Source organism: Pedobacter nyackensis, assembly GCF_900176505.1.
In the GTDB taxonomy this organism is placed as follows: Bacteria; Bacteroidota; Bacteroidia; order Sphingobacteriales; family Sphingobacteriaceae; genus Pedobacter; species Pedobacter nyackensis.
In genome coordinates this window covers 1-57,671 of the sequence record NZ_FWYB01000009.1, presented here as the reverse complement: position 1 = coordinate 57,671, position 57,671 = coordinate 1, and the positions used below count along the sequence as shown (strand labels likewise).

Genomic DNA, 57,671 nt, shown 5'->3' with positions numbered 1-57,671 from the left:
GCAAAAAGATCCGGGGAAACCAATTAAAAAAGGGCTTTGGTTGGTTCATTCTGCTCATGGGAATCTTCATTATTTTAAAGGAAGTCATAATATAACGCAACTCGGTGATTTTAGTCACCGTTTAGCCCTAAAACACTAAAGAAATTTGCAAATAAACATAGAAAAAGAATAACATGATCATTGAACAGATTTATACCGGATGTTTGGCACAGGGTGCTTATTATATCCAATCAGGTAATGAGGCTGCCATTATCGATCCGCTACGCGAAACAAAACCATACATTGAAAAAGCAGCTGCAAGTGATGCAACTATTAAATATATATTTGAGACACATTTCCATGCAGACTTTGTTTCCGGGCATATAGATCTTGCTAAACAAACCGGTGCGCCAATTATTTACGGTCCAGATGCAAATCCAACATTTAAAGCTCAGATTGCAAAGGATGGAGATACATATAAAATTGGAGATTTGACCATCAAAGTATTACATACACCTGGACATACTATGGAATCTACTTCATATCTTTTGATAGATAAGCACGGTAATGAGACCGCATTATTCTCAGGCGACACCTTGTTTATTGGCGATGTGGGACGTCCCGACCTGGCTCAGAAAGCTGTTCATATGACACAGGAAGAGTTAGCTGCCATGCTTTTTGATTCTCTTCGTCAAAAAATAATGCCTTTAAATGATGATATTATCGTTTATCCTGCGCATGGTGCCGGATCCGCATGCGGTAAAAACATGAGTAAGGAAACTACAGATACCCTTGGGCATCAGAAAAAAACAAATTACGCGCTAAGGGCTGATATGACCAAATCAGAATTCATTAAGGAGGTAACTAATGGATTAACACCACCACCAGCTTATTTCCCTTTAAATGTTAAGATGAACAGAGAAGGATATGATGCTTTTGAGCATGTGCTCAAAAAAGGGACACAAGCCCTGGATCCGAAAGCTTTTGAAATCCTTGCAAATGAGACCAATGCCATTTTACTGGACACCAGAGAAGCCCAAGTCTTTGGACAGGCTTTCATTCCCAATTCGATCAATATTGGAATCGACGGGAATTTCGCACCCTGGGTGGGCGCCCTGATCCCTGACATAAAGCAAGAAATCTTAATAATTGCTGAGAAAGGAAGAGAAGAAGAAATTGTAACCAGATTGGCACGAGTAGGTTATGATAACGCTATTGGCTATCTGAGTGGTGGAATCGAAGCCTGGATGTCAGATGGAAAAGAAATTGATAAAGTTGAAGTTATAACTTCGGCTGAACTTGCCTTAAAAATTGAAGTCGAAAATGGTATAAATATTCTCGATGTGCGCAAAAAATCGGAATATTACGCAGAGCATTTATTAGACGCTGAAAATATCCCACTTGATTACCTCAATGAGGGAATGAATAAACTAGATAAAAATAAAACCTATTACGTGCATTGCGCAGGAGGTTACCGCTCGATGATATTCAATTCTATTCTGAGAGCTCGTGGCTTCAATCAACTCGTTGATATTAAAGGTGGATATAATGCCATAAAAGAATCTGGAAAATTGGAAGTATCGCCGTACGTTTGCCCAAGTACAATGAAAACAGAAAAACTTTAAATAATTAAAACAATAAATTAAAAGATAATGCTTGAACTACTTAAACAGCCCTGGGCCTGGTATACCTCAGGAATAGCCATTGCCGCTATTATGGTTTTGTTACTTTTTTTCGGGAAATCATTTGGTTTTTCAGCTAACCTGAGAACCATGTGTACCATTGCCGGAGCCGGCAAAAAAGTTAAATTCTTCGATTTTGACTGGAGAAAAGAAAAATGGAATCTCTTGTTTCTTTTCGGATCAATATTAGGCGGTGTAGTCGCTGCTACTTTATTGAAGAGCGACCAACCCTTAAATCTGTCAGTCGCTACCATTAATGACCTCAAAGAAATAAATATCATATTTGATGGTCAACTGAATCCGCTACAAATATTCGGTCCGGAATTCATGAGTTCTCCAAAAGGAATACTTGTTCTGCTTCTGGGGGGCGTATTGGTTGGCTTTGGATCCCGTTATGCAGGGGGATGTACCTCAGGGCACGCCATCAGTGGCTTATCAAACTTGCAAGTTCCATCTCTTATTGCGGTAGTTGGCTTTTTTGCAGGCGGCCTGGTTATGACTCATTTTTTATTACCACTAATTTTTTAACAAATGAAAGGATTAAGATTTATACTTACTGGCTTAGTATTTGGCATAATAATGGCCAAATCAGAAGCTATATCATGGTACCGAATTCAGGAAATGTTTCGCTTTCAGTCATTCCATATGTATGGAATTATTGGAACTGCAGTTATACTGGGTGCAATTTCAGTTTACCTCATTAAAAGATATAAACTAAAGGATACCCAGGGAAACCCTATAACTTTTCAGGATAAAGATAAAAGCTGGTCAAAGTACCTGATTGGCGGATCTATTTTTGGATTAGGCTGGGCACTAACAGGTGCATGTCCGGGACCCATGTTTGTAAATATTGGTTACGGCTACTGGCCTATGATTATTGTTGTAATTGGCGCACTTGCAGGAACCTATTTATACGGAGTTTTAAAAGATAAACTTCCTCATTAATCGATTTGAAAAGATACGTTAAAATGTACTCATTTTTATAAAAGTAAGTAACCTTTCCAGGTTTTAATTGTTACTCATTTGATGGGGGAAATTGGAACCAAATATTGCAGAAGACAAGAGCTTATCCATGGACTGATTCATGGTGTGGGGGTTGTATTCGGTGTTAGCGGTCTCCCAGTACTCATAGGAATCGCTACTGCTCACAACAATATTCCGGCAATTGTGGGTGCCGGAATATATGGCTTTTGTTTCTTGCTGCTGTTCACCTGTTCAATGGTATACCACCTTACATGCGAGCCAGCGGTAAAAAGACTGTTCGAAATCTTTGATCACATCAGTATTTATTTCATGATAGCAGGAACCTATACTCCTTTCTTACTGATCTACATGAACAATGATTTTGGCGTCACACTCCTGACTATACTATGGGGACTAACGCTTCTGGGCTTAATTTTCAAAATATGGTTCACCGGAAAGTTCAATACCATATCCACAATCATCTATCTGATAATGGGTTGGATGATGATCATTGGTGGAAATAAGTTCTTTATCGTGCTCCCCGATTCAGTAATCCTTATGCTCTTTATCGGCGCAGGCCTGTATTCAATAGGAACAGCTGTTTATACATTTGGTAAACGATATTATTCACATGCACTATGGCATGCATTAGTATTGGTAGCAGCCATCTTTCACTATGTAGCTGTATTACTTTCCATGTAGTGTACAATTATCCTTCCTTAGGTAAAAACCGACAGATAATTTATATCTTGGCACCACACAAGAAACCTTCATAACCTTTAAGAACCAATTCTAAATCAATGAAAATATTTTGGAGTTCCAAACCTCAAAACACAGCTTTGCTTGCCTTAGCTTTTCCATTACTGATTTCCAGTTTAACAGCCGAAGCAGTACCAAAAATAAGTATCTTTCAACAGGTAGTACAACAAAATCAGAAAGTCATTAGTGCCAGAAAAATCAGCCCGACTGTAATTGAGGTATTGCTTTCTAACAATCAAAAGTTAACATTAGACTTCTACAGTGACCAGATATTCCGACTTTTCCAGGATAACTCTGGTGGAATCATCAGAGATCCAAAAGCCACACCAGAAGCTAAAATTTTAGTAGAAAATCCAAGAAAAACCGTTGCTAAATTAAATCTGACCGAGGAAAACAATCAAGTTTCCATATCCACAGCTAAGATTAAGGTTCAAATAGACAAGAATACCAGCCTATTAAAAATTATTAATCTGACCACTAATGCTATCATTCTGGAGGAAGCAGCCCCAATCCGCTTTGAAAAAGAAGAAGTGACACTAACCCTAAAAGAAAACCTTCAGGAATATTTCTATGGCGGTGGGGTGCAAAATGGCCGTTTCTCCCACAAGGGAAAAGCAATTTCTATAGAGAATCAAAATAGCTGGACAGACGGTGGAGTAGCATCCCCTACACCCTACTATTGGTCTTCTAACGGTTATGGTATCCTATGGCATACCTTCAAAAAAGGTAAATATGATTTCGGCGCGAAAGAAAAAGGATTAGTAAAATTAGCTCATGAAACAGATTACCTGGATGTTTTTTTTATGGCAGGCGACGGAGCTGTAGCACTATTAAATGATTTCTATCAACTGACAGGAAACCCTGTACTGTTACCCAAGTTTGGTTTTTATCAAGGGCATTTAAATGCTTATAACCGTGATTTCTGGAAGGAAGATGAAAAAGGAATTTTGTTTGAAGATGGCAAACGCTACAAAGAAAGTCAAAAAGATAATGGCGGAACAAAAGAATCCCTGAACGGCGAAAAAAACAATTATCAGTTTTCAGCCCGCGCAGTTATCGATCGATATAAAAAGAACGATATGCCATTTGGATGGCTGCTTCCTAATGATGGCTATGGCGCCGGATATGGACAAACCGAGACATTAGATGGAAATATTCAAAATCTAAAAAGCCTGGGAGATTATGCCCATAAAAATGGGGTCGAAATTGGATTGTGGACCCAGTCCGACCTTCATCCTAAACCCGAAGTTAGTGCTTTGCTACAACGAGATATCATAAAAGAAGTGAAAGACGCCGGTGTTCGTGTATTGAAAACCGATGTGGCATGGGTAGGTGCCGGATACTCATTCGGACTTAACGGGGTTACTGATGTGGCTCAAATTCTGTCTAAATACGGCAATAACAGCAGGCCTTTCATCATATCATTAGATGGTTGGGCTGGTACGCAACGGTATGCGGGTATCTGGTCTGGTGACCAGACTGGAGGAGTTTGGGAATATATCCGTTTTCATATCCCTACATACTTAGGTTCCGGCTTATCAGGACAACCTAACATTACTTCCGATGTGGATGGCATTTTTGGAGGTAAAAATACAATAGTCAATACCAGAGACTTTCAATGGAAAACCTTTACCCCCATGCAATTGAATATGGATGGCTGGGGCTCAAATGAAAAGTATCCTCAGGCTTTAGGTGAACCAATTACCTCAATCAACCGCAACTATTTAAAGTTCAAATCAGAACTTACTCCTTATACCTACAGTATTGCGAGAGAAGCTGTGACAGGTTTACCAATGATTAGAGCTATGTTCCTGGAATACCCGAACACGTATACCCAGGGAACATCAACGCAATATCAGTTCTTATTTGGACCTAATTTCTTAATAGCACCAATCTATCAGGCAACCAAATCGGATGATAAAGGCAACGATATACGCAACGGAATCTACCTGCCTGAAGGGATTTGGATTGATTATTTCTCAGGAGAAAAATATGCAGGAAATTGTATCCTCAACAGTTTTGATTCGCCAATCTGGAAATTACCGGTATTTGTTAAACATGGAGCGATTATTCCGCTAACTAACCCGAACAACAATGTAACCGAGATCAATAAAGGAGTTCGTATCTACGAAATCTATCCCTCAGGAAAAAGCTCATTTACTGAATATGATGACGATGGAACTACAGAACAATACAAATCAGGTAAAGGTGCTTCCAGCTTAGTTGAGTCGGACGTAGACAAAAAGAACCGTGTCACAGTTATCATCCACCCTACACAAGGTGATTTCAATGGTTTTGTAAAAGAAAAAGCTACTGAGCTTAGAATAAACGTAACAGAAAAACCAAAAAAAGTAACTGTAAAAATCGGGAGCAATAAAGTCAAATTGGCTGAGGCAAATTCGATGAATGACTTTTTAAGTAAAGAAAATGTGTATTTCTACGATGCTACCCCTAACTTCAATAAGTTTGCTACTAAAGGTAGCGAGTTTGAAAAAGTTGTGATAACTAGAAATCCTCAGCTCCTGATAAAAATAGCCACTACAGACATTACCGTAAACCCGGTAACAGCTATGATTGAAGGATTCAAGTATGCCCCGGTAGACAAACAACGCACCTCCTCCGGAAAACTAACAGCCCCCGCTCGTGCAGGTGTTTCTGAAAAAAATAGCGAAGCGTATACACTGAAACCAACATGGGAAAGAGTTAATTATGCAGATTTCTATGAAATAGATTTCAATGGCATGCACTATACGACCATCAAAGACACCACATTGTTATTTGACGGCTTGACGGCAGAAACTCTTTATTCATTTAAACTTCGTGCGGTAAATAAGGACGGATATTCTGACTGGACAACGTTTAGTGCAACTACGAAGTCTAATCCATTGGAGTTTGCCATTCCCGGAATCGTTGCCGAAACAACAGCCGAAAATCAGGGTGGATCAGGAATCAATAAATTATTTGATTATGAGGAAGGCAACATGTGGCATACGAAATGGGGCACAAAAGCGGTTCCTTTCGATATCGTTATGGACCTAAAATCAATCAATCAGCTGGATAAATTCCATTACTTACCACGTATAGGAAAAGGAAATGGAATATTACTGAAAGGTAAAGTGTTCTATAGCAACAACAAAGAAACCTGGACTGAAGCAGCCAATTTTGAATGGGCAAACAATGATGAAGTGAAAGTATTTAATTTCAGTAACCATCCATCAGCCCGATATATTAAAATCGCTGTTGCCGATGGTATAGGTGGCTTTGGATCAGGTAGAGAGTTGTACGTATTCAAAGTGCCGGGCACTGAAAGCTATTTCCCGGGAGATATTAACAATGACCGTCTGATTGACAAAAACGACTTGACTTCTTATACGAATTATACAGGATTAAGAAAAGGAGACGCCGATTTCGAAGGTTACATCAGCAATGGAGACATCAACAAAAACAACCTGATTGATGCCTACGATATCTCAGTTGTAGCCACACAACTTGAAGGTGGGATAAATAACAGTAAACTTGATAAAGTTGCAGGGAAGCTTGAAATCAGTACAACGAAACAGAACTATAATAAAGATGAAATCATAGAGATTAAAGTAAAAGGAACAAACCTTAAGTCTGTAAACGCCTTAAGTTTTGCATTACCTTATCATCCTCAGGATTACGAGTTTGTAGGTGTACAGGCTCTGAACATGAAGCAAATGGAGAACCTGACTTATGACAGGTTGCACACGAATGGTAGTAAAGCGCTGTATGCAACTTTTGTAAACTTAGGTAATAAAGAAGCTTTAACCGGCAATTTGGATCTGTTTATATTGAAACTGAAAGCAAAGCGTAAAGTGAAAATCAATGTAAAGGTAATTGATGGACTTTTAGTTGATAAGAATTTAAATACGGTTAAATTTTAATAAGGGTTATTGATACTCCTTAGGATTTTCCGATCCCCCCCTGCAATTGAAAAAATGCAGGGGGTTCTTTTTATCCTTTTGGAAGCATTTCCAATAAATAAGGCAATGCAGGATTGGTGCTATCAGTTTTCCAGACAGCATATAAAGCCGTTTGCTGAGGTATACCTTTCAGCTCTATAAATTTAATATTTGGGTTATCCGTTGAAGCCAATGAGGTTGGTATAATGCTGAGTCCCATTCCATTTTCTACAAGCCGGAAAATTGTGGGCGCGTGGATAGAGCGATGTGCTACTTTTGGAACAAAACCCTGATCAGCACAAAGGTTAATAATCTGTTGATAATACAATTGGCTTTGCTCATTTGGAAACAGAATAAAAGATTCGTCTTTAAATTGCCCCATATGTTTAAATTTTGCAGCAACCATGGGATGTTTCGCAGGAAGTACAACGGAAAAAGTTTCTGTAAAAACCTTTTTATTTGCAAAGCCCTCCGGTACATTGTTGCTCCGCATAAATCCAAGATCTAAAGATTCATTTTGTAGGGCCACAAGCTGCTCACTGTTACTCAATTCATCCAGTTGAAATTTGATGTTCGGACAATCGTGATTAAACCTTTTTAGCAAGTCCGGCAATACGGATTCCATTGCTGAAGCAACGAAGCCAATACCTATTTGCCCTGTATTCCCTTCCTTATATAGCTTTAAATGGACAACTGCACTTTCTACTTTATTGAGCACCTGTTGTACATCCCGATAAAATATAATTCCGGCATCCGTTAAGGTCACCTTTTTATTACTTCTATCGAACAAAGATACTTTAAGAATCTGCTCCAATTGCTTAATTTGTTGACTTAAGGCCGACTGCGAAATAAACAATAACTCGGAAGCTTTCCGATAGTGAAGTTCAGTAGCCAGCACCTTAAAATAATGGAGATGGCGCAACTCTATTTGATTAGCAATACTTATCATTAGTTAATTAATATATATCGTTCACTAATGATAAATATAGAGATATTTGAATAAATACAACAAACCAAATATAAACATGATTAAAAAAGTATTAACACTCGGACTAGGTAAGGTTGGCACCCTTGTTGGAGTACTGCTCAGCAAACAGTTCGAAGTTACGGGGATGGATAAAACGAAACCGCATTATCCATATACGCTTCCTTTTAAAGTTATTACCGGTGATGTGGCCGATGTTGAATTGATGACTAAACTGATTTCCGAGCACGACGCGGTAGTATCGGCCCTACCCTATTTTTTAAATAAAACCATCGCCCTTATCGCACAACAGCAAGGATGTCATTATTTCGACTTAACAGAGGATGTAGATACAACAACCTACATCAGGGGCTTGAGTGAAACTGCTACATCCGTAATGGCGCCACAATGCGGACTCGCACCCGGAATTATTGGGATAATTGGGGCACACCTAAGTAAAGAGTTCGAAAAGATCCGATCTATAGAAATGAGAGTAGGTGCACTACCAAAATACCCTAATGGTGAAATGGGTTATTCCTTTACCTGGTCGGCCACAGGAGTAGTGAACGAATACATCAACGACGCTGAAGCTATACACGATGGCAAGCGTAAACAAGTTATCTCTTTACAAGGCAAGGAAACCATCAATATAGAAGGTGCTGCATATGAAGCTTTTTATACATCCGGCGGACTGGGCACTATGTGTGAAACCTATGATGGTAAAGTTGATAAACTGGATTATAAAACGATCCGTTATCCGGGACATTGCTACCTGATGAATTTCCTGATTCATGAGCTGCATATGAAAAATGATAAAACACAACTCGAAAACATACTTAAGAATGCTAAACCCGTGGTAGAAGAGGATGTGGTGTTAATCTATGCGGTTTCAGAAGGCTGGAAAGACGGAGAATTAAAACGCAACGAGTTTTACAAATCGTGTAAACCAATTGATATTGATGGCCAGAGCTGGAGGGCAATCTCATGGACTACAGCAGCAAGTCTGGTAGCGGTAATTGAAATGGTTGCTAACGGATCACTTCCTTCAAAAGGCTTTATTAAGCAGGAAGAAATTTCGCTTGAGGCCCTGCTAAATACAAAGACAGGCAGTCTGTTTAAATAATAAAAATATGAACTTCGATAAAGAAAAGCCCCTCGACATCTTTCTCAACATGCTCTTTGAGCGATATGCGCAACAGGTTCCTGCCGTAAGAATGATCACCTCGGCACTAATTTCATCCGGCGTAATTGACGGACAGCAGGATATTGTGAACGACCATATAGCCTTCAGGACATTAGGCGTTCCGCATTTGGGAATTGCCTCTTTCGAAAAGATCTTTCTGCACCAGGGTTACAAAAAGATGGATTACTACCATTTTGAGGCAAAAAAACTAAATGCTTACTGGTATGCACCTCCATCGCCCGAGTATCCCAGGATATTTATGAGTGAGCTGATTGTAGATGACCTGTCGGAAAAAGCTCAGGAAATAATTCACAGATATACTAACAATATTAATCAGGATCCTGTAGATGCACTGGACCTTGATAATGGCCTTCAGATAGGTGAGTTTTTTCATCAGCCCTTATGGCCATTACCGGCTATAGAAGATTACCGAAATTTATTGGAAGAAAGTGAATATGCGGCCTGGGTGATTTACAACCGCTATTACCTGAATCATTATACCATAAGCGTGCATGATCTGAAAACGGGCTATAATACGCTTGAAGATTTTAACTGCTTTGTGGAATCACTTGAATTGAAACTGAACAGTTCGGGCGGAATAATTAAAGTTAGTCCGGATGGTTTACTACGCCAAAGCAGTACGGTTGCAGAAATGAAAGAAGCTATCTTTATAGAAGCTGAAACCATGCCTATTGCAGGTAGTTATGTGGAGTTTTCTGAACGTCTGGTTCTTCCTGAGTTTAAGCATTTGCCCCCTGCAGAGATTAAAAAGGAACACAGGCGCGAAGGCTTTGAAACCAACAATGCAGATAAAATATTTGAAAGCACATACATCAAACAAACAAAAGACTAACAAATTTAGAGCTATATGAATCTTAAAGATATATTAACCAGGCTTGGCATTGAATCAACCAATTCAGGCACCTCAACGGGTACAAAATGGCTACCTGCAAAAGGCGCGACCATTACCTCCTATTCTCCTGTAAACGGTGAGGTGATAGGAACAGTCCAAACTACAGATGAAAATGCGTATGAAGCGGTAATGCAACAAGCACAACAGGCTTATTTACAGTGGAGGACTGTGCCTGCACCAAAACGTGGCGACATGGTACGTCAGTTCGGAGATGCGTTACGCCAGCATAAGGCCGACCTGGGCGCTTTAGTATCCTATGAAATGGGCAAAAGTCTGCAGGAAGGATTAGGCGAGGTACAGGAGATGATAGACATTTGCGATTTCGCTGTAGGTTTGTCCCGTCAGCTATATGGCCTAACCATGCATTCTGAAAGACCAAGCCACCGCATGTATGAGCAATGGCACCCAATAGGTATCGTAAGTATCATTTCAGCCTTTAATTTCCCGGTAGCAGTTTGGGCATGGAATACGGCTTTAGCCTGGGTATGCGGTAATGTATGTGTATGGAAGCCTTCTTCAAAAACACCTTTATGTGCGGTTGCCTGTCAGCATATCATTTCAAAAGTTTTGAAGGCAAATGATCTGCCTGAGGGAATCAGCAGCCTTATAACCGGAAATCCTTGTGGTAACCTGATGAATCAGGACAAGCGTATTCCACTTATCTCTTTCACCGGTTCAACAAGGGTGGGCAGGTTGGTTTCTGCAGCTGTGGCCGGTAGATTCGGCAGGACTATTCTGGAACTTGGCGGTAACAATGCCATCATTATATCCAAAGATGCAGATCTGGAAATGTCGGTAATTGGCGCTTTATTCGGTGCAGTAGGAACAGCCGGACAACGTTGCACTTCTACACGCAGACTAATCATCCACGAAAACGTATATGACGACTTTACCGCAAGACTGGTAAAAGCCTATGGTCAGCTTAAAATCGGAAATCCACTAGATGAAAATAACCACGTAGGACCACTGATTGATAAAGATGCGGTACATACCTATCTGAATTGTATTGAAAAGGTTAAGCAACAATCCGGACGCTTCCTGGTTGAAGGTGGTGTACTTAGCGGTGTAGGTTTTGAATCTGGTTGCTATGTAAAACCTTGTATTGCAGAAGTAGAAAATCACTACGAAATTGTACAGGAAGAAACCTTTGCACCCATACTGTATGTGATGAAATATAGTGACATTGATGAGGCAATAAATATGCAGAATAGTGTACCGCAAGGATTATCTTCGGCTATTATGACCTTAAACCTGCGTGAAGCCGAACAATTCTTATCAGCAAATGGTTCAGACTGTGGGATTGCCAATGTGAATATTGGTACTTCCGGTGCCGAAATAGGTGGAGCCTTTGGCGGTGAAAAAGAGACAGGTGGTGGAAGAGAAAGTGGATCGGATGCCTGGAAAGTTTATATGCGCAGACAAACCAATACCATAAACTATTCCAATACCTTACCATTGGCACAAGGAATAAAGTTTGATTTGTAAGTAATCCTTACCTTGTTACCTAAATTAACCGATGAAAGAAAAGCTTGAGCTACTGGCCAGATCGATGGATGGCGAATTTTATACAGATGAAACAACCAGGGTATTGTATGCCACTGACGCATCTGCCTATTCGGAGATGCCGCTTGCGGTAGCCATACCGTTTTCGGTAGCCGACCTTAAGCATCTGATCAATTTTGCTGATCGCGAAGGTACTTCATTGATCCCCCGTACTGCGGGGACATCCCTGGCAGGCCAGGTAGTAGGTAGTGGTATCGTAGTAGACGTATCCAGACACTTTAACAAGATTCTGGAACTCAATACCACAGAACGGTGGGTAAAGGTACAGCCGGGCGTAGTAAGGGATGAATTAAACAGCTACCTGAAAAGCGCTGGATTGTTTTTTGGTCCTGAAACGTCAACAGCCAACCGTGCCATGATTGGTGGCATGGTTGGTAACAATTCCTGTGGTTCCAATTCCATCGTTTACAAAAGCACGAGAGAACATACCCTTGAAATAACCGCTATACTGAGCGATGGCTCTGAAGCAACATTTAAGCCCCTTAACTTTGATGATTTCATTGCTAAAGGCGAAGGAAAAACACTAGAAGCATCTCTATACCGATCCATCAGAGCAATACTGGGGGATTATAAAAATCAGCAGGAGATCAGGAAGGAATTTCCAAAACCAAGCGTAGAAAGACGTAATACAGGATATGCAATAGATATTTTGCTCGACAGCGCTCCTTTTACAGCCGGTGGAGAGGATTTTAATTTTTGTAAGCTAATTGCCGGATCAGAAGGCACATTGGCCTTCATTACAGAGATCAAACTGAATCTGGAACCGCTCCCACCCGAGCATTCAGGTTTACTTTGCGTGCATTTCAATACTTTGGAAGAAGCTTTAAAGGCAAATTTAGTTGCCTTAAAATACAAACCGAATGCTGTCGAACTGATTGACCATTATATTTTGGAATGTACCAGAGACAACATCGAACAGCGGGAAAACAACTTCTTTGTTCAGGGAGATCCACAAGCTTTACTAGTAATTGAATATGCCAGGGATTCTCAGGATGAGGTGAAAGAAATAGCAAAAAAAGTTGAAGCTGAGTTACGTGAACTAGGTTTAGGTTACCATTTCCCCTTGCTATTTGGGAGCGACACAAAAAAGATATGGTCGCTCCGAAAGGCAGGGCTGGGCTTATTAAGTAATTTACCGGGTGATGAAAAAGCTGTACCGGTAATTGAAGATACTGCCGTAGATGTACAGGATCTTCCGGCTTACATCCGCGATTTTAATGAAATACTTAGCAAGCATGGCTTGTACTCGGTGCATTACGCACATGCGGGGTCGGGTGAATTGCATTTACGTCCTATCCTCAACCTCAAATCAGAAGCAGGCAATAAAATGTTTCGGACAATTGCCGAGGAAATAGCTGCTTTGGTAAAAAAATATAAAGGTTCGTTAAGTGGCGAGCATGGAGATGGCCGGTTAAGGGGGGAGTTTATTGAACAAATGATCGGATCAAAAAATTATGCTTTACTCAAAGAGGTCAAGCATACCTGGGATCCGAAACAAATCTTTAATCCCGGTAAGATCATCGATACACCTCCAATGGACACCATGCTCAGGTATACGCCCGGACAAAAGGATTTTACATTTAAAACCGTGTTCCGTTATGCCGGACAAAACATGTTGCAGCATGTGGAACAATGCAACGGATCGGGTGATTGCAGAAAATCACATCTAGCCGGGGGAACAATGTGCCCTTCCTACATGGCTACACACGATGAAAAAGATACGACAAGGGCAAGGGCAAATATTCTGAGAACCTTTTTGACACATTCCAACCAGATCAATAAGTTTGATCATACAGAGATTAAAGAAGTACTTGACCTTTGCCTGAGCTGTAAGGGATGTAAATCAGAATGCCCTTCCAATGTAGACATGGCAAAATTGAAGGCCGAATTTCTACAGCATTACCAGGATGCAAACGGCATCCCGTTCAGGTCACGACTAATTGCTAATTTTAGCAGGATTGCTGCTTTAGGATCGGTAATTCCTTCCTTGTACAACTGGACTATGACCAGTCCTTTTTTAAGTGGTATGGTAAAAAAACTGGCAGGATTTGCTCCACAGCGCAGCATGCCGGAAATGTATCATGTGACCTTAAAAAACTGGTTTAAGAAACATCAGCGCGACCCTAAACACCCAAAAGATACCAGCAGAAAGGTTTACCTTTTTTGCGATGAATTTACCAATTACCAGGATACGGAGATTGGTATCAAGGCTATCCTGCTACTTGAAGCCCTAGGCTACGAAGTGATCATACCAACGCATCTGGAAAGTGGTAGAGCATCCATTTCTAAGGGACTATTACGAAAAGCGAAGAAAATTGCACAGCACAATGTATGGTGCTTAAGTAACCTGATAACAGATGAAACACCACTTGTGGGCATTGAGCCTTCCACAATTCTGACTTTCAGAGACGAATATCCTGATCTGGTGAATAATGAACAGCTGGAAGCTGCACAAAAGCTCTCAGCAAATGTATTTCTGATTGACGAATTTTTAGCAAAAGAGATCCGGAAAGGAAATATTTTAAAGTCGCAATTTACTACTGCATCCAAGTCTATTAAACTACACGGCCATTGTCAGCAAAAGGCTTTTAACGCCCTGGGCGCTACGGAACAAATACTCTCCTTTCCTGAAAATTATACCGTACAAACCATTCCTTCGGGTTGTTGCGGTATGGCAGGCTCATTCGGATATGAAAAAGAACATTATGATCTATCCATGCAGATTGCTGAACTTGTGTTGTTCCCCGATGTCAGAAAACAAACTGAGGAAATAACTATAGCAGCTACAGGAACTAGTTGTCGGCATCAGATCAAAGATGGGACAGCAAGAAAAGCCCTGCATCCAGTCGAAATATTATTCAGTGCATTGGTATCATCTTAATTAAAATTGGCATCTTTAGAGAACAGAAAAAGATTTCATGAACGATTCAAATGAGACCACTGTCCACCAGGACAAAACATTTACAGGTATCAATTATGCAGAAAAGCGGTTAGAAAACCGGGAGTTTATAAAATGTGAATTTATAAATTGTGACTTCTCCAAAAGCAATTTGAGTCATAATGATTTCATGGATTGTCATTTTAAACAGTGCAATTTTTCGCTCACAATAGTTACAGGTACAGGATTTAAAGATGTCACTTTTACCGACTGTAAAGTACTGGGCATTGATTTCTCAAAGTGCAACAAGTTCTTATTTTCCTTTCATTTTGAGCAGAGTCACCTTGATTATTCGACTTTTTATGGCGCCAAGCTTAGGAAAACAAAGTTTACAGATTGTTCCCTCAAAGAAACCGATTTTGAAGAAAGTGATTTAACCTCCGCTATTTTCCATAATTGTGATCTTTCAGGTGCAACGTTTGTCAGATCTGTTTTAGAAAAAACAGATTTCCGGACTGCAAGAAATTTCAGTTTTGATCCATCAGTCAATAAAGTAAAACAGGCAAAATTCTCCGCACAGAACCTTGCGGGTTTACTTTACCACTACAACTTAGATGTTGATTATAATTAATCTCCTTTAATTCCCATAATTTCTGTTTTTTATTTGATTTGGAAAACTTTCCATGAGTTAGAAGGTTATTACTACTCCCATCTATATTTCTCTCTCACCTTATCCTATAAAAACATGATTATGGAAACTACAAAAAAAGTAACTGGAAAAACAGGAAAAATGGGTAATTCTGAATTTCATGAATTCTTTGTTGATGAATTAAAAGATATCTACTGGGCAGAGAAACATCTATCTAAAGCTTTGCCAAAAATGCAAAAGGCCGCTACCAGCCATGAACTAGCGGATGCCTTTGAAAAACATACTGAAGAAACCAAAACCCATATTACTACTTTGGAACAGGTATTCGAATTGCTTGGAGAGAAAGCACAGGCAAAAAAATGTGATGCCATGGAAGGCTTAGTGGAAGAAGCAAATGCAATTATTGCAGATACTGAGACAGGAACATTAACACGTGATGCAGGTTTAATTTTGGCAGCCCAAAAAGTAGAGCATTACGAAATTGCTACCTATGGAACTTTAAGAACATTAGCTGGTACTATGGGACATTCAGATGTAATGGAACTACTTCAACGCACTCTTGACAATGAAAAAGCAACTGATGTAGCTTTGACTGAAGTGGCCGAAAATTTCGTAAACGAACAGGCAGCAGCAGAGTAATATTGATTATTGCCCCCTTGGAAATTAATCCACGGGGGTATTTTAACCTTGCTTTTTCACGCTTTTATAACCTCCAGAAAAAGCTCATGCATCTCCCCGGGATTAAAAGGTTTTGATAAGATGTGCTTAATGCCCATTTCTTTAAGTCGCATTCTTACTTCTTCTAAAACATCCGCAGTAAAAATGACAATTATGGTTTGAGGATAATGCATTTGAACATATCTGGATAACTGGTAACCATCCATCACCGGCATATGCAGGTCTATAAGTATCACGTCAAATTTGTCAGCTTTTAAGAATTCCAAAGCAGCATCACCACCGTCAGCTTGTTTGGCCATAATTCCAAAACGTTTTAGTTGACCCGAGGCTACCAGCAAATTAGTAGGGTTGTCGTCTACTATCAACAATTTGAATTCCGGCAGATGAGGCAAATTGGCCTCCGGTAAAATACTCCGTCTAATAGATATAGAAGGCTTACATAATTTGAAATCAATCTGAAATTCAAACACCGATCCTTCACCAGGATTACTGATTAATTTGATTTCACTTTTAAATAGCCTGATTAAGCCTTGTGTAATGTTAAGACCTAAGCCACTTCCCTGTTGCGCTCTGTGGGAAGCCCGATGCACCTGATGGAATTTATCAAACACAAGGTTTTGAAAATGCTTTGGAATTCCAATCCCCGTATCGGCGATCCGAAATAAAATACTTGCCCGATCTAATTGTAGATCTACTGTTTTTAAGGTAATGCTTACCATTCCCTTTTCGGTAAATTTGATTGCATTTCCAATTAAATTATTGAATACCCTTCTCAACCGGAGGTCATCAACCATCATTAGTTTAGGGATTTGATCATCATGATAAAAATTCAGTTCAAGTTTTTTAGATTCAGCTAATGGTAAAAACTGTTTGTTTACATTACTGACCAACAAAACGAGATCTGTCTCCACTTCATCCAATTCCATCTTTCTACTTTCTATCTTTTCAAGATCTAAAATATCATTGATCAAATGTAACAGATGATTTGAAGAGAAGCCGAGGTGTTCAACATACTGCATGATTTCCTTTTCCGGGAAAACTGTCTGGCTTAAAAGGTTACTGATACCAATAATTGCATTCAAAGGCGTTCGAATTTCGTGACTCATGATAGAAAGCGTCTCAGTTCTTTTTCTGGCTATCTGTTCAGCCAGATTTTTTGCCTCTATCAGTTCAAGCTCATTGTTTTTATGCTGAGTGATATCTTTTAATATGCCCTGGATCGAATGAGTCTTTTGGCCTTCTATAACCGGCACTCCTGCCAAACGCACCCACTTTTTACTCCTTTTCAGGGAAGTCAGCTGAAGCTCAATATCAAAAGGTATATTTTGCTCAAACGTTCTTTTCAAAATCCTCAACAACTTCAATTTATTAATGTTGTCAAAAGAATCAAGCACATTATACCGATCAATGGTTATACCCGGATCGCACTCATTAATATCATAAATTTGTTTAGTTAGAAAGAGCTCATGGTTTAAAGCATTGTATTCCCAGCCCCCCATTTTAGAGATATCTAAGCCAATCTCCAGTAAATTATTAATTCTCTTCAGCTCTAAAGTACTTTGCTGGAGTTGATCACTAATATCCTTTTTATAGGTTATATCCTCAATAATACAAATTATCCTTACTCCTGCCTGGTCTGACTCTATTTTTTGAAATTTAGCACAATACCATTGATGCTTATTGGGATCGAAATCAGGATAAATACATTCTTGTCTTTCTCCGGTATCCAATAGCTTTTTTATACACACAATAAACTTATCCCCAAATTCTCCAAATACCTCTGTGAGACTTTTATCGATGAAGGACTCAGGAGGCATAAATAATTTGGTGGTATCTTTTACCCAAACCCGTTTAATTACCGATTTCTCCGTTAACTCCAGAATGATATCATCCAGGGCTTCTATCAATGATTCTAATTCGGAAACCTGCTGGAGATCTGTATTTGATGGCACTATTTTCATTTTAAGTTTGGCGGTTTGTATGGTCTAGCTCAGAGATAACAAAAGGTTTGCCAATAAGCGCTTCAAATCTGTTCATTTTCAAATTACCCCCAAGGCTCGCCCCTATGCTGATATTTTATTTAAAATAGATGCTTAACCCATTATCATTTTTATAATACCATCCTACTATTTATACTATTATGATGATACTCATTTTTTAAGGAATTTTGCCATCAAAAAAATAACAAAATGGAATATAGAAAATTAGGAAATACAGATCTGGAATTGTCGACCATTACTTACGGTGCATTTGCCATTGGTGGTACAATGTGGGGTGGAAATGCACAAAAAGATTCTATTGAATCGATCCATGCTTCTTTGGATAATGGTGTTACTACATTAGATACTGCTCCTTTTTATGGTTTTGGGTTAAGTGAAGAACTTATTGGTGCAGCCTTAAAAGGGAAGGACAGAACAAAAGTACAGTTACTAACCAAATTCGGTCTGGTTTGGGACGGTAGTAATCAGGGGAAAGGCGAACATTTCTTCGATATAGAAGAAAACGGAAAGAATATCCCGATCTATAAATTCTCTTCAAAAGCGAACATCATTAAAGAAGTTGAAGAAAGTCTGAAACGTTTAAACACCGATTACATCGATTTGATTCAACAACATTGGCCCGATGCTACAACCCCTATTGATGAAACCATGGAAGCCATGGAGAGCTTGATTAAACAAGGTAAAGTTCGTGCAGCAGCAGTGTCCAATTACAGCCTTGATCAATTAAAAGAAGCCGGTAAAACATTTGTCCCTGCTTCAAACCAGGTCGCTTATAGTATGCTGAATCGTGGTATTGAAAATGATATTGTTCCTTACGCTATAGGAAACAACATTGGAATTATCGTTTATAGCCCGATAGAAAGAGGTTTGCTTTCCGGTAAATATTTCGAGAACGAAAAACTTAAAAGCGATGACCACAGGAATGGATATTTCGGTCAATTTGATCTAGAAAAAGTAAAGGTATTTCTCGACAGTATTCGTCCGATCGCAGCGGAAAAAGGTGCGAGTCTTGCGCAATTAGTCTTGCGCTGGACAAGTTTGCAAAAAGGCGTCACCATTGTACTGGCTGGCGCGAGAAATGCGGAACAGGCAATTTCCAATGCTGAGTCGATGAATTTTGATTTAAGCGCTGAAGAATTGAGTTTCATCAATTCCGAACTAAACAAAATCTAGGACTGGCTTTTTTACCTTCCACCCAAGAGGATCATATTTCGAACAAAAAAACAAAATATGTTGTTTAACTGGAACAAAAAACAACATGAGATGAGAAAACTTATATTGGCTCTGGCAGTTTCACTGGATGGTTTCATTGAAGGGCCAAACCGTGAAGTTGACTGGATTACATTTGATGAAGAAACTGCTAGCGAATTAAATAATTTCGCAAAGGAGATTGACACGGTTTTATATGGTCGGCTGAGCTACCAGCTTTTTGGGAATCATTATCCCGCCGATGATGCTGTTGATTTCGAAAAAGAGTTTTACGGCAAAATCAATAAAATGCAGAAATATGTATTCTCCAATACCATAAAGGAATTTGAAGGAAATCCAACCGTAATTAGCTCCGATATCAGCAAGGTGATACTAGATCTAAAAAAACAGAACGGTAAAGACATCTGGCTTTTTGGCGGTTCAGGACTGATATCTTCATTGCTAAACTTAAATCTGGTTGATGAGATAAGAATGGGTGTTCATCCTGTAGTATTGGGAGCTGGAAATCCTTTGTTTAAAACCATTTCAAAACGAATTAAACTGAAGCTTTTGAAGGCAACAACCGGCAAATCCGGAGCAGTTGGATTGTACTATAAAGTTGAATAACTGAGAATCAGTCGAAAACAATATCAACAAACAGGTTGTTAACTAAATAAACAGATCATTATGAATCACTTAAAAAGCATTTCGCTGGCAATTGTATGCTTGTTTTGCATTTCATTTACAGTTTTTCACCATGGATGGGCCGATTACAATCAAAAAAAAGTGTTGGATTTTAGAACCACGATAGAAGAATCAATTTATGAAAATCCGCATGTGCTGGCAAAAGTGAAATACAAAAAGGAAATATGGACTGTTTACCTGGCCCCTACTAGTCGTATGATAAGCCGAGGCGTAACTGCCGACATGATTAAGAAAGGCACTCAGCTAAGGTTGGTTGCCTATCCCCACAAAACGAAAAAAACGGAAATGCGCGCTGAACGTATATTTATCGATAGTGTTAAGTACGAATTGCGTTAAACGTGTCTTTGTTCACATCTGATATTCTCGATTGGTTAGAAAACACTACCCTGGCTTCTAATATCCGTCAATCGTTGTGGTTGTACCCAGCTTTAGAAATTGTGCATATCACCGGAATTACTATCCTTGTAGGTGCAGCTTTTATGTTCGACTTGCGTCTTTTAGGCTTTTCCAAACACCTTCCAATAGTTGGTCTTTCCCGCCATTTACTACCGTGGTCACAAAGGGGATTATTGCTCATCATTCCTTCTGGAATATTACTCTTCATTACCAATTCAAAAACATTGGGATTTGATCCAACCTTCTGGTTAAAAATGACGCTATTAGTGATTGCAGCGTTGAATGTTTTAGTCTTTCACAAATTGATATTCAAACGGAAAGTTCATCCTGAAATTCAGGATGAACTACCTAAGTCTTCAAGAATATCGGCCCTTATTTCCATAATTGTCTGGATATCGATCATTGCCTGCGGCCGTTTGCTGGCATACTAGCCGTATTAAGGCGTCACAGTTTCTATTTCAGGACCATCCCCGTGATGCTTATTCTGATCAGTTTTCGGATTCTTCGAATCGATATCCCCCTGGTTATCTACATCAGATCCATCCTCATTAGTCTCTTCGGGAGTATTTTCATGGTCCTCAGGAATCTTATCATTTTCAGAATCTGGAGTTAAAGGTTCAACATCTGAATGATCTGTTTCTTTACTATCCTTAGGCGGATTACTTTTTTGATCATTTGGCAAACCTTCCTTTTCTGTATCAGGAGTTACCGTTTCAATTTGTGCACCTACATCATCAGTTGGTTTTGGATGCGGTTTCTCATTCGGATCATTAATATTTCCACTGTTCGAATTTTCCATGTTTATCTCTTTTAGTCTAAGATTAAACAGATCACAGCCCAGCATGTTTGTATTCCTTTCAATTAACCAGATTCATTACTTGAGAATCTCTACTTTTTCATATCTTTCAAAAAAGAGTTGACCAGATTAAATAAAAAAAAATAATAGCAAAGAAGGTAGTTATAAGAGAATCTATTGAAGTTGAAGCACCGAAAATAGATACCACGGTACAAAAGTAACAAAATATGAAAGCCATAATAATTCTGTTCTTAGCTACTGCTTTTACCATATATAGTTGCCAGAATACTAGAGTAGATAACAATGACTCTAAAACATTGTATCGTGCCATAAATAAAAATGATACCGCCACGTTTAAAATAAAACTAACTGATAAAGAGTTTTATGGGCAATTAGAAATAAATTACCACAATGCTTACAAGGATTCGGGTAATGTAACCGGAATTGTAAATGGAGACACCTTAAAAGGAACTTATCGGTTTCGACATTATGGAATAGAAACTTGGCATACCATTCCAATAGCCCTGTTAAAAAAAGATGATAGGCTCATTATGGGGCAAGGCGATATGGAAATCTATATGAACATGCGCTATTTCAAAAAAAACACGCCAATCAATTATCAGAACCCAAAGTTTGTATTTGAAAAGATGTATTAATTTACTGCTGGTTTCATTTTTGAAACAAGTTAATGCAATTACTGGTTTATCATATAATTTAGTTCAATTCCGCTAATTTATATGCAAGGTTTAACTCACCATACAAATGATCTTGTAAAAAAACTATTCTTAATCCACAGCACAATGAACTTTTCAAAATTAGTTATTAGCTCTTTACTCCTGGCGGTAACAGGGTTAATTGCATGTCAAGACAAAACTAAGTCCTTAAATAACACCGAAAAAGTTAACGAAACAATTGAAATAGACAGTAGTGAGGTACTATCGGAAAAGGTCTTAACAGCTGAACAACAAGCTGCCCTCACTCCTGATACAGTTTTAGCCATCCTAAAAAGAGGCAATGAGGATTTCATTTCCGACGCCTTGACTATTCGTAATACTTCAGAGAGAATTCGTGAAGCAGCATTAGGACAATACCCAAAAGCCGTTATTCTATCGTGTCTGGATTCCCGTGTACCGGTAGAAGATGTATTCCATCGGGGAATTGGAGATCTCTTTGTAGCCAGGGTAGCTGGGAACATTGTAAACGAGGACATTTTAGGAAGTCTGGAGTATGCCTGTAAGGTATCAGGCTCCAAACTAATTGTTATTTTGGGGCATGAGCATTGTGGAGCGATAAAAGCGGCTATTGACAATGTAAAGCTTGGCAATATTACTGCTCTGCTATCAAAAATTCGTCCCGCATTAACAGCAGACACTCCATTCCAGGGAGAAAAAAGCACTAAAAATGAAGCGTATGTTCACCATATTTGCCTCCAAAATGTAAAACTCAGTATCCGGAATATTAGGGATAAAAGTCCCATATTAAAAGAAATGGAGGCAAAAGGTGAGATTAAAATTATTGGTGGCCTATACAAAATGGAAACTGGTAATGTAGAGTTTCTATAATAGCTCATTAATTATTCATTATCCTGCAGGTGTAGCCTTAACCTCTGTTGTATCCTTTAACAAAGTCGACACTCTATAATTACCCGAATCTAGCGTCACTTTAGGGAAAGCCTTTTTTAAAGCACCCCAATCGCTGCGCTGAATATTGGTTTGATAGAGGTATAGAGATTTAAGACTTTTTAACTTACTGAGCTGTTTCAATCCTTTTGCAGTCACTTTTGTGCCTACCAAACTTAAGTATTGGAGCTGGTCCATATTTTTTAAACTCTCCAACCCCTTATCAGTGACCTTAGTATTGTTTAAACTTAACCGAACTAAACTGCTGCAATCCTTTATGGACTTTAGTGTTTGGTCATTTACCGACTTATGTTCTAATTTTAACCAGGCCAATTGATCCTTTACAGATTTTAAGGCTTTCATAACACTATCGGCAGTTGAATGGGCATTGATAAAATTTGCAGTCAAATAATTACTACTCTGTGCCACCGGAACGATCATTACGCCTGCGTTATTTAAACTTTTAATGTATTTTTCATTTGCAGGATCAACTTCTTTTTCAGGAACATCAGCCAGTTTATTCGCAATAGTCCCTGCCGTACCTTTTTCCAGTGCAGCTAAAACGGCCTTTATGTTATCGGGCTGCTTGAGCCCTTTTACTTTTTCATTAAACCCTGCCCCATTATTTATCCACCAGTGCAACAGCGCAATTTCGTCCTGACTAAGCTGTGGTTTTTCTTTTGGAGGCATATGCTTATCGTTGCTACCTGGCAATAAGAGGCGTCTGATCAGTTCACTTTCCTCCGCCTTCCCTTTAACAATCGTATGGCCCTCTTCTCCTCCTTTTAAAATATATGCTTCAAGATCTAACCGAAGTTTACCCTTTTGCTTTTCACTGCCATGGCAGCTGTAACACCTGTTTTTTAGCAATGGCTGAATGGCATCCTTGTAAACAAGTGCTTCCTGAACATTTGGAATTGGCGGAATAGCCGCCCCTGCCTTACCACCACCTTCTTTCAAGGGAGCAGTTAAATAATCGGCGCCATGGGTTAAAGAGCCGCCCAAATGCCCGGTAACAGACACCAGCACCAACAGTAACACGGATGTAACAGTGGGCATTCGACTATCAGCCTTTGCATATTTATGGATAAACAGCAACAAAACAGACAGCACAGCAACCCCTATCCCCATCCACTGGTGGTTACTAACCATCTTCCCTTCATAATCGCCACTATTGGCTAAAAAATACCCTGTGATACATGAACCTATAGCGCTGATCATTCCTAAAAATAACAAAGCGGTTATTGCAGGTCGCAGATTTGCAAACTTTGGAATAAGAATAAGCAGGAGAAAAAGACAGGCAATGAGCAATATACCAATGGGTAAATGAACTAATACCGGATGAAAACGACCAAAAAATTCTAACATAGTTAATAGGGATTAAGATTGATATCGCTTTCTTAATAAATTCATCATATATACATTAATGGCCCACTGATCTGCCACCGGCTGGCGGGTGTACGGCAAGGCAGGCATATAATCTCCAGGGCCAAACTCTGTTAAAATAGTCATGCGCTCACCGTTTTGTTTCTTTCGTTCTACAACTTTATCCCACCAGGCCAAATGAGCTTTCACCACATGTTCCCATTCCGGTGCCCTTGGATCATTTACCTGTGGTCCTTGAGCGTGTCCGATCCTGGAGTGAATATGGTCTACTCTTGTCAATAAAAAGTCTACCGTTTCCTTTTGATCGGACAACAAACCTTCGTGTACATTACACCAATGTGAGATATCTAAAGTCAGCCGAAGCTCCGGGTTTCTTTCAGCAAAATCTCTGGTGACAGTAGTTGCAAACAGCATTCTGCCTCTATGAGTTTCGTGGTAAACAGGAATGCCTGTAGTTTTTGTTTTTTCAGTAGTATAATCTATGAAACGTTTATTTTGCTCATAAGTAAAATAGTCCTTTCCCGAATGGCAATTTACGTAAACCGGCTTTTGATAAGGATTTGCACATATGGCATCTAGATTTTTCTTAAAAAGTTCAAGATGATCGGTAGCAACTGCCTGATGGCCGCCACACAAAAATCCGATCTTCAAATTATGTTTCTTAACTGCATCAAACAATTCCTTTTGAGCTTCAGCATTATCTCCGGGCCACCAAACCTCTATTCCCTGGTATCCTTCTTTTTTGGCTGCAGCACAAAAATCTTCACGACTGCCGCCAAAGCCCCAGTCTGTTTGCATAAATAAAAGTTCAAATCCTTCCTTAGCCGGATTTTTTGATATCCCACTGGCAGCAAATTCTTCCAATGGGCTTAACAAGGCAGCGGCAGTTAAACCTGCCGAATTTTTAATAAAGTTTCTTCTTGTCTGAGACATAATGAGGTATTAAGCAATTATTTCATGGATCACTTTTCCACCAACATCAGTTAGCCTGAAAGGTCTCCCCTGAAAAGGATAAGTAAACTGTTCGTGGTTAAACCCAAGCTGGTTCAGGATGGTTGCCTGTATATCAAAAGCATCTACTTTGCCACTAACGGCACTGTAACCAATTTCATCTGTTTCGCCATGTGTAAAACCTTTTTTAATGCCGCCACCGGCCATCCACATGGTAAACGCTTCGGTATGATGATCTCTTCCCTTGAAAGGGTTTTGTGCCCCATTCCGGTTTTCCATCATTGGCGTGCGTCCAAACTCACCTCCCCAAACCACCAATGTTTCTTCCAGAAGGCCTCTTTGTTTGAGATCTAACAGCAAGGCGGTAATTGGCTTGTCAATGCTTCTGCATTTATTCTTTAGTCCTATATTTAATGAATTGGACGGGCTATCACCGTGCGCATCCCATCCCCAGTCAAATAACTGTACATAACGAACACCTTTTTCTACCAGTTTACGGGCCAGCAGCACATTGTTGGCAAAGCAGGCCTTACCTGGCTGTGTACCATACATTTCATGGATATACGCAGGTTCATCATTAATGTTCATCACTTCCGGTGCTGAAATTTGCATCCGATAAGCCATCTCATATTGCGCTATGCGCGATAAGATCTCGGGATCATTATATTCCTGGTATTGCTGTTCGTTGGCTTCATTTATGGCTTGGATAGAGGCTTTACGTAAATCCCTGTTCATTCCATCAGGATCTTTGATGAACAACACGGGATCACCTTCGCTGCGACATTGTACCCCCTGATAAACTGAAGGTAAAAAACCACTGCCCCAAACACTTTTGCCTGCGTCCGGAAAACTGCCGCCGCTGGTCAGTACCACATAACCAGGTAAATTCTGATTTTCGGTACCCAGTCCATAAGTTACCCAACTCCCAATACTTGGCCTTCCCAAACGGGGTGTTCCGGTGTGCACCAACAACTGGGCCGGAGCATGGTTAAACTGATCCGTTTTCACCGCCTTTAGAAAACTCACATCATCTACCATTGTCGAGAAATGAGGCAGATTTTCGCTTACCAGGGCAGCACTTTGGCCGTACTTTGCAAAGCTAGCCTGTGGCCCCAGCATTTTTGGCACCCCGGTAATGAAGGCAAATTGCTTTCCTGCCAATAAAGACGGTGGGCAATCCTGTCCATCCATTTTCATCAATTCAGGTTTAAAATCAAAAAGCTCCAATTGAGAAGGTGCTCCGGCCATGTGCAAGTAAATTACACTTTTAGCCTTCCCCACAAAAGGAGGCGATTTAGGCAGCAAAGGATGTGCAGGATCATAGGCAATTTTAGTCTGCGGGCTTGAAAACAGATTGCCGCAACTCCCCAGTAACGAACCCATGGCCAGTGCCCCCAGGCCCATTGCACTTTCCTTTAAAAAGTGTCGCCTGGTTACCCCACTTAATTGTGCTTCCTGTGCCTCTTTAACCAACTTATAGGCATTTAATTCATCTCTTGTCATGTCTTTAATTTTTGGTTACTACCTCATCTAAGTTCAGCATGGCGTTCGCTACCAATACCAGGGCTGCATCTTCGGCTTTAACACTTTTCTGCGGATCTCCCATAAATGCCGATGCGCTTTTCGAATCCTTTCTAAATACCAACAAAGCCTTATTGTACAACTCTTCAAAAATCTTCAGTCTGTTTTTCGAAATGGGTTTATAAAGCATCATGGAATACCCTTTTGCAATTTTAAGCGCTGCAGTTTTTTCGCCTGTCTGCTGTATTCGGGTTACAAAGTGCCTGGCCATATCTACATATGCAGAATCATTTAAGGTTACCAATGCTTGCAAAGGAGTATTTGTCCTGATTCGCCTCGGACTGCAAGCCACACGCGATGCACCATCAAAGGCTATTGCTGAGGGATATGGTGCCGTTCTTTTCCAATAGGTATAAATTCCGCGGCGGTATTGGTCGTTGCCATCACTTTTCACCCATTTTGCACCATTATAAGGCGAAAACCAAATGCCTTCAGGCTGCCATGGCATCACCGGGGGACCGTACATCTTTTGACTCAAAACACCGCTTATGCTCAAACATTGATCCCTGATCTGCTCGGCGCTCAACCTTACTCTCGATCCCCTTGCATAAAACTTATTAAACAAATCTTTTTCTTTGAGTTCTTCGGATACTTTAGAGTCCTGACGGTAGGTGGCCATCATCACCAATTCCTTTAGCATTTTTTTGATGCTCCAGTTGTATTTGTAAATCAGCTGATAGGCCATATAATCCAGCAATTCTTTGTGGGTTGGCGCCATTCCCTGGGTCCCCATATCTTCTAAAGTTTCTACCAGGCCGACACCATATAATTGCTCCCAAAGCCTGTTTACCATGGTCCTTGACACCAGTGGATTACGTTTATCAGTTAACCACATAGCCAAACCAACGCGATTCTGCGGAGCATTTTTTGGCATTGCATAAGCTAATGAACCGGGTACGCCCACCTGCACCTCTTTTCCTTTTGAAGTCCAGGCGCCACGTTCAAACACGTGATTTTTCCTTTGCATGGCTGCAGGATTTTCAATCATAACCGGTGTAGTAGGTACTTGGGCGTTTAACAGGTCGTTAAATGTTTTTTTATAGGCTGCATAACCAGGTTTTCCTTTGCCCGGCAATTGTGGTGAAAAATGAAACCAGTCGAAAAACACGACCAATTCCTCGGACTTACCCAATACCGGATTGCTATATCTGATAAACACATCATGCACCCCCGTCTGCTTTTTAAACTCAATATATACATTTTGATAAGCAGACCCAGTAGCCAGCGGCCATGAAGCTAAAACCGGCCCATTCGGTGAATCAATATGTATACTCATTTTACCACCAGGCCGATTAGAATTGTATCTAAAAATTAGCTGATCAATCCCCTGAAGATCAACCTGCTTTAAGCGTGCTACAGCATTGTTTCTGAAATACAAGGCGATGTTGTTGTTACCGATCACAGCATTTTGTAATTCGTCGGCCGTGGTGGAATTAATAGCAGGCTGGCCCGTTTTCAAAAACAGCTTGACTTTGTTTGCCGCTTGCTCCGAAGAAACCGTTTTAACCCAACTCGTCAACTTATCGAGTTCAGTAGTCAGGGAATCATTAAACTGCTTAAGCAATGGATATTCCGCAGCCACATCCTCGTCCCTGGTATTGTTAAAATACGACATGAACTTATAATATTCATCATGTTTAAAAGGATCGTAAGGATGGCTATGGCATTGCACACAAGAGAATGTTGTACTCATCAACCCTTCCCAGGTGGCATTTACACGGTCTAATACCGCAGCCGTTCTAAACTCTTCATTATTGGTCCCCCCCTCATCATTGGTGGGTGTGTTCCGACTAAAGGCTGTAGCGATATATTGAGCATCGGTTGGATTGGGTAATAAATCACCTGCAATCTGTTCGGTTATAAACTGATTGTAAGGCATATCTTTATTAAAGGCTCTGATTACCCAATCACGATAAGCCCATATATTCCTGTTTGGATCTGATTCATAACCTTTGGTATCGGCATACCTTGCAATATCCAGCCACATCGAGGTCCAACGTTCGCCATAATGCGAGGAAGCCAGTAGCGAATCAACCAATACTTCGTATGCTTTTACTTCATCTTTACTGTTTAAATAATACTGCGCCAGTTTTTCTGATGGATACATTCCGATCAAATCCAGACTCACACGCCTCAATAATGTCGCCCTATCTGCCTGCGGGGAAGGCTTAAATGCATGCTCTTCCAGTTTGGCATAAATAAATTTATCCAGGTCATTACGGATCCATTGATCATCTACATCTGGCAATTCTGTAGCCTTAACAGGAAGGTAAGCCCAATGATCACCCCATTTCGCTCCCTGTTTAACCCAGGAACTTAAAATATCTATCTCATCATCATCCAGGGCAGGATGTTTATAAGGCATTCTTTCTTCGGGATCATCAGATTTTAAACGTTTGATGAATTCGCTTTCTTCAGGATGCCCGGGAATAATGGCTGGTTTCCCACTTTTTGTAGCCGCAAGTGCCTCTTCTCTAAACAGCACACTAAATCCACCTTGCTGTTTAACCCCGCCATGACAGGAAATACATTTCTTATTAAGAATTGGCTTTACATCTGCATTAAAGTCTATCTGTTTTTCGGCAGAAAAAAATGAAATCAGGATTAAACCTGCTGCTATAACAAAAACTGATGCAACAAATAATTTTCTCTTCGATACCATATAACTGTTTGTGTGTTATATGAATATAAGGATCATTTTTTTTTTCAAAGATTTAAATTTTACGCAAACGTTTGATTTTAAGTATTTTTCTTAAAATGCTCCATAAAAGAGACAAAAAAAGGCCTGCTCAAAAAATGAGCAGGCCTTCCTTTCCTTTATGAGGAAAATTATTTTTTAGCTACTAATTTCACTCCGATTTCAAAGTTATCATCGATTGCTTTGTCGCCAATGCTGTCGAAGAATGATTTTGAACCATATCTGATGTCATATTTAGTTCTATCAACGTTGATTTTACCAGCTAAAGCTGAAACAGTACCATCAGCATTCACAGCTACAGTTGCAGGGAAGCTTAGTGGCTTAGTAATACCTTTAATAGTTAGGTTACCTAAAACAGTTACGTTTGCACCTTTACCGGTCACTTTAGTGATTACAAAAGTTGAAGTAGGGAATTTAGATGAACCGAAGAAATCATCTGCTTTCAAGTGACCTTCTAACTTATCGCTACCATCAGCATCTTTAATTGAAGTCATATCGATAACAAACGTACCACCTGATACATTTTTACCGTTAACATTTAACGATCCAGATTTTAAAGCAATAGTTCCATTATGAGATCCTGTTACTTTTTTACCAAGCCATGTAATGGTTGATTTTGCAGCATCCACCGTATAAGCAACTGGTTTACTTGGGTTTGTAAAAGCTGATAGTCCTACTACAGCTACTAACAATAAAATGGTGTTAATTTTTAATTTCATTTTCATCAGTATATATTTTCTTTTTAATGGTTATGAAGCTTGCAAAGCTTATTCATTACATTTTGTAAGCGGTAAGCTTATGCAGGTTTCAGGGTTTTTAATTTGATTCAAAGATAGGCTCAAAATTTTACTCCCGCCATTGACCTATGTTAAGAAATAACTTTAAAGATTTATTTTACCTAACTTAAGATCAAAATGTAGAAGTATGAAAACAACGTTTCTCCTCATTCTCAATTTTCTGTTTATGTCGGGCTTTGCTCAACACACAGGAAATATACCCACTCCCTCAGATTTCAAAAGGGTGAATGCAAAAGCTGGTTCATTTTCTTACTGGCTGCGACACACAAAACTGAAAAAAGATAATACAGTATACCTATATAATGGCCAGAAAAAGCGGAATCAACAGGCGCAATATGCGGTATTGGACATTAGTATTGGAAAAAGGGACTTGCAACAATGTGCTGATGCTGCTATGCGCCTTTACGCAGAGTGGCTATATTCGGAAAAGCAATATGCAAAGATTGTTTTCCTGGCAACCGATGGCACTGAAATGGATTATACTTCCTGGCGAAAAGGCTACCGATTTGTGCTGCGGGGGCAAAGATTGCAAAAGGCAAAATCCGCAGGTATTTCTGACAATAGAGCTGCTTTTGATGACTATCTACAAACGGTATTTAGCTATGCAGGCACTTTATCCTTATGCAAACAATTGAAGCCTGTACCGCATCCAGGTGATATCCGCCCAGGGGATGTGTTTGTACAGGGAGGCTCTCCCGGTCATGCGGTGATAGTGATGGATGTAGCTATAAATGCTGTTGGGGAGAAACGTTTCCTTTTAGCTCAAAGCTACATGCCTGCTCAAAATATTCATATACTCAAAAATCCGTTATCTAATAGTCCCTGGTATAGCAATAGATTCACAACCGAATTAAGGACACCAGAATGGATTTTCAAGAATAATACGCTTTATCGGTGGTCTTAATAGCATACCTTTTTTAAGATCTTTACCAAGAGTAAATTTCAATGAATCTCGACTATAATTGGTCAAATGTAAGATAATATCATACTTTTGCCCGCAAACAATTGATTATGGACTCAAGCGAACTACGAATCGGGAATTATACATTAGACCACGGGCACCCTGAGCAAATACCTTACGGATCTGACATCGATTCTGCCGGATTAATGGAGCCAATTCGACTAACGGAAGAATGGCTGATTAAATTTGGCTTTGAGAAATTTGAGTTTGAATATGACGAAGGTTTTGAGACCACCTATGTTCTGGAAAAGAAAAATGGGCATCAGTTTGTATTAAATGAAGATTTACAACCTATGGATGGTGAAATTGCCATGTTAGACTATAAGTTAGAACATGTTCACCAGCTTCAGAATCTGTTCTACTGCTTAACCGGACAGGAATTAGCTATTTAGCCCTAAAACCCGTTTTTTACCTGCTTTTAAACAGGTAAAAAACGGGTTAATACTTTGCATAGAACTGTTTAGATGCGTTTTACTCCTTTAATTTTCACAACAACAACATAGTTACCCTCCTGCTTTATCTGAAAGCCAATTGCAGGGTTAATATTGAACTTTGTATTAGCAGGGTAAGTCGCTTTTGGATTACTTACTTTTACATAATTACTTGGTATCCTGTAAAAAATATCGAAAGAGCCATATCCCGGAATCGTCTTATAGGGAAAAGGTATCACCTCAAAATTGAGGCTCATTTCGGTATCTGTTTTTATAACCGGATTAAACTTTGCATAAGAATCCAAAGTCGGCCTGTCGCCACGTACAATCAACTCTCCCGCTTTAGGATTAAAAGGAACCCCATCTTCATCAACATATTTTACCACTACATTAGTCCCACTTACAGCCGTCCTGGTTACGGTAATTTCAACCGGTGGCAATGGCTCAAAAACAGCTCCTCCATCCTGCAGATAAGTTGCTGAATTCCGGTTAATCGAATAAGGCTGAGATTCCACAAAGTCCAGTTCACCAATGTTTTTAAAAGTCTTTGCTCCGCTCTCATTACTTACCTCAATATCAAAGGTATACTCAGCCCCTGTTGGAATTACGCTGGTTCCGCTGGTGAATAAAAACTGACCACTAGGTAAAAACTCAAACAAAGGCTTCGACTTTAATTCTCTGATAGCATTTAAAAGTTCCAGCGTGGTATGTACCTCAGGATCAAACGCAGTCTTATAAACATAAACTTTCTGCTCCTGATACATTTCGTCCGCACGCTGCTCGGTTCCCTTCTTCTTGATCTGTAACAGTTTTATGGTTAATGGAACCGTTGAACCATCTCCCTTTAATTCGGAAGTAATAAATCCATTTTTGCCTTTTTCGACCTGAAATGGGCTGCCAACGTAAAAAACAGCATCACTCAAAAAACCTACGGATATTTTTTTACATCCCGCCCAGATGATAACTGATGACACTAAAGCCATCATTACATATATATATTTCTTCATCAGATTATTTGTTTTTAGTTACCAGTAAAACCTGTGGGAATTATGCAACACATGCAATACCCCTGTTGTAGTTTGAATATTTGAAGTCTGCGCCATTATAAACAGATCCTTATCTTCATCAGGATAATTATCAGGTAACGGATCCGGATCCAGGCCATTCCTCAATTTGACCAGAAATAAAAGCTGTGGTTTTGTACTCACCACACCCGGACTTGAGGCTTCAATTAATTTTACAGAAAAGGCCTCGTTCGACTTACTGGTGAATAATTTATTTGACAAACTTAAACTCTCCCGTATGATTTTGCCATCAAAAAGATGTGAACGCAAGGAATCTCTCAATTCCGGAACAGGCAGATCATTAAGTGTATACTTTAAACTCTCATCATTCATATCCTGTTGAAGCTTTTCCTCTCTTCTTACCAGCAGAGCTTTAATAGAATAATCAGTTGGCGCGAAAAAAGTAACGTTTCCATTAATTTCTTCTTTCATGCCAGCCTTATCTATCAATACCAATAGCGTATCAAATAACCTGTTGGTTTTTAAATAATCGTAAGTTGTCATGTTCACATGAGGATCATGCAAACTCCCGCCTATAATATATTTGTCCTTTTTACAGGATGTGGCCATGATGGCGATTACAAAAGCCAGAAATAATATATACTTTGTTTTCATCTTTGTCTTCTTATAATTTTCCATTCCAATACTTGTTTTGAACCAATAACTGATTCTTTTGAAGGATAGATCTTGCTATAGGCCATTTCCAGCCTTCAAGATCAAAACGATTTTGAGGAAAGCGCCCTTCAGTGTATGCCGGCATCTGGTTATTTCTAATCATCACATACCATAACTGTCCTTCGAATGCAATTTCTCTATAGGTTTCTTCAAAAATCTCTGTTCTCAATTCAGCATCACTTCCATTAAAGTCATCCACATTAGCACGCTGTCTTACAGCATTCAAATCGGTACGTGCTCCTGAAAAATTGCCCAACAATTCTTTACACTCTGCTTTTAATAATAATTGTTCACCAAGTCTGAAAATGGGAATATTACAATCGACCATTGGGTTGGTGCTATTTTCCGGATTTCTGAATTTGACATTTTCTGAATTGGGGCCAGTGTATTTGGTAAGAATCCAGTTATCGACGTCCGTTTTATCAAAATTATAAGCAATACGGGCATCGTTATCATATTGGTAAATACCCTCCAGCAAATCACCGTTCAACACAATAGGCATTTGAGATCTATCCTTGATATAGGGCTGCATGCTGGTTGCGTAAAAGAATCCATCACCCAATTGAAATTCATTCTGTACCAGACTGGTTGCAATTTCAAAAATGGCTTCTGAGGATCTTCCTTTGTAAAGGTTAGAAAAGTTTGTTGCAGGAACTAAAGCATAGGTACCTGCGTTGGTAATAGAATCTATAGATGCTACCGCTTCCGTTAAAAGTGTATTATCTGTGTTCTTACCCAAAAAATATTTCCAGCGAAGGATATTTGCTTTAAGTGCAAATACGGCTCCTTTATCTGCGCTTACCGAATGGTCATTACCCGTGGTAAATTTCAGAAACTTCTGCGCTTTTGCCAGATCAGCCAAAGCTGAATCCAACACTATTTTTTCAGATACACGTGGAAGATTAGATGAAGAAACAGGGTCGGCATTATTCTTTAACACCAATGGTACATCGCCCCAAAGCCTAACCATATAAAAATAGTTAAACGCCCTTAAGAAATAAGTTTCTCCTAGTATTCTGTTCTTTCTATTTTCCGTAAACACACTATTGGGCATTCCGTTTACTTTTTGAAGAACGGTATTGGCCATATTAATGGTTTTGTAATAGGAATCCCACTCTCCAAGATCTTCAAGATAAGGTCCGATAAAGTCACCTATATTGATGCCGGTACCATAATAACGGTCACCTTCCACCAAAAAGCTCAATACAAAATCAGAGTTCACCTTATTGAATTCTCCGGTAGAAAGATCGCCATAACTAAAGTGCGACATGTTACGACTGTTCCCCCCTCTGAACATGGATTTTCGGGAAAGCGAATAAACACCTGCCAAAGCAGATAATGCATCATCCTGTGTTTTCCAGAAGGAGCCTTCATAGGGGGCATCCTCAGGTGCAAAATTTAAGAGTTTCTTACAGGAAGGAAGTAGTATGGTTGAAGCCATCAGCAATAACAGCAGGATGACAACGTATGATTTTTTAGTATTCATCTTTAATTAATTCTAATGGTGATTAAAATGTAGCCCTAAGTCCTAAAGTGAATTTTCTTGGTAGCGGATACCCATTACCAGAGTATATTCCCAATGCATCAACGGCCTCTACATCCGGCAAATTCGATTTCTGAAATGTATATACGTTATCCATAATTCCATAAACCTGAAGTGTCGTCAGCTTAACTGAACTCAACCATTTTGCAGGAAACCTGTATCCAAGATTGATGTATTTTATACGTGCATAACTGCCATCTTCCATATAAGCAGAAGAAAAAGTATTGAACTGATAATAGTAGCTGTTATAAGGATTGACGTCTGCGTAATCAGCTACGTCCCCTGGTTTACGCCAGATCGACAGCTTACTTAGATCCATTAAACCCTGAGTATAAAAACTCCCAAGTTGCTTATAGTTTGTTAATAATGACGCTACATAGGTATTGTAAACATCTCTACCCAATGAGAACGAAGTAAAGACTTCCATTGAGAAATTTTTATAGGTAAAGGTATTACTGAAACCGCCGGTCACTTTTGGATTTGGGTCGCCCGTTCTAACCAAATCATTCCTGTCCCATACATCATAATCTCCATTCTGATCTATCCATCGGTAAGTACCTGCTGATGCGTTTACAGAACCATCCCAGTAAGTTATAGGATCACCAGTACGTGGATCAAAAGGAACATCACCCTGAGTAGAATAAACACCATTTGATTTTACCTGATAAAATTCATTAATAGGGCGTCCTTTAGACAAGATATAAGTAGTACCATTGTAATCAATAACGATATCTCTGTTTCCATCCGGAAGTTTAGTAATCTGATTCTTATTGAAAGACATGATTAAACGCGGATTCCACTGGAAGCTCTTTTCTGCCGAGAAAACTTTACCTGAAATATTAAATTCCAGACCTATATTTCTAACTCCTACAGAGTTGGTAAATACCTCATCATAACCACTTGTCGACGGCATTTTTAGATTAAAGAAAATATCCTTCGTACCACGGTTATACAAATCAGCAACTACCTGAAGCCTGTTATTGAAAAAATCAGCATCAATACCAATGTTTCCCTGTAATGCCCTTTCCCAGGTTAAATTATCTTGTGTAACTGATCCGGGATTGTGCGTAATGGCCGTCACCCCATTATAAGTGTAGGTATCATTACCATTATGCAGGTTTCCATTACCTACCAGATATGAATTATAAGGAGCATAAAAATTATCCGGCAGGTTACCACTGATCCCAAAACTTCCTCTTACTTTCAGTAAACCGATCCATGATTTTGTTTTTGCCATAAATGCCTCGTCTGAAAGAATCCATCCGGCAGAAACTGCTGGAAAGTACGCCCAGCGATTGTTTTTTCCAAAGCGTGATGATGCATCACTCCTGATGGAAGCAGAAAGTAAGTATCTTGATTTAAAATCGTAATTTACACGTCCGAAGAAAGACAAAAGACCTGCCTGCGCATTGCTTGACCGGGTATAATTTGGATCAAAGTTACCCGGCTTAATTGCATTTACAGTTGATATGGCGTTATTCCCTGTTCCATATCCGCCAACCCCCGAATAACCTACATTAATGTAATTGATGGTGTTACCCGCCAAAAAGTTTAAATGATGATCATTCTTAAGGGTCAGATTATAGGTTAAAGTATTATCAAGGTTGTAATTCTGATAACTGGAGCGCATGGCATAAGTATAAAATACACTATTGGCATCCAATGCACTCGGCCTGAACAAGTCCCGGCTGGAATTGGTCAGCAACAATGAGCCCTGGCTAGTAAATTTCAGATTTGGCGTAATCTCATAATTGAGTGCAATACTGGCGGAAATATCATCATTTATGTTTTTATCCTTTGCGAGATCATATTGTCCCATATAATTCAGACTGTCTGCACCGCTCAGCTGAAGCAAAGAAGATGGAAATGCACTATTACTGATTGGTAATGGATTGGTATAATCTGCATCCGGATTGGGAATTACTCCTCTTCCTCTTGATCTGTCTGTTCTTGAAGCCCGGAATGCCAGATCAATATTAAACTTAGGCGTCATCTTATAGCCCATATTGGCCGCCAGATTATAACGTTTAAATCCGGTTGATTTTACGATACCTTCTTCGTTGTAATAATTTCCACTCAAGCGATAGTTAACATTTTCGCTCCCACCAAATGCCGATGCATCTGCATTATATATTCTTGCTGTCTGGAAGAAAAGCCCCTGCCAATCCGTATTGTTATTAAAAGCAGGGTTCAAACTATCCGTTAGGAAAACAGGGAGGTTACTCAACTGCTCATAATTACCCAGGGAGGCAAGGTAGTTCATTTTATATTGGCGCTCTTCCGCACCAACGTAATAAACTTCACTGCGTGCTCTGGTGGATAAACCTGTATAAAAATTAACATTTACCTGTGGTTTTTCACCATTTTTCCCTCTCTTAGTTTTAATGACTACTACACCGTTTGCTCCTCTTGAACCATAAATTGAGGCAGAAGCCGCGTCTTTTAAAACGTCAATGCTTTCGATATCATTCGGATTTATACCTGCTATAAAATTGGTTTGAGTTACATCAGTAAAGCTGGATATATCATCATAAGATACCGGAACACCATCAATAATGAATAATGGACTGCTTAATGCATTTGCAGCATTCACGGTTCTGCTCATGGAAGTGTTTCCACGAACAGTAAATGTTGGCCTGGAACCCGGTTCTCCTGAGTAATTCTGAATGTTTACCCCTGCTACCCTGCCCTGCAGTAACTGATCAAAACTTGGCGATGGGAGGTTCTCGATATCCTTTGCTCTCACGGTGGATACCGCAGCAGTGGAAGTACGCCTTGAAACGGTCTGATAACCAATCACAACTGCATCTTTAAGCACATTAGGATTGGGCTGTAATCTTACTGTGATTACTTTTTGCTCTCCCACCTTGATCGTTTGATTGATATAACCAACAAAAGAAACACTAAGGGATGATTCGGGTCCTGTTACATTCAGTTTGAACTCACCCTTAGCATTGGTTTGTGCAGCATTTGACGTTCCGACCTCTTTAACTGAGGCTCCTGGTAATGGCTGTCCATTTTCATCCAGAACTCTTCCTGAAATACTCAATATCGCAACCTGGAGCTCATTGTTTTTATTGTTGCTTTTCGTCTGTACAATTAAGGTTCTTGTGTCCAGGGAATATTCAAAAGGCTGTCCGGAAAAGCTTATTTTTAAGGCCTCATCTAAAGTCGCCTTATTTACATTAATGGTTACTGGCTTTGCAATTGAAATATCAGTTGAGATAAACACCAAATCATAACCTGTTTGCTTGGTTATGGCTTTTAAAACCTTTTCAAGTGTTGCATTCTTCTCCAACAAGGTAACTTTCTTTTGTGCTAAAGTAGAAGCACTTACCTGTAACATTGTCAACAATAGTAGAGCTGCTGAAAGTTTCATGGCTAATAGAATTTTCTTTTTCATATAGGGGATCCTATATGAATTAAAATCATACAATTTCATACATTTGGTAAGTTTGGGTTAATGAAGATGAACACAGTGTCAGAGCCGTCTCATCATCACGTTAGGTTGATAACTTTTTAAATACGAGATATAGAACCAATAATCCACACTACTAGATACCAGGAGCGCGACAACGCTCCTGGTTATTTTTTGGTGAATTACGCTAAGTAGAATTATGGCATAGCGACAATCCTCCTTCCTTCAGCTTTAAATTTAATTTTTCTTGTTAATTGAAGTACCCTAAGCACTTCTAATAAGCTTTTAGAGCGGGAAATTGTTCCTCCGATTTTCATTTGACCAAAACTGTGATCAGAAATGATATCCACATCGTACCATCGTTCCAGTTTGTTCAGCACGGTACGGACATCATCTTTTTCAAATGCAAAATATCCATTTTTCCAGGCAATAACCTCTTCAACATCCGCTTCATTAATCTGAAAATGCTGATCTTCTAATGCAGCCTGTTGACCAGGTTTTAACATTTTTCCAGTTTTTGAACCATTCAGACTCACGCTCACACTTCCTTCCAGCAAAGTTGTCAGGATTGCAGCCTGATTTGAATAAGCATTGACATTAAACTGTGTACCAAATACTTCTATCTGCTGTTTACCACTCCGTACCTTGAAAGGTTTATTTTTATCTTTTGCCACATCAAAATATGCCTGACCTACCAATTCGACATTACGCTCATTAGCAGCAAATTGAACAGGGTATTTTAATGAAGACGCGGCATCCAACCACACGGTGGTTCCATCAGGCAGCAGGATCTGGTATTTCCCTCCTCTTGGTGTTGTGATCGTATTGTACTCAATAATCCGACTGGACTTTACTTCTTTGTTATTTGGAAGTACCGTGTAATCAATTTGTCCACTTGCTGTTTTAGCAACTTTTAAACCTGATTGCGTAGCAATTTCTCCGTTCTCAACATCGGTCAAACTAATCTTAGATCCATCAGAGAGCGTCAACGTGGCCTTATCAGTTCCAGGACCGATATCGGTTTGGTCCTTATGAACATACTGTTGATCCTGTTTTCCTTCATAATAAAAATAAAATGTGGCCGATAAAGTAAACAAAATTAATGCTGCAATAGAGATGCGCGTCCAAAGGGTAGTTCTTCCTGGCTTATAATCAAGGGTGTCTTGAATAATACGGACATCCGTATCATACTCCTCCTCAGACAATATTTTTGGGTTTGCTACTTCATGTTTAAGGTACCAGGTTTCTACTAAAGCTTTTTCTTCTTCATTACAATCACCGGATAGATACCTGTTCAACAATTCTTTTACTTTCGTGCTTTGCATAAAGTTTTTATTAGCGTCTAATTAAAATAAAGACAAGCAACTCGGGCTTAGGGCCCAGATGAAAATGAAAAAAAGTTGAAATAATGATAAATTTAAAAAATCACCAGCGTTAAAATAGAATCAAACTTTAGCTTCAACACTTTTAATGCATTATTAATCTGATTTTTAACCGTTTTTTCAGAGAGATTAAGCTGCGTTGCGATTTCTTTACGGGACAAATTCGATTTACGGCTTAATTCGAACACCTCCCGCATTTTTGGGGGCAGGGACGCGATCTCCTTTTCAATCAGGAAGGCAAGTTCATTTTCCCGAACCCGATGATCGGTAATTGATTCGAACCTATTGAAATCTTCCTGAATACTTACAAAATAATTAGAGGCTACACGTTTGTGTGAAATCGTGTTTAAAACGCGGTTTCTAACAGCACAGTAAAGATATCCAGATAAATTGGTTTCAATAGAAATGTTTTCTCGCTTTAACCATAAGGTGGTAAAGAGCTCCTGAATAGCATCCCTTGCTTCTTCCCGATCCTGAAGCTTTGAATAAGCATGACTGTATAGCACTGCTGTATACCTTTTATAAATTTCGGTATATGCAGCCCGGTTACTTAACCTCAACATAGAGATCAGCTCTGAATCTGAAAATGTACTATAAGATAACATGAAAACCTCTCCTGAGAACTAATGTAACATTTTTTATACAGGTTTTATATTTATCTAAACAAAAAGACTTGAATCTAAAAGAATACCCGCATAGGGCAACTATCCCTAGTATTTGTTAATTTGCTAATCGCTAAAAATTAAATCAATTATTTATCTAAAACAATATTATGCCTACACCTATTTCAGAATGTTTGTATTGCCAAAACAATGAAACCTTACATCGTTTAATGATTAAAACCGGAGATTTAGAAGTATCCCAATTGTTTTTATTTAAAGAACAATCGCATCCAGGTCGCTGTAATGTAGTTTATAAAGACCATGGAATTGAGTTTCATGAATTGAGCGACGAGCAACGTAATGCATTTATGAAAGATGTTGCAAAAGTAGCAAAGGCGATTGCTACTGCATTTAATCCCGATAAAATCAACTATGGCGCATATGCTGATACCTTATCTCATTTGCACATGCATATTGTCCCTAAATATAAAGATGGATATGGATTTGGTGGTGTTTTTGAAATGAACCCACAAAAAGTTGCACTTTCTGATGTTGAATACGCAGGAATTATAGAGAAGATTAAAGCTGAACTGTAGTTTAAATATTTCAATAAAATAAAAGGCCTTTAAATCTTACGATTTAAAGGCCTTTTATGTCTAAGATTACGGTTTTCCTTATAGGTACTAGAGAGGTTACTTAAAGGGTACTCAAAGGAGCTCCGACCCTCTGAGTACCCTATTATGGTCCTATTATCTCCCTTTGAGTGTCCTTTCGTACTGAGACCATTCCTGGAGAGTAACTGGACAAAACTATCCAGCATCTGATATTTCAGGTTCAACTAGTTTAATGAGCTTTTCCAGTGATTCCTGCCAGCCCAGATAACACATTTCGACTGGTATCACAGCAGGTATTCCTTCCTGCAGTACTTTTAATTCTGTACCTACTAATGTTTTTTTAAGCCAAATAGAGGTAGTCATTATACCAGGCATATTGGGGTCATCAAATTTGTCGGTGTACTTCAGAAACTCATTGGGTTTGATCTCCAGATATTCTCCGCCAAATGAATGGCCATTACCAGTTGTAAAATTGTGAAACGACATTTTAAATGTACCACCTATCTGAACGTTCATATCGTGTACTGTACAAAGAAAGCCATAAGGCGGCAACCATGAAGCAATCGCCGTAGCATCGGTGAAGGCCCGATAAACCTTTTCAGGAGAGCTCTTAATCATTCTGTGCAATGAAACTTTGTTGTCTGACATAAAATCATTTTTTTGTATTCCTACTCGTTTGGCTTTTCGGCTCGCCCGTTTTGTCTGTGGTAGCTGCTCCACTATCTCCTAACAAAGATGCTGGTAAAAACAGATATGGAAAGGGGGATAATACGACAATTTACAGTCAATTTGCGACAGGCTATAGAATTATTATTTATTTGCTGTATAAAATGTTATCCCCCCTGAACTTCCTTTTAGATGCCGAATATTTCCTTCAATTTCTCATCAAGGCTTTCTCCACGCAAGTTCTTTTCAATAATTCGTCCTTCCTTATCTACTAATACCAGGTATGGAATACCGCTAAACAAATATGAACTCATTACCGGTTTTGATTCAGGAGCATGAGCCTGCGTCCATGGCATTTTCTCTTCATTTAAAGCCTTTTTCCAATCATTAACCTTGGCATCAATCGATACAGCTAAAATATCCAGACCTTTGTCTTTGTATTTTTTATAAACTTCTTTCAAATGAGGTATTTCCTGGCGACAAGGCCCACACCATGATGCCCAAAAATCAATAATCAGGTATTTTCCCTTAAAATCCTTAGGTCCCCATTTTTTTCCATTTAAATCGGAATAAGCAAATTCTGGGGCAGGCATGCCATTCGCAATTTTCTTAGTTTGTGCAATATCTGCTAAAAGATCAGCCTTTTGCTTTTTAATCTGTGGCAGTTTAGGATATTTTTTCGCCAGGTTATCCAGCGCATTCATCATCAGATCGCCATCCCTCTCCCATCGTAAATATCTCAAAGCATACAGCACTGCGGGACTGTTCTGATACATTTTGGCAAGTAATTTAATTCTGGAAGAAAAATCTGTAGACAAACTGTCGGTAAGGATTTTCGCATGAACAGTCCATATTGAATCCTTTGCCACTTGTTCAGCTTTATAAAGCTGATTGTAAAGCAATATCATATTCTGATAGTTCCTGTGAAAAGCAAAATTCACATGGTTAACCACATCATTTTCCGGAGAACCTTCAATGAAGATATACGGAGGATTCTTAACGATCATTTTTGCGGTATCAATCCCCCGGAACGACATACTCACATTCTCCTTATCTGCCCAAAATTCAATTTGATCCATGTAGTAAACCCTAACTATATAAAAATCAGGCTTATCGGTTTTAATGGTAAATGAAAAAGTATTATCGGGCTTTAAAGCCACACTATCCATTGCCTTAAATGCACTATTAAAACCGTCCCCTTTATACTGACCTAAATAGATTTTATATTTCCCTGTTGGATCGGGGAATTTAACTTTCCCTTTTACCGTAATACTTTTCCCTGATTGTGCATACAATGAACTCATTGTAAGTATTACGGCTAAAACTAATCCTGCTACTTTTTTATACATTTTTTTTATGTTTTTTTGTTAATTAATCTCTCATCATTGGTGGCCTTATTTGTCCTTCGTTTACTGCATCTTTTTTTAGTTTTCTTTCCAAAAAAATATTCCTAAAGACTAGAACTTGATGCCAGTATACGCTTAGTAACCAAAAATATCTTCCAAACTTAACTTATTTACTTTTCCAATCTTATTCAGATCTTCGACTTTAACGCGCTTATCAGAAGCCACCACACAGTAAGCATAAGGCTTGTTAGCAAGTTCTTGCTGATGAAGTTTTCTGAGATTATCAAAAGTGAGCTTTTGTAAGGTCTCGTACTTATACTTACGAATATCATAATTCAAGCCTTTCTTTTGGGCAGCCAGGTAAACTCCTATTGGTCCATCCTGAGTGATGCGCTGCGTCTCGATATCTTGCAAGAGACTCTTTTTAGCTGCGTCAAATGCCTTTTCCGATAAAGGCAGAACATTCAACAACTCATTCATGCTACTAACGGCTTCGTTCATTTTATCAGACTGACATCCTACATATGCAGTGATAGAGAAAGGATCTTCCTTTTTATTTGGTGTTGCCATAGCTGCAAAAGTAGAATAAGCCAGGGCTTTTGACTCTCGTATCGTTTGAAACACAACAGAGCCCATACCTCCTCCAAAATACCCATTAAATAAATCAACCGTTGGTTCAATCGCCGGATCATATTTGGATGCATTCCTTTCCCATTTAATTTCAGACTGTACCATATCATAATCGGCAAACAAGACCTTATTTTCCATTTGTTTCATACGCTCAAACTTCAACCCCGCATCATAAGTTCTAAACTCAGCCGGCATTTTATGGAGCTCAAGGAGTGAAGCGGTAATCTCTGTTTTAGATTTAGGGCCAAAATAGATTAAGTAATGCTTGTAATTCATCAAATTGTGCAAAACACCAACCAAATCTTCTGCCTTTAGCTTGCTTACTTCCTCATTACTTAAAGTATAATTAAATGGATTTTTAGCGCCGTATGTAGCATAACTGGTTAGCCCGTACATGATCATTTCTTTACTCAATTTATTATTTGCACGATCATTCATCACTCGGCCCTTCAAGGAAATTAAGGCGTCCTCATCTGCTTTGCAATTGGCAATAATATGCTCAAACAGGGCTACTGCTTTCTCAAAATTTTCGTGTAATCCACTGATACTAATCGTTGTTTGTTCGTTACTGGTATTCATGCTGAAACTACAGGCAATGTTGTAAAACTCTTTGCTGATTGCTTCGGCAGTATATTTGTCAGTTCCTAAAAAAGACAAATAGGCGGCAGATAAAGGCAACGATTTACTATTCCAACTGCCCATATCAAAGCTATAAAACAGACGAAACGATTCATTTTCTTTATTTTGTGCATAGAACAGATCAGCATTACCAACTTTTCCTTTTTGAATGTCTTTCTTGAAATCCAACCACTGCGGTTTTATAGGACTTTCCGGCATGTTGTTGATCATACGCACAAAATCCGATTGTTTCCCTGCGTTTGTTTCTACCGGTGTAATAGCAGGCTTTTCTACCTTAAGAATATTCTTATCTTCTCCCTTGCGTTTATATAACACCACATAACCTTCGCCGAAGAATTTATTAGCGTAATTCACAATTTCTTGTTTGGTGATTTTGGCTTGTTCATCCAAGGAGGAAACGTTCTGTTTCCATCCTTCACCTTTATTACTAATAAATGCACTCATCAATGCGTTGGCGCGTGCACCATTCTGCTCCAGGTTTTGTATTTCCGACAATTTAGCATTGGCAACAATCGCTTTGATCAGCGCCTCGTCAAAATCCCCTTTCTTTAAAACATCAAGCTGGCTGATCAATATTTTTTTTACTTCTTCTAAACTTTGTCCCTCCTTAGGTGTGCCAAATAAAATAAATATACCGTAATCCTTATATTGCTGCATACCCGCACCCGCGCTCTGAAGTTTTTGTTGCTTATTAAGGTTCAAATCAAACACCCCGGCTGTACCATTGGATAAAATACTGGATATCAACTGAAGCATTAAAGCATCACGCGTCCCTTCTGCAGGGGTTCTAAAACAAATGCGCATATTTTCAGCGCTCGGACCATAAATATCCTTTACTATTGCTTCAGTAATGGGCTGCTCGGCAGCTGGTTTGTATTCTGCAACTGGCTTTGGCTGCATGTAAGCAAACTGCGCATCGATCTTTTTTACCAGTTCATCGGGGTTAAAATCGCCCGACATGATGATAGACATATTATTAGGCACATAATACTGGTTGTAGTATTCCCGAATTGCTTTTAGTGAAGGATTTTTTAAATGATCGATAGTTCCAAGAGTGGTCTGTTGACCATAGTTATGTGTTGGAAAAAGATAATAATGCATCGCCTCGTTCATCTTGTTACCATCGTTATCCAGGCTACGGTTCTTTTCTTCGTAAACGGCTTCTAATTCTGTATGAAAAATTCTAAAAATGGGGTTACGAAAACGTTCTGCCTGAATCTTAAGAAATTTATCAATAGAATTTGAAGGAATGTCTTCTTCGTATACCGTTTCTTCCACCCAGGTATGCGCATTAGTCCCTTGTGCACCTATTGAAGTCATTAGCTTATCATACTCATTAGCAATAGCATACTTCGAAGCTTCACCAGATACATTGTCTATTTCTTTATAAATCTCCTTGCGTTTATCCTCATCTTTAGTTGCATTATACTGTTCGTACAGACCTTCAATCTTATCTAGCAAAGGCTTCTCCTTGTTCCAATCCAAAGAACCAAACTTATCGGTCCCCTTAAACAATAAATGTTCAAGATAATGCGCCAAACCGGTATGATCTTTCGGATCGGTATTACTTCCTGCCCTTACGGCGATTTTTACAGCAATGCGTGGTTCCTTCTTATTAGGACTGAGCATCACGGTCAACCCATTTTTAAGCTTATAAAAACGGGTTTGCATAGGATCATTAGTTACGTATTTGTAGTTATACCCACCTGCCGATACTTGTTTCCATTCATATTTACCTTGGGCAAACGTACTTTGTATATGGCTCGATATGCTTAAAAAAAGCACAAGCGGTCCCAGGCGTTTAATTAACGTCATTTATATTTGTTTTAAGAATTGAAAATTTAAATCGTCTCTAATTCATTTTTGCTGCAGGAGTAGAATTCTTAATCAAGTCCGTCAATCCTGATGCGTATTTTTCAAACTCTACGGAAAGTTGCTCTTTAAATGCTTTTTTTGCTTCGTTGGATCCTTCAATCAAGGCCTGCCAGCTTACTTCCGTCGAATCGCCTTTTGACTTAGTAAACAATCCAATAGATACATCCTTTAACCCTTTAGGTAAAGATTCCGCTTTAATTTGATACGATAGGAATTTGTATTCACGCATCACCTGATCTATTTGCTCCGTTCTCGTAGTACCATCTTCAAAAGTGATTATCCGATCAAATGGTACTGTACTCCCCTTTATTTCTACGGATTTAATAAATCCCTTTGCGTATAGCTGAATATTTTTCAGGTTAGAAATCAACTCCCACACCGTAGCCTGATCGGCATTTACTGTTGCAAGTTTCGTTACATCCCAACGAGCTGCTTGTGCTCCTCCCATTTCTTGTGCACTGGCAGGTTTCAAACCTGCCAGTAAAATAAATCCTAAGACAAACAATGCACTATATATTTTTTTCATTTTAATTTAGTTTTTAGTTGATTAATAAGCAGGGGTTGCCCATCAACCCCTGGATTTCTTTTTACATACCGAATATTTCCTTCAATTTTGCATCAAGGCTTTCCCCACGCAGGTTCTTCTCAATGATGTTTCCTTCTTTGTCAACCACAACCAGATAAGGTATGCCGTTGAATAAATAAGATGCCATTACCGGTTTAGACTCTTTGGCATTGATTTGTGGCCAGATCATTTTTTCTTCGGCCATTGCATTTTTCCAGTCAGCCTCTTTAGCATCCACGGAAACCGCTAAAATTTCCAGGCCCTTATCTTTATATTTTTTGTACACCTCTTTTAGATGAGGGATTTCCTGACGACAAGGGCCACACCACGATGCCCAGAAATCAATAATCAGGTATTTACCTTTAAAGTCCTTAGGGCCCCATTTTTTACCAGTTACATCTGGATAAGCAAAGTCTGGCGCTTTTTGACCGTTGGCAATTTTCGCTGCCTGTGCTAATTCTGCCAGAATTCCTTGTTTCCTTTTTTTTGCCTGTGTCAGGTTAGGGTGTTTTTTCGTGATATAGTCTAAGGTAGACAGTATATATTGTTGGTGTTTTTCAGGATTCAGGAAATCCAGCGCATACAAAACCGCCGGCTGATCTTTATATTTATGAATCAGATATTTAACTCTATACTCCATATCAGAATCCACCTGATCGAAACCATTTTCCATATACTTAATCCATTTTGGTTCTTTCGCAAGGCTGGCTTGATACTGCTCTTGTCCAACAGCAATCGAACTTTGATAATTTAGGTACCTAGCCAGGTTTACATCATTAATCAGATCGTTATTAGCTGTAGTATTTTCCATGTAAATATACGGAGGGTTCTTAACTGGCATTTTGGCCGTATCAATACCCCGTAGATTCACATGGATATTATCTTTATCCGCCCAGAAAGTTAAGTAGTCAGAATATAAAACCTGTACGTCGTAAAAGTCAGGCTTGTCGGCAGGCACCTTAAATGAAAATTTGTTGTTTGCATCTAATTTAGTACTGTCCAATGCTTTAAAAGTTCGTGAAAAACCTTCGCCTACATATTGACCAAGGTAAATAGGATATTTGTTTGTAGGATCGCGAAACTTAACTGTTCCGGTAAATGTTACGGTTTTTGCTTTTTTTTGGGCAAAGCTGCTACTTATCATTAACAACGCGGCAATTGCCAGTGTTAAACCTTTTTTTATCATGGTGTTTTGTATTTTATTTTTAAGTTGTTTTTTAGTCATTCATTATTGGAGGCGTCATCTGTCCTTTTTCCTGAGCTTCTTTTCTTAGTTTATCAGCTTTAGCCGCCATTGCTTTAGCCTCTGCAACTTTTCCCTGTTTATTTAGTATTCTTTTTTTAAGGTCTGCCACCTGGATGCTGGTAAAAAGTTCAGGTTTACTCATTTCCAATTGATCAGCCCATTTTTTAGCTGCTGGAATATTTTTTTTCGGTGCTGCCGTTACCAGATCGTTAGCTGCGCCTACAATGAAATCTGCTTTACGAGGAAAGTCCTTGTCGTTCGAAATTGCATCTATTTTTCCAATAAATTTATCCCATGCATTTACTGCTGCAAACTCAACAAGGTCTAATTGCGCAAACATATATTTGCCGTCTGGTGTTGACTTCGGCTGTATCTTTCTGATCGCTGCAGCAATTTCTTTCGCATTGGCTATATCGCCTTTCGTTTCATAAGCTCTCTTAACTGAATAGACAGCCATATACATTGTACTTTGCAAATACATGTTAACGTCATTTACGCCATATTTTTTTTCAAGTTCTGCCCGGTTTGCAAAAAGATAGGCAAACGCTTCCGACGAAGGATTATTTAAATACTTTACCGCAAGTTTCCAATTGTTTTCATCTGTCAAACTTTCTTTAGGTAGTTTGTCGAAATACACTTTGGCTACTTTGCCCATTTTATCATTTTCATAGGCTTTTTCAAGCGCATCAAGATAAGCGAGGGTAGTTGCATCTGAATGATCGCCGCCGTTAAACTTTTTGGCAAGTCCATAAGCAGTGTTTTCGGGTGTTAGTGCTTTGCTGGCTTCGTTTATAAATTCGGGAGCCGACATACTGCCAACAATTTTATGGACTACTTCTCCATTACCGTCAATAAACAGGTAGGTAGGGTATCCCGTTATATTGTATTTATCTTTCAGGCCAGGTCCCTCACCTTTTTCCATATCATATTTCACATTATGAAAAGTACTGTTAAACAAGTCTGCAACACTGTCTCTGGTAAAAACATCTTTTGCCATCATTTTGCATGGACCACACCAGGAGGTATAAGCATCAAAGAAGATGAGTTTATTTTCTTTTTTTGCAGTTGCGAGCTGAGTTTTCCAATCGGCTTCCTTAAAAGCAATTTCTCGGTTTTGAGCTGATACAGACAGTGCTGCAAAGCAGCTGAGTCCGATTAATAGTCTTTTCATGTTGTTTTCTGTTTTTTTGTATGAAAATCAGTATTAGCCTTCGCCAAAGCTCAGGCTAATACTGGTTCTTTTTTTATATTGGGTTTTGTATTAAATTACCGTTCATTTTGATCTCTTCAAAAGGTACAGGATAGGGTACACGTTTATCTGTAGGTTGGATAGTGAGCGGTGTGGTGTGAAAATAATCGGTATACAACCGCTTCATTGGTAAACCGTTACGAAAATCATCATAGGTTCCATGTCCTTCCCATGCAAGTTCCAACCTGCGCTCATTTAAAGTAGCCTGAAAAGCGGTCATATTCGCTGTTGCCAGGCTCGACGTTGTCCATTCTGGAGCCTTTGCCCTTTTCCTGATTTCATTTAATGGAACAAGTGCATCCGAGTTAAGTCCTTTTTTGGCCAATGCTTCTGCTTTGTTCAAATACATTTCGGCCAAACGCAGATAGCAGGTAGCACTTTTGGATTGCGTGCTGTACCCATTTGCATCCACTTGTTCGAAATCATATTTTGTAACCGTAAAACGATTTGGAGAACGGGGATCATTCTCGGCTCTTACAAAACTATGTCTTAAATCGGCTACGTTCTGATCTAAAATTGCCATGTAATCCGGAGAAGCCGCATATTCCCCATTAATATAGTAACCGTAGAAATTTTTTGGTGTTAGAAATTCGTTAATCACGTTTCCGTTAGCGGGATCATGACTAAAGGCGAATATAAATTCTTTGTTCGTTCTGCTGTCTTTAGCAAAAACAGTTGCGTAATCCTGATCCTGTACCAAAGTAAACCGGGGAGAGGCGATTACTTTATCGGCATATTCTATGGCCTTGTCGCAATACCCAGTGTTCGGTTGAGTTGCTGTACCGCTCATGTAAAGGTATACACGAGATAATAAAGCCCAGGCACTTTCTTTAGAAGCGTAATTATTAGATTTTACTTTGGTCATTAATGTAGCTGCTTTTTCAAGATCAGCAATGACCTGTGCATATACTTCCTTCACAGTATTACGTGCCGGTTTATAACTTTTGTCCATATCAGCACTCAATGTAAGCGGTACAGCCAGGTTGGTTTCATTATTTTGATAATATGGGGCTGCATATATGCGTGCCATATTGAAATAGGCCATTGCTCTAATAAAATAGTTCTCTCCTTTAAACTGATCATACTCAACCCCTTTACCGTCTTCTATGGCATCAATAACTTTGTTGGCACTAAATATAATCCGATACGACATTTTCCAAAAGCTCGGTGTAACACCTTGTATTGGCGAGTTTGTGTAGGTATAGCCATCATCTCTGTATTGAGGGTAGGCTTGAGTAACCGCAAACAGGTTATTACCTTTAAATTCACTCATGTGAAACCAAGTCAGATCATAAGGAAAATCCCTTGCATTTTGGGTAACAAGTAAAGAGTAGCTGCCATTGGTGGCTGTAGCTAATCCATCCAGGGTTTTAAGCACTTCGAAATCAGTCTTATCATTCGAAGGTTTGATGTCTTCATCAATTGCTTTTTTGCAGCCCGACATCGATAGGGCCGTTATGCAGATGTATATTAATAATAAGTACTTTTTCATAATAAGTTGGGTTTAAAATGATAGCTGTAAACCTAAAAGGAACTTTCTGCTGGCACCATAGCCGGCACCTATACCATAGTTGTCTGACTGCCCCATTGTACCGCCTTCGGGATCAACACCATAGAATCCTTTTTTAGTAAAGATGAAAAGGTTATCTCCGCTGATGAAAACATTGGCCCTGGTCAGTTTTGCCCTGCTGATCAATTGAGCTGGCAGACTGTAGGTTAGCCTGACATTACGTACTCTGATGTGACTGGCATCTTCCCATGTTCTTGAGGTGGGATTATCAGCGCCGTCCATGCGATTTCTGAATAACTTGGGTTCAGTCGCTTGATCGCCCGGTTTCTCCCATATCACCTGTCCTTTTGCCGGTTTAATCTGGTTGTATTGAAGGATGTTATTTCCCTCTGCCGAGAAATATGTGTTTCGTGAATTGTTATATACCAGATAATCTGTCGCAAAATTCAATAAAACAGATAATTCAAAACCTTTGTAACCGAATGTATTTTGCAAACCACCATAATATTTAGGTGTGCTGTTTCCTACATTTTGAAATTGGCGCATGATATCGTCGCCGGGTTGCATACCGGTAAAAATATCATCGTATTTATTTACAGTTACCTTTTTAATTGTATTTGTCGCTGCATCAAACTCAACGCGTTCAAATTGTGGAAGTCCTGTTTGCGCATCTACACCCAGCCACTTAAAAACATGGACACTGTTGATGTCATCTCCTTCTTTAATAGTCCCTGCATTTCCATACAAAATGGTTCCATTATAGAGTTTAATAACTTTATTGGTATTGTAAGTGAAGTTAAAGCTAGTTGTCCAGCTGAAGGCCCCAACAAGGTTTCTACTGGTTAAGGTTAGTTCCACTCCTTTGTTAAGAATTTCTCCAATATTTTGATATTGACTTGGCACACCCAGAACTGCTGAAGTGCCGACACGCTGAATCAAGTTGGTATTGCGCTTCTGATAAACATCAGCAGTCATGTTAACCCTTTTGAACAATTCAAGGTCAATACCAAAATTGCGGATAAAGGCCTTTTCCCAGGTGATGCTTTTATTACCCAATTGGTTAATTACTGCTGCCGGCTGTCCGCCATACTGGTAGCTAAAGTTGTAAAAGCTTTCCGTTAAAAAGTCTTCTCCAGCCACTTTTCCACTGGTGCCATAACTGGCTCTAAGTTTTAAGCTGGTTAGATATTTATTGTTATGCAGGAATTTTTCATTCGTTACTAACCAGGCGCCACCTATTGAATAGAAATGTCCAGCCCTATTTTCAATTCCGAAATTGGTAGAATAATCCATCCTGTAGGAAGCATTAGCGAAATATCTTTCCTTATAGTTGTAGTTGCCTTCTGTAAAAATGGAGTAGGAACCTCTTGTAAAACGCTCTCCCTCATAAGATTTTCCATTGAAACTGTTAGCGGCTTCTGCAGCAGCAGAAGGTACTTTAATTCCTGTAGGAAGATTTCTTACAGCCAGCCCGTTATATTCGGAATTGCTTTTGTTGTATTCAAAACCAGCCAAACCACCAACATTGTGAACACCTAATTGTTTGTTAGCAGTAATGAGGTTGGAGGTCATGAATGAATTTGAACTTAATTTTCGCTGTGTCAGTTCACCTTTGTAATAACGACCAGCTAATGATAGCCTGTCAAGATAATTCTCACTATTACTGAAACTTGTACTGTAAGAGTTGTTTGAAGACAAAGTGATCCAATCTGTAAGCTTATATCTTGCACTAAAAATGCTGTTTAGCTGTTGGGTTTTGTTTACGTTACTATTGTATTGGAGGTCGTAAATAGGGTTATCAATCGGGTAACCATAGGTATCTACCGCCAGAGTTTCTTTAAGCGTACCATCTGCATTATATGGGGTATACCAAGGTAACAGTGCATTGCGTCCACCGCTAGTAGGGCTCGTGTTTCCCTTATCGAAGATGGTGCTGATATTGGCGCCAAAACTTAACTTCCTCGTGATATTATGATCCAAACGTAACTTTACACTGGTTCTTTGCAAGTCGTTCTGTTTTAAAGCACCTTGTTCATCGTATCTGTTTGCACCAAAGTAATAGCGGGTTTGATCAGTTCCACCAGAAAGACCAGCATCAATATTTTTGGTCAGGGCATCTCTATAAAAAAGGTCATCCCAATCGGTAAAGTTGTTCAATTCAGATTCTGGAGGCAAGTATTTTGCCAGGTAGTTTGGCTGCGTTAATCCTTCATTGTTTATACCAAAAGAGTTGATCAGCATTTTGCGTTGATAATCGTAGAGTTCGCGGCTATTCATGAACTTGATTTTGCCCATATACCTTTTACTTACACCGATGGTGCTGTTAATATCTAACTGGGCCCTGCCGGGTTTCCCCTGCTTAGTTGTGATCACCAAAACTCCCTGACTGGCACGGGAACCATAAATAGCCGTTGAGGCAGCATCTTTTAACAAAGTGACGCTCTCTATATCTGTGTTGGAAACGATATCGCTGGGGTACATCGCGTCTGCGTAAATGATACCATCTACTACAATTAAGGGGTTCAGGTTGTTGGTTACCCTGGGATTAAATTCAATGGGTAATGTGCCTTGTCCACGTACTACAAATGTTGATTTTCTATTCGGATCACCGGAAGGTTCTGTAATGTACATCCCGGCGATCTTCCCTTTTAACATGGATATCAGGTTATTGGATGTTACGCCTTCAAGCGCTTTAGTTGTAAATGTTTGTAATGAACCAGTAATTTCGCTTGGTTTCTTAGTGGTGTAACCTACTACAATGGCCTCCTGAAGTTGTGCAACCACGGCATTTAAGACAATGTTCATTTCGCTATCTTCGTCGTTGGTTACCACTTTTTCTATGCGTTTGCTTTCGTAGCCTACCGAGCTGAAAACAATACGGTAAGTGCCAGGTACCAGGTTTAAAGCAAAATACCCATTGGCATCTGTCATCGTCACACTGTTTGTTCCATCAATTCTAACTGATACACCAACTAAGGGAATTTTACCATCTGTTACTTTTCCACGTATAGCTTTTTTTGCTTCCCGGGAGAGGGAACTTTTTCTGGGAATCACAATAATCGTTTTATTCTCTATTGAGTAAGTAAATGGCTGTCCGTCAAAACACTTGTTCAGCACGGCAACCAATTCTTCACGATCTGCCCGAATGGTTACCGGTTTTGCTTGTTTAATCTGCACATTGGTAATCACAAAATCGTAACCACTTTGCTTTCTAAGTTCCTGAAAAACTTCATCGAGCGAAGCATTCTTCTTAACTAAGGTTATACTTTGCGCATGAGCTGCAAATGCGATTTGTAAGCTGGCTATACATAGCGTAATAATTATTAAATTCATCCTCATTATCCATTTCTTTAAATGACACCCTGAAAATGCCTCCGATAGAATATTTCCTATGAAACGCATGGTACAGTTGGTCAGACTATACCAGATTTTATTGTAAAATTTGTACATTTATACGTCGGTTTAAGTTGATAAATATGTTTCCAAGCATTGTTATTGAGGCTTTCTGACTTTTGATCGGGGACGCGTCAACGTTCCCGATTGTTTTCAGATAGCCTTTTAAATATTGTTTAAGGCATAACTAAAACCCTCCTTCCTTCAATTTTAAAATGAACACCCTCTGTTGCTTGTAGTACTTTAATTACTTCGGATAATTTTCTTGATCTTGAGATCGTACTTACAAAACCTATATCCGAAACATTCCCTTTATATTCTATTTCAACATCATACCATCTTGCCAGCTGGCGCATAACGGTTTTCACATCTTCCCCCTTAAATACAAAGTCTCCATTTTTCCATCCCATTGCCTGATCTGTATTGGCTTTTGAGATCTCAATGCTGCCACCGCTATTATCAGCCTGCTCGCCGGGCTTAAGTAACTTGAAATCTTTCGAACCTGGAAGCGATACCTTCACTGAACCTTCAAGAAGTGTTGTTTTTATAGTACCCTCATCTGAATAAGAATTAACATTAAAATGCGTTCCCAGGACTTCAACAGTTTGACCTGAAGAGCTCACTTTAAACGGAACAGTTTTATTATGAGCAACTTCAAAGTAAGCCTCTCCTTTTAACTCAACTCTTCGCTCCTTTAATAAGGCAAACGATGCGGGATATTTCAATATAGAAGCGGAATTCAACCAAACATGTGTTCCATCAGGAAGCGTGATTTCATATTTACCGCCATTGGGTGTTTCGATCGTATTATAAGTCAAACCTGAAGATTTTTGTGCTTCACCATTCATCTTATAAATCAAGCGACCATCAGCAGCTTTAATAATTTCCATATTAGATTGCTTTGCCAGTGCACCATTGTTGGCGTCAGTAAGAGCTATACGTTTGCCATTACCTAAGGTCAGATACGCCTTATTGCCTCCCGGACCAATATCACTTACACGAAGTTCAGACTCTCTAATTTCTCCGGAAGTATTGTAATTATAAAAGTATATTCCGAACCCTAATAGGAAAATAACGGATGCTGCAGCGGCAATTCGGGGCCACAGTTTAATTGTTTTAACCAGCGGAAGACTACTCCTTATTTCGGATAGGTCCTGTTGTAAGTCTTCCTCTGAAATTTGATATTCGGGATAAGTTACGTTAGAGATCCAATTCTCTAACAAGATCTTTTCCCCTTCCGTACAATCTCCTGCTCTATACTTTGCTAATAATTCTTTTAGTCCTTCACCATTCATATCTAACAACTTTTTTTTTGGAATATTTAGTTGTTAGTCGGCCAAGTACTACGGAGGGGTTAAAAAAAAGTAAAAATAATTTTATGGATCGATAAGGAATACCAAAACCATCAAAGAACCGAGTTTAACCTTTAAAATCTTTAGCGCATGCTGCATATGACTTTTAACCGTTTGCTCGGATAAACCTAGCTCTTCAGCAATCTCTTTTCGGGAGTAATTTGATTTTCTGCTTAAATCAAAAACGGCTCTCATTTTTATTGGAAGTGCCTGAATCTCGCTTTCAATTAAGGCTAATAGTTCATTGTGCCGGATCAAATGATCAGTAGTATTCTGACCTGATTGTACATAATTGTTAAACGTCTCGATATATCTACCAGAAACCTGTTTATGAGCTATAAGATCAATAATCTTGTTTCGCACTGCAGTATGTAAATAGGTTGATAGACTATAAGTGAGATTTACATGTTGATGATTTAACCAGAGTGAGAGAAACACTTCATGTATAAGATCTTTTACCTCTTCCCGGTTACCCAAACGCTTATAGGCGAACAGATATAACAGCCGATTATATCTGTTATAGATTTCAGTATATGCCATTCGATCCCCATCCCGAAGAAATTCGGTCAAATCCTGATCAGTATACTTACTATAGCCCCCCATTTTTAGACAAAACTTAATCCTAATATTAGAAAAATATTTCGAATTACAAAAATAAACAACACTGCCCTCTACTCCACTAATTCATTTTTGAAGCAGGAACAGAATTATTAATTAGGTTATTTATTCCTGACGCATATTACGTTAATCTTATACGCCATGAATGTATGTTGACGTTCTATTTGCTCGCTAATCGTTGCATATTCCCTGCATAATCCTGGTGTTGATTCCTAATCAGTATGTCGATTCCTGATTTTGCCTTACAAATCGCGGGCTAACCCTTAACTTTAATAAATTAATGGAAAAACCACGAAAAGGAGTAAGCAAAGGTCGTATTCCTACATACGAAGACAGTTTTAAAATTGCTGTTGCCAGAGAATATCTTGCGGGAAATTATAGCACACGTCAAATAGGAGAAAAATACAATCTAACTAGGGACAACATAGGGCATTTTGTGCGTTGGTATAGAAAGCATTACCCTGATTCCAGTACGCCTCCTGTTGAGGAGCAAAGTATAACAGCCCCATCTAATGATGATGTTTTAACTAAAGAACTCGCCCTGGCAAAACTAAAAATTACAGCTATGGAAATGATGATCAGTAATTATGAGCAGGAAACGGGGGTAAATATTGCAAAAAAGTCTGGTACCAAACCGCCTGCCAAATGAAAGTAGTATATCAAAATATTTCCTTATTAACTATTTGCAAGCTGTTTGGTAAAAGCCGGCAAGCCTGGTATCATATTCAGGAACACAAAGATCAAAAAGCAATCAAGTACGAGCTGGTGTTGCAGAAGGTTCGAAAAATAAGAACTGATATGCCTAAAATCGGCGGGATTAAATTGCACTTTATGCTAAAAAATTTCCTGGAACTGCATGATATCGATTTAGGTAGAGATGCCTTATTTACCATGCTCAGAGAAAACAATATGCTTATCAAACAAAAGAAAAGGTATGCAAGAACAACCAATTCTCATCATCATTTTAAGATATGGCCTGATCTGGTACAAAGAAAAGAGAGTAAAAGAGCAGAACAAATATGGGTAAGCGACATCACCTACCTGAGAACTAAAAAGGGGTTTATCTACCTTTCTCTTGTTACTGACGCTTATTCCCGGAAAATTGTAGGCTACAATTTAAGCCGGGATTTAAAAGCCTTTAGTTGTATCAAAGCATTCAAAATGGCCTTTAATTCAAGGATATTCCCAGACAGATCGCTTATTCACCACTCTGATAGGGGAATCCAATATTGTTGTGACTAGTATGTCAAATTATTAAAGCAAAGCAACATTAAAATCAGTATGACCCAGGATGGAAATCCATATGACAATGCCATTGCAGAACGCGTAAACGGCATTTTGAAAGTAGAATTCGACCTTTATCAAACATTTGGAAATTTTAATGAGGCAATAATAGCCGTAGATATGGCTATAGCTAAATACAACAATATCAGACCCCATTTTAGTTGCGAACTACAAACCCCACAACAAAACATAACATTGTGTTAAAAAAAGAATTAGAAACCGTTTAAAATTACTGTAAAAAATAATCAGTAATAAAAAGTAAAGGGTCTTATCCGTCTATAACTTTACAGTTTTTGAGAAAAAACTAAGTTTTCGATGAACAAAGAAGTAATGGCAAGGTTAGATTATCCTGCAGAA

48 protein-coding genes (1 of these 48 running past the window's edge) are annotated in these 57,671 nt (G+C 39.1%); 24 read left to right on the top strand and 24 right to left on the bottom strand.

The features are described 5' to 3' along the window. The 6 genes from B9A18_RS16255 to B9A18_RS16230 all read left to right on the top strand — a co-directional run. On the top strand, window positions 1–95 hold the 3' portion of the coding sequence (locus B9A18_RS16255) for a sulfite exporter TauE/SafE family protein (RefSeq protein WP_084290474.1). 700 nt of this gene lie to the left of the window's left edge; 95 of the gene's 795 nt are visible here — the last part of the coding sequence; the start codon falls outside the window, past its left edge; it ends in the stop codon at window positions 93–95. A 78-nt stretch (window positions 96–173) separates the two neighbouring features. Continuing rightward, complete coding sequence (locus tag B9A18_RS16250; protein WP_084290472.1) at window positions 174–1,604, top strand: MBL fold metallo-hydrolase; 1,431 nt, start codon at window positions 174–176, stop codon at window positions 1,602–1,604. A gap of 27 nt (window positions 1,605–1,631) precedes the next feature. Beyond that, window positions 1,632–2,189 carry a YeeE/YedE family protein gene (locus B9A18_RS16245; RefSeq protein WP_084290470.1) on the top strand — a complete coding sequence of 186 codons (558 nt, stop codon included), beginning with the start codon at window positions 1,632–1,634 and terminating at the stop codon, window positions 2,187–2,189. Between the two features lie 3 nt (window positions 2,190–2,192). Beyond that, window positions 2,193–2,606, top strand: coding sequence for a YeeE/YedE family protein (locus B9A18_RS16240; RefSeq protein WP_084290468.1), 414 nt, complete (start codon window positions 2,193–2,195; stop codon window positions 2,604–2,606). Window positions 2,607–2,687: 81 nt separating this feature from the next. After that, complete coding sequence (gene trhA, locus B9A18_RS16235) at window positions 2,688–3,326, top strand: PAQR family membrane homeostasis protein TrhA (RefSeq protein ID WP_084290466.1); 639 nt, start codon at window positions 2,688–2,690, stop codon at window positions 3,324–3,326. 98 nt (window positions 3,327–3,424) lie between these two features. Continuing rightward, window positions 3,425–7,288, top strand: coding sequence for a TIM-barrel domain-containing protein (locus B9A18_RS16230; protein WP_084290464.1), 3,864 nt, complete (start codon window positions 3,425–3,427; stop codon window positions 7,286–7,288). Between the two features lie 70 nt (window positions 7,289–7,358). On the opposite strand, the gene B9A18_RS16225 is transcribed toward B9A18_RS16230, so the two are convergent. Continuing rightward, a complete protein-coding gene (locus B9A18_RS16225) occupies window positions 7,359–8,255 on the bottom strand; it encodes a LysR family transcriptional regulator (protein ID WP_084290462.1) in 897 nt (298 codons plus the stop codon). Window positions 8,256–8,331: 76 nt separating this feature from the next. Here B9A18_RS16225 and B9A18_RS16220 point away from each other — a divergent pair, with 76 nt between their 5' ends. From B9A18_RS16220 to B9A18_RS16195, 6 genes are all read left to right on the top strand, one after another. Then, window positions 8,332–9,393 carry a saccharopine dehydrogenase family protein gene (locus B9A18_RS16220; RefSeq protein ID WP_084290460.1) on the top strand — a complete coding sequence of 354 codons (1,062 nt, stop codon included), beginning with the start codon at window positions 8,332–8,334 and terminating at the stop codon, window positions 9,391–9,393. Between the two features lie 7 nt (window positions 9,394–9,400). Next, window positions 9,401–10,306: a DUF1338 domain-containing protein gene (locus tag B9A18_RS16215; RefSeq protein WP_084290458.1), complete on the top strand. Its 906-nt coding sequence runs from the start codon at window positions 9,401–9,403 to the stop codon at window positions 10,304–10,306. 15 nt (window positions 10,307–10,321) lie between these two features. Further along, entirely contained in the window at window positions 10,322–11,851 is a 1,530-nt protein-coding gene (amaB, locus tag B9A18_RS16210) for an L-piperidine-6-carboxylate dehydrogenase (RefSeq protein WP_084290456.1), read from the top strand. Window positions 11,852–11,882: 31 nt separating this feature from the next. Beyond that, entirely contained in the window at window positions 11,883–14,810 is a 2,928-nt protein-coding gene (locus B9A18_RS16205) for an FAD-binding and (Fe-S)-binding domain-containing protein (protein WP_084290454.1), read from the top strand. Between the two features lie 37 nt (window positions 14,811–14,847). Then, window positions 14,848–15,438 (top strand): pentapeptide repeat-containing protein, encoded by a 591-nt coding sequence (locus B9A18_RS16200; RefSeq protein ID WP_084290453.1) that lies wholly within the window; start codon window positions 14,848–14,850, stop codon window positions 15,436–15,438. Window positions 15,439–15,558: 120 nt separating this feature from the next. Continuing rightward, window positions 15,559–16,095, top strand: coding sequence for a YciE/YciF ferroxidase family protein (locus B9A18_RS16195; protein ID WP_084290688.1), 537 nt, complete (start codon window positions 15,559–15,561; stop codon window positions 16,093–16,095). Window positions 16,096–16,151: 56 nt separating this feature from the next. On the opposite strand, the gene B9A18_RS16190 is transcribed toward B9A18_RS16195, so the two are convergent. Further along, complete coding sequence (locus tag B9A18_RS16190) at window positions 16,152–18,095, bottom strand: response regulator (RefSeq protein ID WP_084290452.1); 1,944 nt, start codon at window positions 18,093–18,095, stop codon at window positions 16,152–16,154. A 228-nt stretch (window positions 18,096–18,323) separates the two neighbouring features. Between B9A18_RS16190 and B9A18_RS16185 the strand changes: the two genes are divergently transcribed. The 4 genes from B9A18_RS16185 (at window position 18,324) to B9A18_RS16170 (ending at window position 20,854) form a co-directional block, all read left to right on the top strand. Next, entirely contained in the window at window positions 18,324–19,307 is a 984-nt protein-coding gene (locus B9A18_RS16185; RefSeq protein ID WP_084290451.1) for an aldo/keto reductase, read from the top strand. Window positions 19,308–19,397: 90 nt separating this feature from the next. Beyond that, entirely contained in the window at window positions 19,398–19,949 is a 552-nt protein-coding gene (locus B9A18_RS16180) for a dihydrofolate reductase family protein (RefSeq protein ID WP_084290684.1), read from the top strand. Between the two features lie 60 nt (window positions 19,950–20,009). Continuing rightward, window positions 20,010–20,363 carry a DUF6152 family protein gene (locus B9A18_RS16175; RefSeq protein WP_084290449.1) on the top strand — a complete coding sequence of 118 codons (354 nt, stop codon included), beginning with the start codon at window positions 20,010–20,012 and terminating at the stop codon, window positions 20,361–20,363. Between the two features lie 2 nt (window positions 20,364–20,365). Beyond that, window positions 20,366–20,854, top strand: coding sequence for a DUF6644 family protein (locus B9A18_RS16170; RefSeq protein ID WP_200816377.1), 489 nt, complete (start codon window positions 20,366–20,368; stop codon window positions 20,852–20,854). 5 nt (window positions 20,855–20,859) lie between these two features. Here the strand turns inward: B9A18_RS16170 and B9A18_RS16165 are convergent, their stop codons facing one another. Further along, window positions 20,860–21,222, bottom strand: coding sequence for a hypothetical protein (locus B9A18_RS16165; protein ID WP_144009522.1), 363 nt, complete (start codon window positions 21,220–21,222; stop codon window positions 20,860–20,862). Between the two features lie 224 nt (window positions 21,223–21,446). Between B9A18_RS16165 and B9A18_RS16160 the strand changes: the two genes are divergently transcribed. After that, on the top strand, window positions 21,447–21,875 hold the full coding sequence (locus tag B9A18_RS16160) for a hypothetical protein (RefSeq protein ID WP_084290445.1): 429 nt from the start codon (window positions 21,447–21,449) through the stop codon (window positions 21,873–21,875). 144 nt (window positions 21,876–22,019) lie between these two features. Next, window positions 22,020–22,781 (top strand): carbonic anhydrase family protein, encoded by a 762-nt coding sequence (locus B9A18_RS16155; RefSeq protein ID WP_084290680.1) that lies wholly within the window; start codon window positions 22,020–22,022, stop codon window positions 22,779–22,781. A gap of 18 nt (window positions 22,782–22,799) precedes the next feature. Here the strand turns inward: B9A18_RS16155 and B9A18_RS16150 are convergent, their stop codons facing one another. From B9A18_RS16150 to B9A18_RS16130, 5 genes are all read right to left on the bottom strand, one after another. Beyond that, on the bottom strand, window positions 22,800–24,206 hold the full coding sequence (locus tag B9A18_RS16150) for a c-type cytochrome domain-containing protein (RefSeq protein WP_084290443.1): 1,407 nt from the start codon (window positions 24,204–24,206) through the stop codon (window positions 22,800–22,802). A 12-nt stretch (window positions 24,207–24,218) separates the two neighbouring features. Continuing rightward, window positions 24,219–25,157 (bottom strand): sugar phosphate isomerase/epimerase family protein, encoded by a 939-nt coding sequence (locus B9A18_RS16145; RefSeq protein ID WP_084290441.1) that lies wholly within the window; start codon window positions 25,155–25,157, stop codon window positions 24,219–24,221. A 9-nt stretch (window positions 25,158–25,166) separates the two neighbouring features. Further along, window positions 25,167–26,678, bottom strand: a complete 1,512-nt coding sequence (locus B9A18_RS16140; RefSeq protein WP_084290439.1) for a DUF1501 domain-containing protein — start codon at window positions 26,676–26,678, stop codon at window positions 25,167–25,169. Between the two features lie 4 nt (window positions 26,679–26,682). Beyond that, window positions 26,683–29,418 (bottom strand): DUF1553 domain-containing protein, encoded by a 2,736-nt coding sequence (locus tag B9A18_RS16135; RefSeq protein WP_084290437.1) that lies wholly within the window; start codon window positions 29,416–29,418, stop codon window positions 26,683–26,685. Window positions 29,419–29,585: 167 nt separating this feature from the next. Beyond that, window positions 29,586–30,173, bottom strand: coding sequence for a YceI family protein (locus B9A18_RS16130; protein ID WP_084290678.1), 588 nt, complete (start codon window positions 30,171–30,173; stop codon window positions 29,586–29,588). 205 nt (window positions 30,174–30,378) lie between these two features. On the opposite strand from B9A18_RS16130, the gene B9A18_RS16125 reads away from it, so the two are divergent. Further along, on the top strand, window positions 30,379–31,155 hold the full coding sequence (locus B9A18_RS16125) for a DUF4846 domain-containing protein (protein ID WP_084290435.1): 777 nt from the start codon (window positions 30,379–30,381) through the stop codon (window positions 31,153–31,155). Window positions 31,156–31,262: 107 nt separating this feature from the next. Continuing rightward, complete coding sequence (locus tag B9A18_RS16120) at window positions 31,263–31,604, top strand: hypothetical protein (RefSeq protein ID WP_084290433.1); 342 nt, start codon at window positions 31,263–31,265, stop codon at window positions 31,602–31,604. A gap of 68 nt (window positions 31,605–31,672) precedes the next feature. On the opposite strand, the gene B9A18_RS16115 is transcribed toward B9A18_RS16120, so the two are convergent. The 6 genes from B9A18_RS16115 to B9A18_RS16090 form a co-directional block, all read right to left on the bottom strand. After that, window positions 31,673–32,650 (bottom strand): DUF5007 domain-containing protein, encoded by a 978-nt coding sequence (locus tag B9A18_RS16115; RefSeq protein ID WP_084290431.1) that lies wholly within the window; start codon window positions 32,648–32,650, stop codon window positions 31,673–31,675. Window positions 32,651–32,668: 18 nt separating this feature from the next. After that, complete coding sequence (locus B9A18_RS16110) at window positions 32,669–33,322, bottom strand: fasciclin domain-containing protein (protein WP_235005342.1); 654 nt, start codon at window positions 33,320–33,322, stop codon at window positions 32,669–32,671. Window positions 33,323–33,332: 10 nt separating this feature from the next. Continuing rightward, a complete protein-coding gene (locus B9A18_RS16105; RefSeq protein ID WP_084290427.1) occupies window positions 33,333–34,868 on the bottom strand; it encodes a RagB/SusD family nutrient uptake outer membrane protein in 1,536 nt (511 codons plus the stop codon). A gap of 22 nt (window positions 34,869–34,890) precedes the next feature. After that, window positions 34,891–38,328 (bottom strand): SusC/RagA family TonB-linked outer membrane protein, encoded by a 3,438-nt coding sequence (locus B9A18_RS16100; RefSeq protein WP_159452675.1) that lies wholly within the window; start codon window positions 38,326–38,328, stop codon window positions 34,891–34,893. A 212-nt stretch (window positions 38,329–38,540) separates the two neighbouring features. Continuing rightward, window positions 38,541–39,668: a FecR family protein gene (locus B9A18_RS16095; RefSeq protein ID WP_084290423.1), complete on the bottom strand. Its 1,128-nt coding sequence runs from the start codon at window positions 39,666–39,668 to the stop codon at window positions 38,541–38,543. A gap of 92 nt (window positions 39,669–39,760) precedes the next feature. After that, the gene (locus B9A18_RS16090; RefSeq protein WP_084290421.1) at window positions 39,761–40,330 is read right to left on the bottom strand and encodes an RNA polymerase sigma factor; all 570 of its coding nucleotides are present in this window, start codon (window positions 40,328–40,330) and stop codon (window positions 39,761–39,763) included. 167 nt (window positions 40,331–40,497) lie between these two features. Here B9A18_RS16090 and B9A18_RS16085 point away from each other — a divergent pair, with 167 nt between their 5' ends. Continuing rightward, window positions 40,498–40,923 carry an HIT family protein gene (locus B9A18_RS16085; RefSeq protein ID WP_084290419.1) on the top strand — a complete coding sequence of 142 codons (426 nt, stop codon included), beginning with the start codon at window positions 40,498–40,500 and terminating at the stop codon, window positions 40,921–40,923. Between the two features lie 213 nt (window positions 40,924–41,136). On the opposite strand, the gene B9A18_RS16080 is transcribed toward B9A18_RS16085, so the two are convergent. The 10 genes from B9A18_RS16080 to B9A18_RS16035 all read right to left on the bottom strand — a co-directional run bounded on the left by B9A18_RS16080 (window position 41,137) and on the right by B9A18_RS16035 (window position 56,015). After that, window positions 41,137–41,589: an SRPBCC family protein gene (locus B9A18_RS16080; protein ID WP_084290676.1), complete on the bottom strand. Its 453-nt coding sequence runs from the start codon at window positions 41,587–41,589 to the stop codon at window positions 41,137–41,139. A 206-nt stretch (window positions 41,590–41,795) separates the two neighbouring features. Continuing rightward, window positions 41,796–42,956: a TlpA disulfide reductase family protein gene (locus B9A18_RS16075; protein ID WP_084290417.1), complete on the bottom strand. Its 1,161-nt coding sequence runs from the start codon at window positions 42,954–42,956 to the stop codon at window positions 41,796–41,798. Between the two features lie 132 nt (window positions 42,957–43,088). Next, window positions 43,089–46,037, bottom strand: coding sequence for a M16 family metallopeptidase (locus tag B9A18_RS16070; RefSeq protein ID WP_084290415.1), 2,949 nt, complete (start codon window positions 46,035–46,037; stop codon window positions 43,089–43,091). A gap of 37 nt (window positions 46,038–46,074) precedes the next feature. Further along, the gene (locus B9A18_RS16065) at window positions 46,075–46,623 is read right to left on the bottom strand and encodes an SRPBCC family protein (protein ID WP_084290413.1); all 549 of its coding nucleotides are present in this window, start codon (window positions 46,621–46,623) and stop codon (window positions 46,075–46,077) included. A 61-nt stretch (window positions 46,624–46,684) separates the two neighbouring features. Then, window positions 46,685–47,848 carry a TlpA family protein disulfide reductase gene (locus tag B9A18_RS16060; RefSeq protein WP_159452674.1) on the bottom strand — a complete coding sequence of 388 codons (1,164 nt, stop codon included), beginning with the start codon at window positions 47,846–47,848 and terminating at the stop codon, window positions 46,685–46,687. Between the two features lie 31 nt (window positions 47,849–47,879). Further along, a complete protein-coding gene (locus B9A18_RS16055) occupies window positions 47,880–49,079 on the bottom strand; it encodes a thioredoxin family protein (protein ID WP_084290409.1) in 1,200 nt (399 codons plus the stop codon). 73 nt (window positions 49,080–49,152) lie between these two features. Further along, window positions 49,153–50,649 carry a RagB/SusD family nutrient uptake outer membrane protein gene (locus tag B9A18_RS16050; RefSeq protein WP_084290408.1) on the bottom strand — a complete coding sequence of 499 codons (1,497 nt, stop codon included), beginning with the start codon at window positions 50,647–50,649 and terminating at the stop codon, window positions 49,153–49,155. Between the two features lie 12 nt (window positions 50,650–50,661). Further along, window positions 50,662–54,117 (bottom strand): SusC/RagA family TonB-linked outer membrane protein, encoded by a 3,456-nt coding sequence (locus B9A18_RS16045; RefSeq protein ID WP_084290407.1) that lies wholly within the window; start codon window positions 54,115–54,117, stop codon window positions 50,662–50,664. Window positions 54,118–54,236: 119 nt separating this feature from the next. Continuing rightward, window positions 54,237–55,355, bottom strand: a complete 1,119-nt coding sequence (locus B9A18_RS16040; protein ID WP_084290406.1) for a FecR family protein — start codon at window positions 55,353–55,355, stop codon at window positions 54,237–54,239. A gap of 81 nt (window positions 55,356–55,436) precedes the next feature. Beyond that, window positions 55,437–56,015: an RNA polymerase sigma factor gene (locus B9A18_RS16035; protein ID WP_084290405.1), complete on the bottom strand. Its 579-nt coding sequence runs from the start codon at window positions 56,013–56,015 to the stop codon at window positions 55,437–55,439. 295 nt (window positions 56,016–56,310) lie between these two features. Here B9A18_RS16035 and B9A18_RS16030 point away from each other — a divergent pair, with 295 nt between their 5' ends. The 3 genes from B9A18_RS16030 to B9A18_RS16020 are packed head-to-tail and all read left to right on the top strand — an operon-like array spanning window position 56,311 to window position 57,518. Beyond that, window positions 56,311–56,679, top strand: a complete 369-nt coding sequence (locus B9A18_RS16030; protein ID WP_084290404.1) for a transposase — start codon at window positions 56,311–56,313, stop codon at window positions 56,677–56,679. Beyond that, window positions 56,676–57,272 carry a DDE-type integrase/transposase/recombinase gene (locus B9A18_RS16025; protein ID WP_084290402.1) on the top strand — a complete coding sequence of 199 codons (597 nt, stop codon included), beginning with the start codon at window positions 56,676–56,678 and terminating at the stop codon, window positions 57,270–57,272. The genes B9A18_RS16030 and B9A18_RS16025 overlap by 4 nt, the downstream gene beginning before the upstream one ends. Before the next feature lie 27 nt (window positions 57,273–57,299). Then, the gene (locus B9A18_RS16020) at window positions 57,300–57,518 is read left to right on the top strand and encodes an integrase core domain-containing protein (protein ID WP_317048246.1); all 219 of its coding nucleotides are present in this window, start codon (window positions 57,300–57,302) and stop codon (window positions 57,516–57,518) included. Window positions 57,519–57,671 lie beyond the last annotated feature (153 nt).

Bases quoted from the DNA above. Each gene is read 5' to 3' on its own strand.
- B9A18_RS16200 (WP_084290453.1), top strand. From the start codon at position 14,848: ATGAACGATTCAAATGAGACCACTGTCCACCAGGACAAAACATTTACA.
- B9A18_RS16225 (WP_084290462.1), bottom strand. From the start codon at position 8,255: ATGATAAGTATTGCTAATCAAATAGAGTTGCGCCATCTCCATTATTTT.
- B9A18_RS16090 (WP_084290421.1), bottom strand. From the start codon at position 40,330: ATGTTATCTTATAGTACATTTTCAGATTCAGAGCTGATCTCTATGTTG.
- B9A18_RS16115 (WP_084290431.1), bottom strand. From the start codon at position 32,650: ATGAAGAAATATATATATGTAATGATGGCTTTAGTGTCATCAGTTATC.
- B9A18_RS16070 (WP_084290415.1), bottom strand. From the start codon at position 46,037: ATGACGTTAATTAAACGCCTGGGACCGCTTGTGCTTTTTTTAAGCATA.
- B9A18_RS16080 (WP_084290676.1), bottom strand. From the start codon at position 41,589: ATGTCAGACAACAAAGTTTCATTGCACAGAATGATTAAGAGCTCTCCT.
- B9A18_RS16065 (WP_084290413.1), bottom strand. From the start codon at position 46,623: ATGAAAAAAATATATAGTGCATTGTTTGTCTTAGGATTTATTTTACTG.
- B9A18_RS16040 (WP_084290406.1), bottom strand. From the start codon at position 55,355: ATGAATGGTGAAGGACTAAAAGAATTATTAGCAAAGTATAGAGCAGGA.
- B9A18_RS16075 (WP_084290417.1), bottom strand. From the start codon at position 42,956: ATGTATAAAAAAGTAGCAGGATTAGTTTTAGCCGTAATACTTACAATG.
- B9A18_RS16215 (WP_084290458.1), top strand. From the start codon at position 9,401: ATGAACTTCGATAAAGAAAAGCCCCTCGACATCTTTCTCAACATGCTC.
- B9A18_RS16125 (WP_084290435.1), top strand. From the start codon at position 30,379: ATGAAAACAACGTTTCTCCTCATTCTCAATTTTCTGTTTATGTCGGGC.
- B9A18_RS16110 (WP_235005342.1), bottom strand. From the start codon at position 33,322: ATGAAAACAAAGTATATATTATTTCTGGCTTTTGTAATCGCCATCATG.
- B9A18_RS16105 (WP_084290427.1), bottom strand. From the start codon at position 34,868: ATGAATACTAAAAAATCATACGTTGTCATCCTGCTGTTATTGCTGATG.
- amaB (WP_084290456.1), top strand. From the start codon at position 10,322: ATGAATCTTAAAGATATATTAACCAGGCTTGGCATTGAATCAACCAAT.
- B9A18_RS16030 (WP_084290404.1), top strand. From the start codon at position 56,311: ATGGAAAAACCACGAAAAGGAGTAAGCAAAGGTCGTATTCCTACATAC.
- B9A18_RS16145 (WP_084290441.1), bottom strand. From the start codon at position 25,157: ATGTCTCAGACAAGAAGAAACTTTATTAAAAATTCGGCAGGTTTAACT.
- B9A18_RS16205 (WP_084290454.1), top strand. From the start codon at position 11,883: ATGAAAGAAAAGCTTGAGCTACTGGCCAGATCGATGGATGGCGAATTT.
- B9A18_RS16185 (WP_084290451.1), top strand. From the start codon at position 18,324: ATGGAATATAGAAAATTAGGAAATACAGATCTGGAATTGTCGACCATT.
- B9A18_RS16245 (WP_084290470.1), top strand. From the start codon at position 1,632: ATGCTTGAACTACTTAAACAGCCCTGGGCCTGGTATACCTCAGGAATA.
- B9A18_RS16155 (WP_084290680.1), top strand. From the start codon at position 22,020: ATGAACTTTTCAAAATTAGTTATTAGCTCTTTACTCCTGGCGGTAACA.
- B9A18_RS16045 (WP_084290407.1), bottom strand. From the start codon at position 54,117: ATGTACAAATTTTACAATAAAATCTGGTATAGTCTGACCAACTGTACC.
- trhA (WP_084290466.1), top strand. From the start codon at position 2,688: ATGGGGGAAATTGGAACCAAATATTGCAGAAGACAAGAGCTTATCCAT.
- B9A18_RS16190 (WP_084290452.1), bottom strand. From the start codon at position 18,095: ATGAAAATAGTGCCATCAAATACAGATCTCCAGCAGGTTTCCGAATTA.
- B9A18_RS16100 (WP_159452675.1), bottom strand. From the start codon at position 38,328: ATGAAAAAGAAAATTCTATTAGCCATGAAACTTTCAGCAGCTCTACTA.
- B9A18_RS16160 (WP_084290445.1), top strand. From the start codon at position 21,447: ATGAAAGCCATAATAATTCTGTTCTTAGCTACTGCTTTTACCATATAT.
- B9A18_RS16035 (WP_084290405.1), bottom strand. From the start codon at position 56,015: ATGGGGGGCTATAGTAAGTATACTGATCAGGATTTGACCGAATTTCTT.
- B9A18_RS16240 (WP_084290468.1), top strand. From the start codon at position 2,193: ATGAAAGGATTAAGATTTATACTTACTGGCTTAGTATTTGGCATAATA.
- B9A18_RS16050 (WP_084290408.1), bottom strand. From the start codon at position 50,649: ATGAAAAAGTACTTATTATTAATATACATCTGCATAACGGCCCTATCG.
- B9A18_RS16195 (WP_084290688.1), top strand. From the start codon at position 15,559: ATGGAAACTACAAAAAAAGTAACTGGAAAAACAGGAAAAATGGGTAAT.
- B9A18_RS16055 (WP_084290409.1), bottom strand. From the start codon at position 49,079: ATGAAAAGACTATTAATCGGACTCAGCTGCTTTGCAGCACTGTCTGTA.
- B9A18_RS16140 (WP_084290439.1), bottom strand. From the start codon at position 26,678: ATGACAAGAGATGAATTAAATGCCTATAAGTTGGTTAAAGAGGCACAG.
- B9A18_RS16095 (WP_084290423.1), bottom strand. From the start codon at position 39,668: ATGCAAAGCACGAAAGTAAAAGAATTGTTGAACAGGTATCTATCCGGT.
- B9A18_RS16130 (WP_084290678.1), bottom strand. From the start codon at position 30,173: ATGAAATTAAAAATTAACACCATTTTATTGTTAGTAGCTGTAGTAGGA.
- B9A18_RS16025 (WP_084290402.1), top strand. From the start codon at position 56,676: ATGAAAGTAGTATATCAAAATATTTCCTTATTAACTATTTGCAAGCTG.
- B9A18_RS16135 (WP_084290437.1), bottom strand. From the start codon at position 29,418: ATGGTATCGAAGAGAAAATTATTTGTTGCATCAGTTTTTGTTATAGCA.
- B9A18_RS16150 (WP_084290443.1), bottom strand. From the start codon at position 24,206: ATGTTAGAATTTTTTGGTCGTTTTCATCCGGTATTAGTTCATTTACCC.
- B9A18_RS16060 (WP_159452674.1), bottom strand. From the start codon at position 47,848: ATGATAAAAAAAGGTTTAACACTGGCAATTGCCGCGTTGTTAATGATA.
- B9A18_RS16165 (WP_144009522.1), bottom strand. From the start codon at position 21,222: ATGGAAAATTCGAACAGTGGAAATATTAATGATCCGAATGAGAAACCG.
- B9A18_RS16220 (WP_084290460.1), top strand. From the start codon at position 8,332: ATGATTAAAAAAGTATTAACACTCGGACTAGGTAAGGTTGGCACCCTT.
- B9A18_RS16250 (WP_084290472.1), top strand. From the start codon at position 174: ATGATCATTGAACAGATTTATACCGGATGTTTGGCACAGGGTGCTTAT.
- B9A18_RS16230 (WP_084290464.1), top strand. From the start codon at position 3,425: ATGAAAATATTTTGGAGTTCCAAACCTCAAAACACAGCTTTGCTTGCC.
- B9A18_RS16085 (WP_084290419.1), top strand. From the start codon at position 40,498: ATGCCTACACCTATTTCAGAATGTTTGTATTGCCAAAACAATGAAACC.
- B9A18_RS16175 (WP_084290449.1), top strand. From the start codon at position 20,010: ATGAATCACTTAAAAAGCATTTCGCTGGCAATTGTATGCTTGTTTTGC.
- B9A18_RS16180 (WP_084290684.1), top strand. From the start codon at position 19,398: ATGAGAAAACTTATATTGGCTCTGGCAGTTTCACTGGATGGTTTCATT.
- B9A18_RS16120 (WP_084290433.1), top strand. From the start codon at position 31,263: ATGGACTCAAGCGAACTACGAATCGGGAATTATACATTAGACCACGGG.